The 42,381-nt window shown below is 63.9% G+C and carries 31 protein-coding genes; 21 read left to right on the forward strand and 10 right to left on the reverse strand.

Annotation, left to right across the window (positions count from 1 at the left end; all coding sequences use genetic code 11):
- Window positions 1-125: 125 nt before the first annotated feature.
- Together tssC and tssB are read right to left on the reverse strand one after the other, a co-directional pair.
- Window positions 126-1,658, reverse strand: coding sequence for a type VI secretion system contractile sheath large subunit (gene tssC / locus ACE3QM_RS18790; RefSeq protein ID WP_374423996.1), 1,533 nt, complete (start codon window positions 1,656-1,658; stop codon window positions 126-128).
- 16 nt (window positions 1,659-1,674) lie between these two features.
- Window positions 1,675-2,181: a type VI secretion system contractile sheath small subunit gene (gene tssB, locus ACE3QM_RS18795; RefSeq protein WP_231462007.1), complete on the reverse strand. Its 507-nt coding sequence runs from the start codon at window positions 2,179-2,181 to the stop codon at window positions 1,675-1,677.
- A gap of 526 nt (window positions 2,182-2,707) precedes the next feature.
- Here tssB and tssK point away from each other — a divergent pair.
- From tssK to ACE3QM_RS18855, 12 genes are all read left to right on the forward strand, one after another.
- Window positions 2,708-4,033 carry a type VI secretion system baseplate subunit TssK gene (gene tssK, locus ACE3QM_RS18800; RefSeq protein ID WP_374424045.1) on the forward strand — a complete coding sequence of 442 codons (1,326 nt, stop codon included), beginning with the start codon at window positions 2,708-2,710 and terminating at the stop codon, window positions 4,031-4,033.
- On the forward strand, window positions 4,030-4,692 hold the full coding sequence (locus ACE3QM_RS18805; protein ID WP_374424000.1) for a DotU/TssL family secretion system protein: 663 nt from the start codon (window positions 4,030-4,032) through the stop codon (window positions 4,690-4,692). Before tssK ends, ACE3QM_RS18805 begins: the two co-directional genes overlap by 4 nt.
- A gap of 83 nt (window positions 4,693-4,775) precedes the next feature.
- The gene (locus ACE3QM_RS18810) at window positions 4,776-6,347 is read left to right on the forward strand and encodes an OmpA family protein (RefSeq protein WP_374424002.1); all 1,572 of its coding nucleotides are present in this window, start codon (window positions 4,776-4,778) and stop codon (window positions 6,345-6,347) included.
- An 87-nt stretch (window positions 6,348-6,434) separates the two neighbouring features.
- Window positions 6,435-6,920: an Hcp family type VI secretion system effector gene (locus ACE3QM_RS18815; RefSeq protein ID WP_107799463.1), complete on the forward strand. Its 486-nt coding sequence runs from the start codon at window positions 6,435-6,437 to the stop codon at window positions 6,918-6,920.
- 139 nt (window positions 6,921-7,059) lie between these two features.
- Complete coding sequence (gene tssH, locus ACE3QM_RS18820) at window positions 7,060-9,678, forward strand: type VI secretion system ATPase TssH (RefSeq protein ID WP_374424005.1); 2,619 nt, start codon at window positions 7,060-7,062, stop codon at window positions 9,676-9,678.
- A gap of 190 nt (window positions 9,679-9,868) precedes the next feature.
- A complete protein-coding gene (gene motA, locus ACE3QM_RS18825; RefSeq protein WP_048411977.1) occupies window positions 9,869-10,726 on the forward strand; it encodes a flagellar motor stator protein MotA in 858 nt (285 codons plus the stop codon).
- Window positions 10,727-10,740: 14 nt separating this feature from the next.
- The gene (gene motB / locus ACE3QM_RS18830) at window positions 10,741-11,670 is read left to right on the forward strand and encodes a flagellar motor protein MotB (RefSeq protein WP_048411978.1); all 930 of its coding nucleotides are present in this window, start codon (window positions 10,741-10,743) and stop codon (window positions 11,668-11,670) included.
- 16 nt (window positions 11,671-11,686) lie between these two features.
- Window positions 11,687-12,430: an SAM-dependent methyltransferase gene (locus ACE3QM_RS18835; RefSeq protein ID WP_374424008.1), complete on the forward strand. Its 744-nt coding sequence runs from the start codon at window positions 11,687-11,689 to the stop codon at window positions 12,428-12,430.
- A complete protein-coding gene (locus ACE3QM_RS18840; RefSeq protein WP_048411979.1) occupies window positions 12,417-13,742 on the forward strand; it encodes an HDOD domain-containing protein in 1,326 nt (441 codons plus the stop codon). The genes ACE3QM_RS18835 and ACE3QM_RS18840 overlap by 14 nt, the downstream gene beginning before the upstream one ends.
- A gap of 5 nt (window positions 13,743-13,747) precedes the next feature.
- Window positions 13,748-14,548, forward strand: a complete 801-nt coding sequence (locus tag ACE3QM_RS18845) for a TrmH family RNA methyltransferase (RefSeq protein ID WP_374424011.1) — start codon at window positions 13,748-13,750, stop codon at window positions 14,546-14,548.
- 123 nt (window positions 14,549-14,671) lie between these two features.
- On the forward strand, window positions 14,672-15,226 hold the full coding sequence (locus ACE3QM_RS18850) for a DUF2867 domain-containing protein (RefSeq protein WP_048411981.1): 555 nt from the start codon (window positions 14,672-14,674) through the stop codon (window positions 15,224-15,226).
- A gap of 93 nt (window positions 15,227-15,319) precedes the next feature.
- A complete protein-coding gene (locus tag ACE3QM_RS18855; protein WP_374424014.1) occupies window positions 15,320-17,302 on the forward strand; it encodes a rhomboid family intramembrane serine protease in 1,983 nt (660 codons plus the stop codon).
- A gap of 12 nt (window positions 17,303-17,314) precedes the next feature.
- On the opposite strand, the gene ACE3QM_RS18860 is transcribed toward ACE3QM_RS18855, so the two are convergent.
- From ACE3QM_RS18860 to trkA, 7 genes are all read right to left on the reverse strand, one after another.
- Complete coding sequence (locus ACE3QM_RS18860) at window positions 17,315-18,433, reverse strand: 2-methylaconitate cis-trans isomerase PrpF family protein (protein ID WP_048411983.1); 1,119 nt, start codon at window positions 18,431-18,433, stop codon at window positions 17,315-17,317.
- 1 nt (window position 18,434) lies between these two features.
- A complete protein-coding gene (locus ACE3QM_RS18865; protein ID WP_374424017.1) occupies window positions 18,435-19,658 on the reverse strand; it encodes a multifunctional CCA addition/repair protein in 1,224 nt (407 codons plus the stop codon).
- A gap of 15 nt (window positions 19,659-19,673) precedes the next feature.
- A complete protein-coding gene (locus ACE3QM_RS18870) occupies window positions 19,674-20,621 on the reverse strand; it encodes a complex I NDUFA9 subunit family protein (protein WP_374424019.1) in 948 nt (315 codons plus the stop codon).
- Window positions 20,622-20,824: 203 nt separating this feature from the next.
- Window positions 20,825-22,720: a transglycosylase SLT domain-containing protein gene (locus ACE3QM_RS18875; RefSeq protein WP_374424021.1), complete on the reverse strand. Its 1,896-nt coding sequence runs from the start codon at window positions 22,718-22,720 to the stop codon at window positions 20,825-20,827.
- A gap of 84 nt (window positions 22,721-22,804) precedes the next feature.
- The gene (locus ACE3QM_RS18880; protein ID WP_374424023.1) at window positions 22,805-24,259 is read right to left on the reverse strand and encodes a TrkH family potassium uptake protein; all 1,455 of its coding nucleotides are present in this window, start codon (window positions 24,257-24,259) and stop codon (window positions 22,805-22,807) included.
- Window positions 24,260-24,262: 3 nt separating this feature from the next.
- The gene (locus ACE3QM_RS18885; protein WP_048411987.1) at window positions 24,263-24,655 is read right to left on the reverse strand and encodes a VOC family protein; all 393 of its coding nucleotides are present in this window, start codon (window positions 24,653-24,655) and stop codon (window positions 24,263-24,265) included.
- Window positions 24,656-24,657: 2 nt separating this feature from the next.
- Window positions 24,658-26,031 (reverse strand): Trk system potassium transporter TrkA, encoded by a 1,374-nt coding sequence (gene trkA, locus ACE3QM_RS18890; RefSeq protein WP_048411988.1) that lies wholly within the window; start codon window positions 26,029-26,031, stop codon window positions 24,658-24,660.
- A 185-nt stretch (window positions 26,032-26,216) separates the two neighbouring features.
- On the opposite strand from trkA, the gene ACE3QM_RS18895 reads away from it, so the two are divergent.
- The 3 genes from ACE3QM_RS18895 to ACE3QM_RS18905 all read left to right on the forward strand — a co-directional run bounded on the left by ACE3QM_RS18895 (window position 26,217) and on the right by ACE3QM_RS18905 (window position 29,382).
- Window positions 26,217-26,948, forward strand: coding sequence for a glutathione peroxidase (locus ACE3QM_RS18895; protein ID WP_048411989.1), 732 nt, complete (start codon window positions 26,217-26,219; stop codon window positions 26,946-26,948).
- Window positions 26,949-27,097: 149 nt separating this feature from the next.
- Complete coding sequence (locus ACE3QM_RS18900) at window positions 27,098-28,492, forward strand: dihydrolipoyl dehydrogenase (RefSeq protein WP_374424026.1); 1,395 nt, start codon at window positions 27,098-27,100, stop codon at window positions 28,490-28,492.
- A 230-nt stretch (window positions 28,493-28,722) separates the two neighbouring features.
- Window positions 28,723-29,382, forward strand: coding sequence for a hypothetical protein (locus ACE3QM_RS18905; RefSeq protein ID WP_374424028.1), 660 nt, complete (start codon window positions 28,723-28,725; stop codon window positions 29,380-29,382).
- Window positions 29,383-29,478: 96 nt separating this feature from the next.
- Here ACE3QM_RS18905 and ACE3QM_RS18910 read toward each other — a convergent pair whose 3' ends face one another.
- Window positions 29,479-30,822 carry an MFS transporter gene (locus ACE3QM_RS18910; protein ID WP_374424030.1) on the reverse strand — a complete coding sequence of 448 codons (1,344 nt, stop codon included), beginning with the start codon at window positions 30,820-30,822 and terminating at the stop codon, window positions 29,479-29,481.
- Between the two features lie 62 nt (window positions 30,823-30,884).
- Between ACE3QM_RS18910 and ACE3QM_RS18915 the strand changes: the two genes are divergently transcribed.
- The 6 genes from ACE3QM_RS18915 (at window position 30,885) to ACE3QM_RS18940 (ending at window position 42,232) form a co-directional block, all read left to right on the forward strand.
- A complete protein-coding gene (locus ACE3QM_RS18915) occupies window positions 30,885-32,276 on the forward strand; it encodes a DUF3404 domain-containing protein (RefSeq protein WP_374424032.1) in 1,392 nt (463 codons plus the stop codon).
- On the forward strand, window positions 32,254-32,898 hold the full coding sequence (locus ACE3QM_RS18920) for a response regulator transcription factor (RefSeq protein ID WP_374424035.1): 645 nt from the start codon (window positions 32,254-32,256) through the stop codon (window positions 32,896-32,898). Before ACE3QM_RS18915 ends, ACE3QM_RS18920 begins: the two co-directional genes overlap by 23 nt.
- Window positions 32,898-33,677 carry a DUF2861 family protein gene (locus ACE3QM_RS18925; RefSeq protein ID WP_374424037.1) on the forward strand — a complete coding sequence of 260 codons (780 nt, stop codon included), beginning with the start codon at window positions 32,898-32,900 and terminating at the stop codon, window positions 33,675-33,677. The genes ACE3QM_RS18920 and ACE3QM_RS18925 overlap by 1 nt, the downstream gene beginning before the upstream one ends.
- An 85-nt stretch (window positions 33,678-33,762) precedes the next feature.
- Complete coding sequence (locus tag ACE3QM_RS18930) at window positions 33,763-36,033, forward strand: glycoside hydrolase (RefSeq protein ID WP_374424039.1); 2,271 nt, start codon at window positions 33,763-33,765, stop codon at window positions 36,031-36,033.
- Window positions 36,034-36,445: 412 nt separating this feature from the next.
- On the forward strand, window positions 36,446-39,037 hold the full coding sequence (locus ACE3QM_RS18935; protein ID WP_374424041.1) for a TonB-dependent receptor: 2,592 nt from the start codon (window positions 36,446-36,448) through the stop codon (window positions 39,035-39,037).
- A 597-nt stretch (window positions 39,038-39,634) separates the two neighbouring features.
- Window positions 39,635-42,232 (forward strand): TonB-dependent receptor, encoded by a 2,598-nt coding sequence (locus ACE3QM_RS18940; RefSeq protein ID WP_053074590.1) that lies wholly within the window; start codon window positions 39,635-39,637, stop codon window positions 42,230-42,232.
- The last annotated feature ends 149 nt before the right edge of the window (window positions 42,233-42,381 follow it).

Here is a 42,381-nt window from a genome sequence, read left to right on the forward strand (position 1 = left end):
GACCGACAGCAGCTCGGCCGGCAGCTCGGCGATCTTCAGATGATAGTGCTGTTGCAGCGGCATGGCGGCTTCTCCATATCGGCCAGTCCCCCCGGCCCGTTGCGCAGGCCGGGGGGCGGCGACGTTTAGTTCTTGGCCTTGGGCATTTGCGAAACCAGGGACAGGTTGATGTCCAGGCCCTCCACCTGGAAGTGCGGCACGATGAACAGCTTGACCTTGAAGAAGCCGGGGTTGTCATCGATGTCTTCGACGATGACCTGGGCGTCGCGCAGCGGGTGCGAGGCTTGCAGCTCGTCGCTGGGGTCGGTCATTTCGGTGACCAGCAGCTTGATCCAGGTGTTGAGCTCCAGTTCCAGCAGCCGGCGGTCCTTGGTGGCGCCGATGTTCTCGCGCTGGATCAGCTTCAGGTAGTGCGCCAGCCGCGACAGCAGGAAGATGTACGGCAGCCGCGCGTTGATGCGGCTGTTGGCGCTGGCCTCCTTGGTGTCGTACAGCGCCGGCTTTTGCGTGGAATTGGCGGAGAAGAAGCAGGCGTAGTCGCGGTTCTTGTAGAAGGACAGCGGGACGAAGCCCAGGTTGGCGAATTCGAATTCGCGGGTTTCCGGAATCAGCACTTCGGTGGGGATTTTCACCTGGTTGCCTATGCCCAGGTCGTACAGGTGAATGGGCAGGTCTTCCACCAGGCCGCCGGCTTGCGGGCCGCGCACTTGCACGCACCAGCCGTTGCCGATGAAGCTGCGCACCATATTGGCGGCAAAGGCGAAGGCGGCGTTGGCCCACAGGTAGCGCTGGTGGTCCGGGCCCTTGACGTTTTCGGCGTAGTTGAAGCTGCGCACCGGCACGGTGTCGGGTCCATAGGGCAGGCGCGCCAGGAAGCGCGGCAAGGTCAGTCCGATGTAGCGGGCGTCGTCGCTGTTGCGGAAGCTGCGCCATTTGATGTATTCCGCGCGGTCGAAGTAGTTGGCCACGTCCTGGATGGCGGCCACTTCATCCATGCTTTGCTTGCCGAAGAAGGCCGGCCCCACCGAGCCGATGAAGGGCATGTGGGCGGCGGCGGCCACCTTGGCGATGTCGCGCAGCAGCGCGATGTCCTGCGGGCCGCGGTCGAATTCGTAATTGGAGATGATGGCGCTTATGGGTTCGCCGCCTGGGGTGTCGTATTCCTGGATGTAGGTGTGCTGGTAGAGGCCGCTCTGGATCACTTCCGGCGCGTCGTCGAAGTCGTTGCGCAGGTCTTCCTTGCTGACGTCCAGCACTTCGATCTTGACGTTCTTGCGGAAGTCGGTGCGATCCACCAGGAAGCGCAGTCCGCGCCAGCAGGACTCTATTTGCTGGAAGGCGGGGGCGTGCATCACCGCGTCCAGCTGGCGGCTGATCTGCGCGTCGATGTTGGCGATGTGGAAGTCCAGCAGGCTTTTGTCCAGTCGGTCCACTTTCTGCGAGGATTCCTGGATCATTTTCAGGAAGACGTTGACCGCCACCGCGATGCGTTCGTCCAGCGGCGCGTCCGACATCACTTCGGCGGTCTGATAGGCCTCGATGGGCTGGGTGCTGGCCACCGGCGCCAGGTTTATTTTGGCGCATAGCGATTCGTAAACGCTGACCGGCGATTCCAGCACGATGGTGTCGTCAGCTTGCTGTTGCTTTTTGGTAGACATGGTGAGGACTCCTGGCTTAGTGGGCGGCTTGGCTGAGCGGGATGATGCGTTCCAGTTCGCTGCGCAAATTGGCGGACAGCGCGTCGTCGCGCAGGATTTTTTCCAGCTCGCGGCGGAAGGAGGCGTTGTCCAGCAGATTGGCCTTGAGGTCGCGCAGCAGGTTGCGCATTGCCAGCAGCGCGCGCAGTTCCGGGATTTGCGCCGCTACCTGTTCCGGGTGGAAGTCCTTCATCGCTTTGAAATCCAGGTCCACCGCCATTTCAGAGCCGTCGCCGGCCAACGTGTTTTCCACCACCAGCTTGGCTCTGGGCTTGAGCTCGGCCAGCACGGCGTCGAAGTTGTTCTTGTCGATCGACACCTTTTCCCGTTCCGCCAGCGGCCGATGTTCCTGGCCATGGCTGTAGTCCCCCGCCACCAGCAGTTTCAGTGGGAGTTCGACTTTCTTCTGCGCTCCACCGGTATGCAGATCCAGTTTGATGTTGACCCGCGCGGCGGGCACTTCGTTTTGAAAGCTTTCGGCCATGGTGTTTTCCTCAGTTGCGATCAAGATTGCAGCGCGCCCATTTTTCCTGCTGGATAAATGGGCGAGGTTGCGTGTTTGCCGCGTTTTCACACGTTGCTGGCGGCGATATGGGCTATGTCGGCGTGACTGTTTTCTCCTGGTTTTAGGTCAATGTGGCTGCTGTATTTTCTTTCTGCCTAAATTTATCGATCGCTGTTGAGCGGTTTTTTAATTAGCTTTCAATGTTAACCATATTGTGTTGTTTGATGCAATATTGTTTTTTTGTTGACATAAAATATTGTTTTTGGCCTAGAATGTTTGAGATTTTTCCGTGAAGCGCCATGTATATTTTTTTGTCATTTTTATTTTTTAATGTTTTCCTATTTGCTTTTTTGTTTAATTAATGAATTGGGTTTTTATTTTGTTTGGCGTTTTGTCGGACGGTTTTAAGGCTGGGTAGCTTGCGCTGACTCTGCTTCGCTTGGTGTCAGCCGCTCCTGAATTAGAGCTTGCTCACGAGGTTATCTCCATGAGGATTTTTCGTCCGATGTGGCTGGAGGGGGCTTTATTGTCTCCTCAGCACTTTCAGCAGCAGTCATTGTGGTTTTCTCATTTGGCAGCCTCGTTTGGGCGTTTGGCCCAGCCTTATTTTTGGGGCTGCTGGGAAGTGGGTTGGGATGAGGCGGCCTTGAGCCTTGGCAAGCTGAAGCTGGAGCGTTTACGCCTGGTCCTGCCGGATGGCGCTGTCGTCGATTGTGTCGAAGTGGATCAATTGCCGCCGGCCAGGGAGCTGCTGGTAGCGGCGGAAACGCAGAGCCTGATGGTGTCGTTGGGCCTGCCGTTGTGGGATGCCGGCGGCGGCAATTGCGAACGGAGTAGCGAAACGCCATCGCGGCCGCGACGACAGCGCTGCGAATACCGGGAAGTGAACGATTTATATGATGGCCCGCCAGCGGAGTTGGCCGTGGAGCGCGGCAATTTGCGCCTGCTGCTGGAGTTCGAGGAGCAGGCGGATTATGTCTGCTGCCCATTGCTGCGCCTAAGCCGCGATGGTCAGGGGCGCTGGACGCGGGACGAAGCGTTCTGGCCGCCGTCCCTGCGGCTAGATAGTGTCCCCGGTTTGCTGGACCTGGCCGGGCGGGTCGAGGAGATGCTGCTGGCGCGCAGCCGCCAGTTGTCTGAGCGCCGGCGCGAGCGTGGACGCGGCATGGTGGATTTTTCGGTGTCGGACGCCGGCTTGTTCTGGTTCCTGCATTGCGTGAACAGCGCCTGGCCGGTGCTGGCGCATTTGCGCGGGACGCCGGCCAGTCATCCGGAGGCCCTGCACCGCGCGCTGGCGCAGCTGTGCGGCATGCTGAGCACATTCTCGCTGCAGCAGGATCTGGCGGATATCCCGGCCTATAGGCATGAAGATGCCCGGCCCGGCTTTTTGCAGCTGGAAGACCGGATCAGGACGAGCCTGGAGCAGGTGATTCCCTCGCAGGTGGTGCTTGTGCCCTTGGCCAAGGGCACGTCGTCGACGTGGCATGGAACGCTGGCGGACTCCAGGCTGGCAGAGCAGGGCGGCTTTTATCTGTCGGTACGGGCGGATATGCCGCCGGCGCAGCTATTGGAGCGCTTTCCCGCCGTGTGCAAGATCGGCGCGCCGGAGGAGGTGGAGGCCCTGCTCAGTACGGCATCCAGCGGCGTGCCCTTGAGTGTGCCGGCACGTTTGCCGGCCGCTTTACCGGTGCGCATGGAAAACCTGTACTTCGTCTTGGACGCCGCGCATCCGGCATTCAAACGCATGCTGGATGTGCAGGCATGCTCCTGCTATGTGCCCGCGTCCTTGCCGGGCGTGGCGCTTGAACTCTTCGTGGTGCTGCAATCATGAACAAACCATTTCCGCCGGAGATTTTGGCCCGAGGCCTTAGGGACACGGCGCTGACAGCGTCGATGCTGGCCGACAAGGATGCGCCCGAGCATGTGGAGGACTGGCGCGAGCATGCGGCCGGTCTGGTGCACACGTTGCGAGAGGACCTGCGCCAGGCTGGCGCAGGCGAGGCTTTGATCGCCAGCGTCAGTTACGCGCAATGCGCGTTGTTGGACGAGGCGGCGCTGCGCCGGCTGCAGGGCGACCAGCGCGCGGCATGGGCGCGGGAGCCCTTGCAGGTGCGGTTTTTCAATAGTTACCAGGCGGGCGAGGCTTTGCTGCAGCAGATGCGCGAGCACTTGGCACAGCCCGGCGCGCCCGCGGCGCTGAGCTGGTGCTATGCGATGACGCTGGCGCTGGGTTTCCGCGGCGGCGAGGACGAAGCCGCCTGCCAGGCCTTGCTGGGGCGCTTGAGCGCGGGATTGGAGGCGCCACCGCCATTGCCGGCGGGCGAGTTTGACGGCCAGGTCGCGCTGATGCGCGGCAATGCTTCCCGCTACCTGCGGCGCGTGGCCTTGCCGTTGGCGGCGGCGGTGGCGGGCCTGGCGGCCTTGTTCTTTGCCTATGCGGTCTTGCATGGCTGGCTGGGCGCCGCCGATGCGGCGCTGGCGTTGGCATGAGGGAGCGAGCGATGCGGACGCGGGCGCATTCTTTCTGCTTGTGGGGCTTGTCGCTGGCGGCGGCTTCGTGGTGGCTGACGTTCATGACGCCTTGGAGCGGAGGGCTGCGCCTGGGCGCGGTGCTGCTTGCGGTGGCTGTCTGGCTGGCCTGGATCGGATGGCGGCTGCGGCGGCCCTGCGGCGGGCAGGCGGAGCGGGATGCGGTGTTGCCGGGCCTTCTGGAACTGCCGCAGGGCTGGCGCGGCGATCGTGTCACGGTGGTGGAGCTGGAAAGCCGGCGCGGCGCCTACGTGGCGGCGGAGGATGGCGTGCTGCGGGTGATGGTGCCCACGCCGGCGCTGTTGGAGCGGGTGATGTCCGAACTGGTGGCCTGGCGGCGGGGCGTTCCGCCCAATGCGCTGACCTTGCGGGTGGAGGCGGCGGCCGAGTGTGGCGAATCGGCCTGGCTGGGCCGTTTGCAAGCTTGGCGGCAGGCGATTGCCGACGCGGAGGCGCGCTTGGGGTGTCGCTTGCCTCTGTATTTATTGGTGAGATTTCCCGCGCCGAGGCGTTGCGCCGGCATCAATGGGGCCTTGGGCGTGGTGCTGAAAGGCGCGCCGTGTTCCAGCCTGCGCCAATGGCGCGAGCGGCTGGATGAGTGGCGCAAGCAACTGGAGTTGCAAGCGCCGGGCTTGGGCGATGGAGAGGGACGGGCTCGCTTCGATTTGCGGCAGCGCGCCGGCGCGGTGGGGGGCTGGCTGGCTTCTCAGGCGTTGCCTGCCTTGCTGCAAGGCGCCACGCCGTTGCCCGCCCCCGGTTTGCAAGGCATCGCCCTGCTGCCGGCGCAGGGCGGCGATGCTGCGCTGTCGCCGTGGGGGCGCGCCCGGCAGGCCTTGAGCGGTCTGGCGGTGCGGCCGCTAAGCGCCGGCGGCGGCGAAGAGGGCGGGCTGCCCGGCAGTTGGCTATTTGGCCTGGAGCGCGGCCCGCGTTTGTCCGCCGGCTGGAAACTGGTCTTGAATCTTTGGTTGCTGGCCTGCTTGACGGCGATGGCGACGCTGGCCGCTTCGGCCTGGTCCAATCGCCAATTGCTGGAACGGCTGGCGGCCGATGTCGCGCATTATCGATCGCTGCCCGTGGAACGGGATGCGGAGCGCCGCCAGGCCTTGCTGGTGCTGGAGCGGGATGCGCGCGAATTGCAGAGCCATGCCGATCTTGGCGTGCCACTGCGCTTGGGCTTCGGTTTTTATCGGGCGCGGCCCTGGCATCAGCGCATCGCCAGGCTGATTGCAGAGTATCGGCCTCCGCAGGCGGCGCCGGTTTCGGTGTCGCTGGACAGCTTGTCCTTGTTTGATAGCGGCAAGGCCGCGCTGCGCCCGGACGCGGCGGCTTCTCTGGAGCCGGTGCTGGCCGCCTTGCGCCAGCACGCTGACCGCAATGTGTTGGTGGCCGGGCATACCGATAGCGTGGGACGTGCTGACGCGAATCAGCGCTTGTCGCTGGAGCGCGCCGCCGCGGTGCGCGATTGGCTGGTGCAAGTGTCTGGATTGCCGCTGAGCCGCTTCGCGATCCAGGGTTATGGCGCAACCCGGCCGCTGGCGAGCAATGACGATGCCGAGGGCCGGGCCAGGAACCGGCGCGTGGAGATTACCTTGCTGCCATTCCCTCCCGTGAAGTAAGGGTTGGGGGCGAGGAGGCTTCCCGGTTGCAGTCCGGGGTTTTTGTGAAACTTAAATTATTAAGTTGATTCATTGGGAGAACGAGCGATGGCAATTCCCGCATATATGTGGCTGAAGGATGACGGCGGCGCCGATATCAAGGGGTCGGTAACGGTGCAAGGCCGCGAGAACAGTGTGGAGGTGGTGGAGTTCGATCATGCAGTGCGCATTCCCACCGATGGCAATACCGGCAAGCTGACTGGCACCCGGGTGCATGAGGCGCTGACCCTGGTCAAGGAGTTTGATGCTTCATCGCCGTATTTGTACAAGGCGGTGACCAGCGGGCAGACGCTGAAGGAGGTGGAGTTCAAGTGGTATCAGATCGATGACGCCGGCAGCGAGCAGGAGTATTTCAATATCAAGCTGGACAACGTCAAGGTCGTGTCGGTGGCCCCCAAGATGTACAACATCAAGGATCCGGATCGGGAGCGTTACAACCATCTGGAAGAGGTGGAAATGCGCTACGAAAAGATTACCTGGGCCTATAAGGACGGCAACATCATCCACTCCGACAGCTGGATTGAAAACCGTTAGCGCCGCCATGCGCGGCAAGCGCTGGGCTGGTTTAGGCGCGTGGCCGGCTTAGCGTTTCGCGGTTGACGGAGGAGGTTTACGGCACTTTTGTGATGCCGGCCATTTTGGCCGGCATGCGCTTTTTTGGGAAAAGACGGACATGACTCTCGATTCTGTTCATTTGCTGCGGAGGCTGAACGAGCACTGCGCCCATGCGCTGGAGGCGGCGGCCGGCTTGTGCCAGACGCGCGCGCACGCGGAGATCACGGTTGAGCACTGGCTGGTCAAGTTGCTGGAGCAGGGCGATGGCGATCTGGCCGTCTTGCTGCGGCATTACGAGATCGACGTGGATGAGGTGTGGCAGGGCTTGCTGGCCGCGCTGGAGCGCTTGCCGCGTAATATGCGCGGCAAGCCCGGGCTGTCGCGCGGGTTGCAGGAGCTGCTGCAGGCGGCCTGGCTGATCGCTTCGCTGGATTTTGGTGGCTTGCGGATACGCTCGGCGCATTTGTATCTGGCCTTGCTGGCGGCGCCGGAGCGTTTGTCTTGTCGGCAGGCTTGGCCCTTGTTCAGCCTGTCCGCGGCGCAGCTTCGCGCGCGCTGGGCATGGCTGGAGCAGGTGTCGGCGGAATCCGAGGCGCGGAGCGGCCCGGACGAGCTGTCTTCGCCGGCGGAGGCTGGACGGGAGGCGGAAACGGCGCTTGGCGAGTTGCCGGAGGTCTTGACCCGGTTCGCCGGCGATTTGACCGCCAAGGCGCGTCAGGGCTTGATCGATCCGGTGCAGGGCCGTGACAAGGAGATGCGGCAGATGGTGGATGTTCTGCTGCGCCGTCGGAAGAACAATCCCATCCTGGTGGGCGAGCCTGGGGTGGGCAAGACGGCGCTGGCGGAGGGGCTGGCCTTGGCCATCGCTTCCGGCGAGGTGCCGCAGGCATTGCGCCAAGTGCGGCTGCTGGCGTTGGACATTGGCCTATTGCAGGCGGGCGCGGGCGTCAAAGGCGAGTTCGAGCAGCGGCTGAAACTGGTGATCGAGGCGGTGCGCACGTCCGAGCAGCCTATTCTGCTGTTTATCGATGAGGCGCATGTGCTGGTGGGCGCGGGTAATGCAGCCGGCGGCAGCGACGCGGCGAATTTGCTGAAGCCGGCGCTGGCGCGTGGCGAATTGCGGACGATAGCCGCTACCACTTGGTCGGAGTACAAGCAGTATTTCGAGCAGGACGCGGCGCTGGAGCGGCGGTTCCAGATGGTGAAGGTGGAAGAGCCGGACGATGCCGCCGCCTGTCTGATGTTGCGCGGCCTGAAGTCGCGCTATGCCGAGCATCACGGGGTGGCGATCCGCGATGAGGCGATCACGGCGGCGGTGAGTTTGTCGCGGCGCTATCTGGCCGGCCGGCAGTTGCCGGACAAGGCGGTGGATTTGATCGACACTGCGGCGGCGCGAGCGCGGCTGAGTCTGGAAGGCGGCGCGGTGGAGTTGCAGCTTGTGCAGGCGCGGGTGTCGGCGCTGGACAGCGAGAGGGAGGCCTTGTTGGATGAGGCTAGGCTTGGCGCTGGCGACACGCAGCTTGAGACGCGCCTGCAGGCGGTCGACACCGAGCTGGCCGAGACGCGGCTTGAAGCCGAGGTGTTGCAAGGGCGTTATCAACAGGAACGGCTGAGCGCGGAGTCCTTGCGCCAGCAGTGCCGGGAGCGGGGCGAACAGCCGGGCGGCGCGGCGCGGCTGGCGCAGGCGCGCGCCGAGCTGGCGGCGCTGCAGGGGGAGCGCCGCTTGGCGGTCGCGGAGGTGGATGCGGCCTTGGTGGCGGAAGTGATCGCCGATTGGACCGGGGTGCCGGTGGGCAGGCTGCTGGCCGACGACGCGGCGAACCTGCTGGGCCTGGCTGCTTCTTTGCGGGAACGGGTGCGCGGGCAGGAGGGCGCGGTGGCTGAGATCGCACAGTCCTTGCTGGCGGCCAAGTCCGGCCTGGAGCCCAGCCGCGGCCCGCTGGGGGTGTTTCTGCTGACCGGACCGTCCGGCGTGGGCAAGACCGAGACCGGACTGGCGCTGGCCGATTTATTGTTTGGCGGCGAACAGGCGCTGCTGACCATCAATCTGTCCGAATATCAGGAAGCGCACACGGTGTCGCAGTTGAAAGGTTCGCCGCCGGGTTATGTCGGCTATGGCCAAGGCGGGGTGCTGACCGAGGCGGTGCGGCGGCGGCCCTATAGCGTGATTCTGCTGGACGAGGCGGAGAAGGCGCACCGGGATGTGCTGAACCTGTTTTACCAGGCGTTCGACCGCGGCTTCATGCGGGATGGCGAGGGCCGTGAGATCGATTTTCGCAATACGCTGTTTCTGCTGACGTCGAATCTGGGCAGCGAGCTGTTGCTGGAGCAGGACGCGGAGCCGGAGCGAGAGGCGTGGCTGGATGCGCTGCGGCCATTATTGCTGGCCCATTTTCAGGCGCCGCTGCTGGCGCGGATGCAGGTGGTGCCGTATGGGCTGTTGTCGGCGTCCGCGCTGGCGGAAATCGCGCAATTGAAACTGACGGCGTTGGCCGCGCATCTGAAGGCGTCGCAAGGCATGATGCTGGAGGCGGGGGCGGACTGCGCGCGGGCGTTGGCCAGCGCCTGCGGTCGGCGTGACAACGGCGCGCGCGGCCTGGACCATCTGGTGCGGCAGCAGTTGTTGCCGGAGATGGCGGCGCAGTGTCTGCAATGGCGGCTGGAGCACGGCGGGATGCCGGCGAGAATCACGCTGGCGACCGGGAGCGGCGGTGAGCTGGAGATGGCATTGTCTTGAAGGCAGACCGAAGGTCCTTGCTTGGCCACGTCATTTTTCAGCGCTGGTGAATATCACCTTCCATGTTTTTTGCAGCTGGGAAAGCGGGTTGATACAATTCAATCCGCTTTTTCTATTATGAATAGAATAAAAGTCGTGCTGTAATGGAAAACGCAGCGATCCGAAAAATCACAAAGACAGGACTTGACGCATGTTCGTCGGAATCGGCTACCTCATTATTCTGGGCTCCGTGCTGGGGGGATTCGTCGCTGCGGGGGGGCATCTCGCCGCGTTGATGCAGCCGCTGGAGGTGGTGATGATCGCTGGCGCCGCGCTCGGCGCCTTCGTGGTGGCCAACGGCGGCGCGCCGCTGAAGGCGACCATGAAAGCCTTCCCCACCGTGTTCAAGGGCTCGCCTTACGGCAAGGCCTTCTACATGGAACTGTTCTCGCTGTTGTTCGAGATTCTGACCAAGGTGCGCAAGGAAGGCCTGATGTCCATCGAGGCCGATGTCGAGAACCCGGAAGCCAGCCCTGTCTTTTCCAAATACACCACGGTCTTGCATGACCATCACGTGGTGGAATTCATCTGCGACTATCTGCGCCTGATGGTGGGCGGCAACCTCAACGCCTTCGAAATCGAGAACCTGATGGATGTGGAAATCGAAACCCACCATCACGAGGGCGAGGTGCCGGTCAACGCGGTCAAGGGCCTGGCCGACGGTCTGCCGGCCTTCGGTATCGTGGCGGCGGTGATGGGGGTGGTGCATACCATGGAGTCGGTGGGCGCGCCGCCGTCGGAACTGGGCATGCTGATCGCCCACGCGCTGGTGGGCACCTTCCTCGGTATCTTGCTGGCTTACGGCTTTGTCGGCCCGCTGGCCACCATTCTCGAGCACAAGCTGGGTGACGGCACCCGGGTCTACCAAACCATCAAGGTCACCATCCTGGCCAGCCTCAACGGCTATGCGCCGCAAGTGGCGGTGGAATTCGGCCGCAAGGTGCTGGCTTCGCATGATCGTCCGTCCTTCAAGGAACTGGAAGACCATGTGAAACAGGCCAAGAAATAAGCGACGGGGACATCATGGCTGACGAATCGCAACGGCCCATCATCGTCAAACGCATCAAGAAGGGCGGCCACGGCCACCACGGCGGCGCCTGGAAAATCGCCTATGCCGACTTCGTGACCGCGATGATGGCGTTCTTCCTGTTGATGTGGCTGCTGGGCTCGGCCTCGCAGGGCACGCTCAACGGCATCGCCGAGTACTTCAAGACGCCGCTGAAGGTGGCGCTGTCCGGCGGCGCCGGCGCCGGCGACGCCACTTCGGTGATCAAGGGCGGCGGCAATGATTTGACCAAGCAGACCGGCCAGGTCAACAAATCCGGCTCGCCGCAGGACGAGATCATGCGCAAGCAGCGCGAGCAAGCGTCGATGGAGCAGCTGCAGAACAAGATTCAGAGCACGGTGGATCACAGCGAACTGCTCAAGGAATACAAGAACCAGCTCAAGCTGGAAATCACGCCGGATGGCTTGAAGATACAGATCGTCGATGAGCAGAACCGCTCGATGTTCGATTCCGGCAGTTCGCGCATGCTGCCGCATACCCGCGTGCTGCTGCAGCAGCTGGCCAAGGAGTTGAACATGATGCCGAACAAGATCAGCATCTCCGGCCATACCGATGCCAAGCCCTTTGGCAGCGGCCAGGGCGGCTACAGCAACTGGGAGTTGTCCGCCGACCGCGCCAACGCGGCGCGGCGCGAGCTGGTGGCCGGCGGCTTGCAGGACAACAAGGTGCTGCGCGTGGTGGGCCTGGCCTCGGCCAATCCGCTGGTCAAGACCAATGTGTTCAGCCCGGAAAACCGCCGTATCGCCATCGTGGTGCTGAACAAGGAAGCGGAAAGCAATATCCTCAACGACGGCTATAAGCCGCAGATGAACCAGGAAGTCATCGGCGGTCCGACCGAGGGCGAAGCCGAACCGGCCGCCACGCCGGCGGAAGCTCCGGCCAAATGAAGCGGGAGGCTTGGGCTTGCTGAGTCGGCTGCGCCATCTCGGCTTGCAGTTGCTGGCGGCGGTTGTGGCCATGTATTTCGTCGCGCCGGCGGCGCAGCCGCTGGGCTGGGCGATATTGCAGGGCTTGTGCGCGGCGGCCTTGGCCATTTTCATGCGTCTGCCCGGTTGGCAGCGTTTATTGCACGGCCTGTTCGTGCCGGCGCTGGCGCTGATGCAGCAGGCGGCCTTGCCGTCCTGGGTGTATTTGCTGGGCCTGGCGCTGACCTTCGCGCTGGGCCGCAACGCGGTGCTGGAACGCGTGCCCTTGTACCGATCGTCGGCGCAGGCCGCGGAACGGCTGGCAGGCCTGCTGCCGGAGCGCGCGGCGCTGCTGGAGGCCGGTTGCGGCGATGGCAGGCTGGCGGTGCGGCTGAACCGGTTGCGGCCGGATTTGCGGGTGAGGGCGCTGGAAAACGCTTGGGGCAGCTGGGCGCTGGCGCGCGCGCGCTGGTGGCTGGAGCAGCGTCCGCAAGGGGTGGAGTTCGCCTGCGGCAGTTTCTGGCGCGAGCCTTGGGGCGGTTATGATGCGGTATACGTGTTTCTGTCCCCGGAGCCGATGGCGCGCGTCTGGCGCAAGTTCCTGGCCGAAGGCCGGCCAGGCAGCCTGCTGGTCAGCAATACCTTCGCCGTTCCCGATGTAGAACCCGATGAACGCATCCCGCTGGGAGGCGCTTTGCAAACCGAACTACTGATCTGGCGCCACCCACATGGAGCTTGCTAACTGGATCAAGTCCATCGCCGAACGGCGCTGGCCGATTCTGCCCGATACGTTGGGCGAGCTGAAAGATATTTGCGCTCGCCACAGCGACCTGATCAATTTCACTGATCTTGCCAATCTTTGCCTGTCCGACCCTTTCCTGCTGCTGGACCTGGCGCGGGTGGTCGGCGGTTCGCGCGCGCTGCAGCGCAATGAAAGCATTCCCTCGGTGGAGCAGACGCTGCTGCTGATGGGGCTGGAGGCGGTGACCAACCGCTTTGGCCGCGTCGCCGCGCTGGAAGCGGAGCCGGGCAAGCTGGACGAGGAGGTGCTGGAAGCGGTGGGCGACTGGCTGGGCCGCTCGCGCGTGGCGGCCTTGCTGGTCAAGGAGTGGCTGTCCCTGATGGGCGATCACAAGGTGGAGGACTGCTTCGTCGCCGCCTTGCTGTACAATCTGCCCGCCTGCCTGTTCATGATGCAGCGCAATCAGTTGCCCTATCGCCCGCTGCTGCAGGAAGTGTCGGATACCTTCCAGTGCGATTACGCTCAGGTGCTGGAGCAATTCATCAAGCTGATGCCGCTGCCGGTGGGGCTGAACGCTCTGCTGGGGCCGGGCAGCCCGACCAAGCGCCGCCAGCTGCTGCGCCTGGCGATGGCCACCGCCAACTCCTTGGAGCAGGGCTGCTGGCGCAGTACTTGGCAGGTGGGCGTGGACGCCGCGGCCAAGTTGATAGGCTGCGCGCCGCAGCTGGCCTACCAGGCGGTGGTGCACGCGGCGCTGTCGGTGGCGCGCCATCCGCGGGCGGTGGGCTATAGGTATCCGGTGCGCAGCCTGTTGATGCTGGAGGGGGAGTACAAGCGGCCCTCGTTGCAGAAAACCGCGGCGCTGAGCGATGCCGAGCAGATGGAGAAGGCGATACGCGAATCCATCCGCCACCTGGCCAATGATCTCAAGTTCGAGCGCGTGCTGTATTACCGCTACGATCAAGACGCGCATGCGCTCAAGCTGCGCTATCAACTAGGCTTGAGCGAGGGACATCCGCTGCGCAAGCTGCCTTTGGCGCTGGAGCCGGGCTCCTTCTTCGCGCTGTTGACCAGCAAGGCGCAGAGCTTCCACGCGCCGGCCTCGGTGCGCCAGCAACTGGAGCGGCGCTATGAGGATCTGTTTTTCGAACAGATCGGGGATAGTGAGTTCGCCCTGATCACTCTGTTTGTCGGGCATGCATTGTCCGGCGTGTTCTATGTCGACAACGGCCATAGCGGCCAGGTGATCGACGAGGACAGTTATCACCGATTCAAGGATTTAGTGGCGCGCCTGACCATGCTGCCGCAATAGCACACATGTCGTACATCAGCAAAATCATCACCTCGGCGCATAACGACGAGATCAAGCAATTGGCGCGCCTGGCGCAAAATCCGCGCGAGCGCCGCAAGCAGCAACTGATGCTGTTGGAAGGCATCCACCTGACCGAGTCCTGCCTGGAGGCCGGCATCGTTCCTGAGCGGGTGTATCTGAACGAGGCGGCGCAGGCGCATGCGGAGGTGGGCGCGCTGCTGCGGCGGCTGCATGCGCCGACCACGGTGGTCACGGTGCCGGAAGCGGTGCTGGCCAAGGCCACCGCGCTGGCCAGCGCCGGGGAGCTGCTGGCCTTGTGCCCGCGGCCGCAGCCACGGCCCAGCCCGGCCGCCGCGCCGCGGGTAATGCTGGAAGACATCCAGGATCCGGGCAATCTCGGCACCATTCTGCGCTGCGCCGCGGCGGCCGGGGTCCGCGAGGTGATGCTGTCCAAGGGCTGCGTCGACGTCTATTCCCCCAAGGTGCTACGCGCCGGCATGGGCGCGCACTTCGCGCTGAATATCCATGAACAGGTCGATCTGTGCGCCGAGCTGGCGCGTTATGAGGGCCGCAAGCTGGTCACTCACCTGGAAGGATCGACTTCCTTGTACACACAGGATTTGCGCGGGCCGGTGGCCTTTGTTTTCGGCAACGAGGGCGCCGGCGTCAGCGCGGAGGCGCTGGCGCTGGCCGACGCGCGGGTGCGGATCCCGATGCCTGGGCATGCCGAATCGCTGAATGTGGCGATGGCGGCGACGGTGTGTTTGTTTGAGCGGGTGAGGCAGTTGGAATTAGGCTCATCCTGAGCATTGTGAACGTGTTTACGCTCTCGCGGGCTAGGGCGAGACAAGGCCTGCTCACCGTGTGGCATTCCACGACGCGTGGCAGATCGTAAACAGGTTCTGAGAACGTTGGACTAGGGGGAAGATATGACCAGGTTCGCGCTGGCGGAGCGCATCCTGCCCAACTATCAGTTTGTCGAGACGCATTCCCGCATTTTGGCGGCGGATGAGGCCTCGGTGCTGGACGCGGTGCAGCGCGTCGCGCCGGCGGACGACCCATGGGCGCGGCGTTTCATGGCGTTGCGCGAGCTGCCAGGCCGCTTGAGCGGCGCCTTGCCGGGCAATCGCCCGCCATTTGGCATGCACAGCTTCACGCCGCTGGCGCGTGACGGTGACAATGAGCTGACGCTGGGCCTGGTGGGCGAGTTCTGGCGCGCCGATTTCGGCTTGCGCGAGATCGGTGGCCTGGATGATTTTGTCGCCTTTCGCGAGCCGGGAGTCGTGCGGCTATTGCTGAGCTTTCATTGCGAAGCGGTCGACCGCGGCACGCGGCTTTCCACGCAGACTCGGGTGCATTGTCCGGATGCCGCTTCTCGTCTGCGCTTCGCTCCGTACTGGTATCTGATTCGGCCGGTCAGCGGCCTGATCCGTCGGCGCATGCTGCGTCAGGTGGAGCAAGCGCTGCGCAGCGCCGCGGCATGATTTGATAGCGTCCGATTTTTATTTTTGTCGAATTGCTTTATCATGCTTTCCGGATATTGAATTGGCAATTTTAAGAACAGGACAATGGCACGCATGACTGAAGCTGCGCTCGACCCTTCCCTGTCCCGCTACGGCGGGATTTCTTCTATTCTGCGCCAGCATTGGGCCACCATCGGCCTGGTGCTCGCCAATCTGATCGTTTATGTCTGGATGGGCGCTAGCGGCGTGTCCTGGACCGAGCCCGACCCCGAACAATTGGTGGAGTGGGGCGCCAATCTGGCGCCGTTCACCTTGAGCGGCGACAGCTGGCGCCTGTTCAGCAGCATGTTCGTGCATGGCGGCGCGGTGCATCTGCTGCTCAATATGTATATGTTGCTGCTGATCGGTCCCTTGGCGCAGAAACGCTTCGGCGGCATCGGCTTTCTGGCGATTTATCTCGCCACCGGTCTGGCTGCTGGTTTGACCAGCGCCTGGTGGCATGGCACCCATCCAGTGACCAATCTGCTGATGCAGAGCAGCATCCGCCTGGTGGCCAGCGTGGGCGCATCCGGCGCCTTGATGGGCCTGGCCGGCGCTCTGTGCGTGGCCGGCCTCAGCGACGCCGACATGGGCGGTTCGCGGGGCAAGGCCTTGGCGCAAGTGGTGTTGCTGAACCTGGGCATGGGCTTCATGGTGTCCGGCGTGGACCAGGCCTGCCATATCGGCGGTCTTCTGACGGGCTTGCCGCTGGGGGCGTTGGGCTGGCTGAACTTGCGCCCGCTGCGGCGGCATGTGATGTTCGCCGCCTTGGCTGGCGCGGCCGTGGCCGGAGCGCAGCCGGCGAGCCGGGCGCTGGGCTCCGATGAACTGAGTGAAATGGCGGTCAAGATACGCCAGCAGCGGCAGGAGGAATTGGAGCAGGCGCGGCTGGAGGCGGAGAAAGCCCAGCGCGTGGAGTTGGCGCGCAGCGAGCGGGCGGCGCGGCCCAAGCCGGTGAGCAAGGAGCAGGCGGCCGGCGTGGAGATTCCGCTGAGTCTGAGCGGGGTGTACGGTTCTGCGGTATTGAGCGCGGACGGCGCCCGCCTGTATCTGGCCGACACCGAGCAAAACAGCCTGGAGGTGGTGGATCTGCGGCAGCAGCGGCTGGAGCGCAGCATAGCCGGCCCCAAACTGCCGGTGCCCAAGAACGCCATTTGCGGCCAGAATCTGTGCCGCGGCATCGGCGCGTGGTCGGTGGCGCTGAGTCCGGACGAACGCTGGGCCTTGGTGCCGGGGATGGCGAACGACGCGGTGGCCTTGGTGGATTTGCGGACGGGCGGCATCGTTCACCGTTTCGCCACCGGCAGATTGCCGAGTCAGGCGCTGTTCAGCCGCGATGGTCAGCGCGCCTATGTGATCAATGCCGGCGACAATACCTTGAGCACCCTGGACTTGGCGCAGCGCCGTGTCATCGGCCAGCCCGTGCGCTTGGGCGAGCCCAGCCAAGAAGTGGGCGCGCGCTTCAACAGGCCGTTGCTGCGCCTGAATGCCGCCGGCGACAAGCTGTTGTTGAGCGATGCGCGCCTGGATACGCTGCAGCTATTGGACCTGCGCTCGATGCAGCCTAGCGGCAAGCCGCTGACCTTGCCCTCGGACGCGCTGGATGACTGGGCGGCGGATCCGGCCGGCAATCTGTGGTGGCCGACGCGCGGCAATGTGATGTGGCAGTATCAAGGCGAGCCGCTGGCGGCGCGCCAGGCCTGGCTGCATTGTGAGGCCGAAGGTTGGCAGAAGCTGGCGGCGAGCGCGGACGGCGCCTGGCTGGCCAGCTACAAGGACAGCGGCGGCGTGATCCGCTTGTTGAGCCGCCGCAGCCTGAGCACGGTCGGCGTGTTCCCGGTGGATTCCATACCGCGTCGGCTCTTGTTCAGCCGTGATGGCAAGACCTTGCTGAGCGTGCATGAACATGGAGTGACTCTGTTCGCCTTGGACAAGAGCATGGATGCGGCGGCCTATGTCGCCGAGAATGAAGAGGCGTATTGCAATGTGCGCACGCCGCAGCAGATGGCCGCCGCGAAAGAGCGCCTGCGGCAGTCCGGCTGGCCCATGCTGCCTTGACGCGCAGGCCCGCTACTCCAGCGGGATGTAGACTTCGCCGCGCATCAGCGGCCTGGCGGTGCGGGTCATCACCACTTCGCTGATGTTCCAGCCGTATTCGACGGAGTGTCCCAGTACCGCTTCCACGGTTTGCTTGCCGCTGGCGTGGCTGAAGCTCAGCGGCATGCCACGCACCGGCGCGCCGGCCATTTGTTGCGGCAGCGTGCCTTCCGTGGCGCAGGCGCAGGCCAGCGCGATGGCGCCGGTGCCGGTGAAGGCATGGTGCAAAGAGCGGCTGGAGGTCATGATGCGCGCGTTGATCTGGCAATCGTCGTCCCGGCTTTCCGACACCAGGCTGATCCGCGGCGTGCCCGGCCGTTCGCGCCGGGCGGCGAAGATGTCGGGCGCCAGGCCCATGACCACGGCGGCGATTTCACGCGCCCATTCCAGCCGGTGGCGGGTGTTGTCCGGCAGCGCCGCCATGTCTTCGTCGCCCTTGAGGCCAAAATCGCGCGCGCGCACGAATACCGTGGGATTGCCGGCATCCACCAGCGTGGCTTCAAGATGGCTGCCGTCCGGCAGCGCCAGTTCGTCTATCAATCTGCCGGTGGGAAACAGCTCGCCGGAGCTGCCGCCAGCCGGGTCGAGGAAGCGCAGCCGGATCGGTGCGCCGGGGAAGGCTACGCCGTCGATGTGGTAGTCCCCCTGCCAGACCGGCTGGCCGTGCATGATTTCCAGTTCGGCGACGATGCGCTTGCCGACATTGGCTTGCCAGATGCCGATGGCGGCGACGCCGTCGCGTGGTTCCACCAGCTTTTCCATCACCGCGAACAGCGGCACCGCGGCGCTGAGATTGCCGCAGTTGCCGGACCAATCGATCATCGCGTCTTCAATCGACACATGGCCGAACAGGCAATCGACATCGCAATCGTCGCGCCGCGACGGGCTGAGTATCATCACCTTGCTGGTACTGGCCCGGCCGGTGCCCAGGCCGTCGATCTGCTTGCCGTGCGGGTCCGGGCTGCCTATCGCGCGCAACAGCATGCGTTCCCAGGTGGAGGTGTCCTCCGGCAGCGCGTCGGAGCGGATGAACAGACCCTTGCTGGTGCCTCCGCGCATCAGCGTGGACGGCAGACGGTAGATCGAGGCCATGTCAGTGCGTCTCCAGTTGCTCCTTGCGGCTGGCGATGGCGCGGGTCCGGGCGCGATCTATCGCTTCCGGCAGCGTGCGCTTGTCTTCCCACTGGCGGGCGATGCCGCCGGCGTCCACCGCCAGCGCCGCGTCCAGCAGCGCGGACAAGTAGTCCGCCTGCGGATAGGGCCGGTCGTGGAAACCCAGACGTCCGCGCGCGTCCGCGCGGCAGGCATCCAGCATCAGCAAGAAGCGTTCCGGCCGCCGCAAGGCGTCGGTTTGTTTGAACAATCTCAATATTGTGCTTGGCTTCAATTCGAAAGCACAGTGTACTTTGGTATGGCTCAATAGCGTGATGCGCGCCAGGTCGCGGCAGTCTGCCGGCACCCGCAAGCGTTGGCATAGCGCCAGCAGTGGCGCTTCGCCGGCGGCCTCGTGACCGATGTGGCGTGGCAGAATGTCCGCCGGCGTCAGCGCCTTGCCCAGGTCGTGGGTCAGCGCGGCGAAGCGCGCCGCCAGCGGCAGGCCTTGCTCGGCGGCGCAGTCCAGCACCCGCATCACGTGGTCGCCGGTGTCGATTTCCGGGTGATGGTCGGCGCGCTGCGGCACGCCGAACAGCGCGTCCAGTTCCGGCAGCACGCGGGCGAGCGCGCCGCAGGCGCGCAGCGCCAGGAACATGCGCGATGGCTTATCCTCCATCAGGCCCTTGGCCAGTTCCTGCCACACTCGCTCCGCCACCAGCGCGTCGGCTTCGCCGGCTTCTACCATTTGCCGCATCAGCGCCATGGTGTCCTCGGCCACGCTGAAGCCGAAGCGGGCGGCGAAGCGCGCCAGCCGCAGGATGCGCACCGGGTCTTCGGCGAAGGCGGGGCTGACGTGGCGCAGGACGCCGGCCTCGAGGTCACGTCGGCCGTGGTAGGGGTCGATCAGGCTGCCGTCCGCCGCCTCGGCGATGGCGTTGATGGTCAGGTCGCGCCGGGCCAGGTCCTGTTCCAGCGTCACGTCCGGCGCGGCGTAGACGGCGAAGCCGTGGTAGCCCTTGCCGGTTTTGCGCTCGGTGCGCGCCAGCGCGTATTCCTCGTGGGTGTCCGGGTGCAGGAACACCGGAAAGTCCTTGCCCACCGGCTTATAGCCCAGCGCCAGCATTTCTTGCGGGCTGGCGCCCACCACCACCCAGTCGCGGTCTTTCACCGGCAGTTGCAGCAGGCGGTCGCGCACGGCGCCGCCGACGATATAGCATTGCATCTATCCGTTTCCCATTCAGCGCGCGATCTGGCGGCGGTAGGCGGACATTTGCAGATTGAACTCCTCCGCGCCCAGTTGCGCGGGGATCAGCGCTTCCAGCGCCGTGGGACTGAAGCCCAGCAAGGCGGAGGGGAAGGGCTGGTCGCTGACATTGTCCACGCTCAGCGAGCGCACATTGTCGCGGCTGATCAGCGCCGGCCCGGGCAGGCATTCCATCAATGCGGCCTGCAGCATCGCCAGGCTCTGCGGCAGCGCGATCACCGGGCGCGGCTTGCCGATGTGGCGGCCCACCAGGCGCACCAGTTCGGCCAGCGTGTAAACGCGGGGGCCGGCCAGGTCCAGGCTTTGGCCTATGGCGGCGCGGCGCGACAGGCAGGCCGCCACCGCGTGGGCGACATCGCCGGCCCAGATCGGCGCGAAGCGGGTGTCGGCGCCGGCCAGCGGCAGCACTGGCGCTTTGCGCAGCAGGCTGGCGAACATATTGAGGAAGCTGTCGCCGTGGCCGAACACCACCGACGGACGCAAGAGGGTCCACTCCAGACCGCTCTCGCGCACGCGCGCCTCGGCGCGGCCCTTGCTTTGCTGGTACAGGCTGGGGCCGCGTTCGTCGGCGCCCAGCGCGCTGATGTGGATCAGCCGGCGCACGCCCTGTTTGCGGCAGGCCGCGATCACTTTTTCGGTCAATTGCACATGGGCCTTGTCGAACTGCGCGGCGCTGCCATGCAGGATGCCCACCATATTGATCACCGCGTCGTGGCCGGAAACCAGTTGTTCCAGCGCTTCCGGATGGTGGATGTCGGCGTCGACCAACTGCGCGCCGGGCAGCACCAGCAGCGAGGCCTTGGCGCGTTCGCGCCGGCGGGTGGCGATGGTCAGCTGGCAGCCTTGCTCGGTCAGCCGTTCCGCGATATAGCCGCCGATGAAGCCGCTACCGCCGATGATGCAGATGCGTTGATAAGTCATGGGGTCCCCTTTCTTTAGAGCCTGTTCAATGTCTGCTGTGCGTGGTGGAGCCTTGTACGGCGAGTAGCGTTTCGGAATGCTCGTGTGTGGTATGAGCATTCCCTTGCCTCGGTCATTACCTTGTTTCGAGCCAGCTCGACAGCCTTTGAACAGTCCATATAGTGGTTGCGGGAGAGCGCGCCGCCGTGGGGCGGCGCTTGGTTTTAGCGCGCCGGCACCACGCCCATCCGGTTCTTCAGCGAGATATTGGCGTGGCCGAAGGTGCTGGAGTAATAGGCGGCGTTGGCCATTACCTTTTGCACATAGTCGCGCGTTTCGGTGAAGGGGATGGTTTCGGCGTAGATGGTGCCGTCCAGCGTGCGGTCCGTCTGCCAGGCGCGCGCGCGGCCAGGGCCGGCATTGTAGGCGGCGGTGGCCATCACCTCATTGCTGGACAGGCTGTCCAGCACATAGCGCAGATACCAGGTGCCCAATTGCACATTGGTTTCGATGTCGTTGACCGCGTACTGGCCCAGGCCGATTTTCTTGGCCACCCATTTGGCGGTGGCCGGCATCAGCTGCATCAGGCCGGAGGCGCCGACGCCGGAACGCGCCATGGTGATGAAACGGCTTTCCTGGCGGATCAGGCCGTAGACCCAGGCGTCATCGATGTCCAGTTGCTTGGCGTAACGCTGAGTGACGTCGCGGTAGGGCGTCAGGTAGCGCAGCGAGTAATCGTGTTCTTCCTTGGTCCGTTCGGCGCTGTAGATGGCCATATCGTAGAAGCTGGCGCGGCGGCCCACTTCGGCGGCGGCCAGCAGCTCGATATCGCTGCGGTTGCGCATCGCCCAGCGCCATTCGCGCTGCGCGTCGGCGCGGAATTCGGGTTTGGCATAGCGTTCGGCCAGGTCCAGCAGCGCCAGCGAGCGTTTGATCGCCGGCTCTTCGCTCATTTGCTTGATGTCGTCCTTGGCCGGCCCGCTCTTGTTGGCCGGGGTGGACAGGCTGTTGCCAAGCTCTTCCAGCGATAGCAGCGCGTAATAATTGTGACCGATGCTGGCCTGGCTGAACAGCGGCGTGGCTTCGTTGGGGCGGCCCAGCTGTTGCAGCGAGCGGCCGCGCCAGTAGCGCCAGGCCGGCTTGGCGGCAACGGCGGCGGGCATGGAGCGGATGATCTTGTCCAACTGGGTCCATTGTTCCAGGCGCAGCGCGGAACGCGCCCACCATTCCCACTGCTCTGCGGTCAGCTGATCGGCATCGGCCTTGTCAAACCATTGCAGCGCCTGCGCCGACTGTTGCTTGCGCGCGGACAGCAACGCCAGTTGGCCCCAGGCGAAGCCGGCGCGTTCCTTGCTCAGGGCTGGTTCGTGTTCCAGCAGCTTGCTAAGGCCGTTGTTGATATTGGCCTTGCCCTTGATCACGATGTCGTAAACCGCGGCTTCCTGGCCGCCGGGGGTGGCCAGATTGGCGTTGGCCGGCTTGCTGAGCGCGGCGTTGTCCAGCGGCAGGCCGGTGCCGGCTGCCAGTTGCCGCGCCTGGGTCAGGTAGTTGCCGGCCAGGAGCAGGCGCGCGCGCTGCCACAGCCAATCGCGTTTCAGCACGCCGCGGCGCGCGGCGTCTTCTATCAGACGGTTGCAGCCTTCCGGCGCCGGGCGGCTTTCCAGGAAGCGATCCAGATCGGTGGGCGCCTTGCCCTGGTTCAGCTCGAACAATTGGCCGTAACAGGTGGATTCGTCGTCACGCCCTTCCGGCGGCAGCTTCTTCCATTCCGTGGCGAAGCGGCTCCAGTTTTCGCGTGCCGCCAGTTTTTTCAGCCATTCATTGCGCACCCGTTCCGGCATCAGGCCTTCGTTGACCCGATTCAGAAAGGTTTGGGCCGGGCCGTCGTCGTCGCCGTCCAGCGATTTGAGCGCCAGCCAGTAAGCCGGATAGTCCTTCAGCGGGTAGTTGGACGGCATGCCGCCCGCCAGGCTGGCCAGCTGTCCCAGCTTATTGCCGCGGAAGGCGTCGCGCGCGGCGATCAGCTCGTCGTCGGCGCCAGCGAAGGCGGGCAGGGCTGCGGTCAGCGCCAGGCTGAGGGCGAGCATGCGGCTTGGGGCGGTGAATGTCATAGGGTTCATGATCCGGTTTCGTTTTTTTATCCGGCGCGTGGCGCCGTCGTCGTCGTGGTCGGGCCCGCGGACGGACCCTTTGTTGTTTTCGTCCTATTTGCGCCAGAACGATGGCGTAAACAGGATCAGCAGGGTAAATACTTCCAGCCGGCCCAAGAGCATGGCCAGGCTGCAAATCCATATTTGGAGGTCGCTTAGCGACGCATAGTTCGATGCTGGGCCGACCACGCCTAGCCCGGGGCCGGCGTTGTTGATCGAGGCGATCACCGCGGTGAAGGCGCTGAGAAAATCCAGGCCGCTGGCGATCAGCGCAAAGCTTAATATCACTATGCACATGCAGTAGACAAATATGAAGCCCATTACCGACAGCATGACGCTTTCCGGCACGAGCTTGCCGCCGATCTTCACCGGTCGCACCGCCGCCGGGTGCAGCAGCCGCGTCATCTCGTTGACGCTCTGCTTGCTCAACATCAGGGTGCGCACCATCTTGATGCCGCCGCCGGTGGAGCCGGAGCAGGCGGTGATGCTGGACAGGAACAGCATCCACAAGGGCACGAAGATGGGCCAGCGCGCGTAATCCACGCTGGCGAAGCCGCTGTCGGTGGCGATGGAGATCAGGTTGAAGCTGACGTGGCGTAGCGCGGTGAGGAAGTCGTAGACATGGTGCGCCCATAAATACACGCTCATCGCCAGGATGCTGCCCAGTAGCAGCCACAGCATGGCCTTGGCTTCCGGGTCGCGCAGATAGGCGCGCAGCGAGCGCTGGCGCAGCGCCAGAAAGTGGGTGGCGAAGTTCATCGCGCCTATGATCATGCCGAAGCTCAGGATCAGTTCCACCGGCAGCGAGTCGAAAGCACCGACGCTGTTGTCCCGGGTGGAGAAGCCGCCCAGCGACAGCGCGGCGAAGGCGTGGCACACCGCGTCCAGCCAGCTCAGGCCGGCGGCTTTCAGCGCCAGCGCCACCGCCAGCGTCCAGCCGCTGTAGACCAGCCACAGGTTCTTGGCGGTTTCGGTGATGCGTGGCGCCAGCTTGCTGTCCTTCATCGGCCCCGGCGTTTCCGCCTTGTACAGCTGCATGCCGCCGATGCCGAGGATGGGCAGTATCGCCACCGCCAATACGATGATGCCCATGCCGCCCATCCAGTTGAGGAAGTGGCGCCAGAAATTGAGCGAGGCCGGCAAGGTGTCCAGGCCGCTGATCACGGTGGAGCCGGTGGTGGTGAGGCCGGACATCGCTTCGAAAAAGGCGTGGCTGAACGGCATGTCCGGCCGCGCCAGCATGAAGGGGAAGGAGGCGGTGATGGCGAAGCCCACCCACAGCGTGGTGACCAGAATGAAACCGTCGCGCGGCTTCAGTTCGCGCTGGGAGCGGCGGGTGGCCGACCACAGCGCAAGGCCGATGGCCAGGCCGGCCACGGCGGCGGTGACGAAGGTGTCCAGCGCGCCGTCGCGGTACAGGATGGACACCAGAGCCGGTGCGAGGAAGGTGCAGGAGAACAGCATGATCAGCTTGGACAGCACATAGAGGATGGCGAGTATCTTGCGCATGTCTCAGTCCCGCGGCTGGTAGAACTCAAGCGGCAAGCCGTCCGGGTCCGCGCAGAAGAAAAAGCGCGCGCCGGTGTACTCGTCCACGCGGAGGTCTTCCACCGCCACGCCCTCGGCCAGCAGGTTTTGACGGCAGGCGGCCACGTCGGCGCAGGCGAAGGCCAGGTGGCGCAGGCCGCAGGCTTCCGGCCGCGTGGGGCGCGGCGGCGGCGCTGGAAAGCTGAACAGCTCCAGTTGGCCGCCGCCCGGCACCGCCAGGTCCAGCTTCCAGGATTGGCGTTCGGCGCGCCAGTGCTCGGCCAGTATCGGCAGACCCAGGATGCGGTGGTAGAAGTCGCGCGAGCGCTGATAGTCGGCGGCGATGATCGCCACATGGTGCAGGCCGGTCAGATGCATGGTCACAGAAAGCCCAGTTTGACCTGAATGAGTTTTTCCACCTGGCGCACCACCCGGCGGCGCGACAGGAAGATGATCAGATGATCGCCGTTTTCCACCACCAGATCGTGATGCGCCATCAGCACCTGTTCGCCGCGGATGGCGGCGACGATGTGGCTGCCGTGCGGCATGTCGATCTGTTCGATGCGGCGGCCGGTCAGCCGCGATTGCTGCGCGTCGCCATGAATCACCACCTCCATCGCTTCGGACGCGCCGCGACGCAGCGGGTGCACCGCCTCCACGTCGCCCTGGCGGATATGCGCCAGGATGGAGCCTATGGTGGACAGGTGGGGCGAAATCACGATGTCGATGCGATGGCCTTCCAGCAGATCCACATAGCTGGTGCGGTTGACCAGGGCCACCACCCGGCGCGCGCCCATGCGCTTGGCCAGCAGCGTGGACATGATGTTGTCCTCGTCGTCGTTGGTCAGCGCGCAGAACACGTCCATTTCGTCCACGTTCTCGGCGTCCAGCAGCTCTTCGTCGGTGGCCTCGCCGCGCAGCACCAGCGCGTGCTCCAGCCGTTCCGCCAGCCATTGCGCGCGCTCCGGTCGCGCTTCTATCACCTTGACGCTGAAATCGTTCTCCAGCAGCTTGGCCAGCCGGTAGCCGATATTGCCGCCGCCGGCGATCATGATGCGCCGCAAGGGCCGCTCGCTAAAGCGCAACTCCTTGAGCATGGCCTGCACATGCTCGCGCGCGGCGACAAAGAACACCTCGTCGCCTTCCTCCAGCACGGTGTCTCCGTCCGGCACCAGCAGTTTGTCCTGGCGATGGATGGCGCAGACGCGGCAGTCCGCGTCCGGCATGTGCTCGCGGATGCGGCGCAGCGGCAGGCCCAGCAGTTTGCCGCCGGAGTGGGCGCGGGAAACCACCAGTTGCAGCTTGCCGTCGGCGAAGTCCAGCACCTGTAGCGCGCCGGGATAGGCGAATAGCTGATAGATGTGATCGGTGACGATCTGTTCCGGGCAAATGGCGGACTCGATGCCGAAGTGGGCAAGCGGATCGCCGTGCTCGGATGCCAGATAATCACTGGAACGGATGCGGGCGATGCGGGTGGGGATGTTGAAACAGGCCTCGGCCATCTTGCAGGCCACCAGATTGGTTTCGTCGTCGCGGGTCAGCGCCAGCACCATATCGCTGTCCGCCGCGCCGGCATCGGCCAGCACCTGCGGGTGGGCGGCGTTGCCGGCCACGGTGCGGATGTCCAGGCGGTCCTGCAATTGCTTGAGCCGCGCCGAATCCTGATCCACCACCGTGATGTCGTTATTTTCCGAAAGCAGGTTCTCCGCCACATTGGCGCCCACCTGTCCGCCGCCGAGAATCAGAATCTTCACCGTCTAGCCTGGCCGTTTGAGTCGTTTATGCAATTTTAACGGTTACTGCGACCACTTGCTTGACGATTAAAAAAGCAAATCAATCAGCTTGGCACAATCAATTAGACGAATTTGTGCATAGCTATCACAATGCACCCATCGATTTAGCAAACCTGTTACCGAATCAACACACGAGGAATCTAGCCATGTTGCAAAACCGTGAAGGCCAACGCGTACCGAATGTCACTTTCCGTGTCCGCGACAATAACGACTGGAAAGACGTCAGCACCGCCGAGCTGTTCGACGGCAAGACCGTGGCGGTGTTCTCGCTGCCGGGCGCATTCACCCCCACGTGCTCGTCCACCCACCTGCCGCGCTTCAATGAATTGGCGCCGGCTTTCTTCGCCAACGGCGTGGACGCCATCCTGTGCGTATCGGTCAACGACACCTTCGTGATGAACGAATGGGCCAAGGATCAGGAAGCGCAGAACCTGGTGATGATTCCGGACGGCAACGGCGATTTCACCGAAGGCATGGGCATGCTGGTGGACAAGCAGGACCTGGGCTTCGGCAAGCGCAGCTGGCGCTATTCCATGCTGGTGAAGGACGGCGTGGTGGACAAGATGTTCATCGAGCCGCAAGAGCCGGGCGATCCGTTCAAAGTGTCCGACGCCGACACCCTGCTGGACTACGTCAACCCCAGCGCCAAGAAGCCGGACCAAGTGGTGGTGTTCTCCAAGACGGGTTGCCCGCACTGCGCGCGTGCCAAGGCGGTGCTGAGCGAAAACGGCTACGACTTCGTCGAAGTGCCGCTGGACAACAAGGTGCGCGGCAAGGTGCTGGGCGCCGTGGCCGGCAAGATGACCGCGCCGCAGGTGTTCATCAATGGCCAACTGATCGGCTCCGCCGACGAAGTGGAAAAATACTTCTCCAAGTAAGTCTCAACCGTGTTCGTCCCCGATGGCTCGGGCCCTGATGCCATCGGAGTTGTTGCGGGCCGGGTGCTCCATCCGGCCCTTTTTTTTACCGGGATACGAGACGGCATGCGCGGCGTGCCGTGCCGTATCCCGATACCGAAAGGAATGAAATGCATACCTTGAACATCGATGTCGCCGTGATTGGCGCCGGCACCGCCGGCCTCGCCGCCTACCGCGCCGCCAAGGCTCGCGGCGCCAGCGCCGTGGTGATTGAAGGCGGCCCTTACGGCACCACTTGCGCCCGTGTCGGCTGCATGCCGTCCAAGCTGCTGATCGCCGCCGCCGAGGCCGCGCACGCGCTGCGCCACAGCGCGCCTTTCGGCGTGCATCTCGATGGCGAAGTGCGTATCGACGGCCGCGAGGTGATGGACCGCGTCAAGCGCGAGCGCGATCGTTTCGTCGGCTTCGTGCTCAAGGGCGTGGAAAGCATTCCGCCGCAAGATCGGCTGCGCGGCTACGCCCGCTTCATCGACAACACCACCTTGCAAGTGGACGAGCACACGCTGGTGCGGGCGCGCCGCGTGGTGATCGCCACTGGCTCCGTGCCGCTGATCCCGCCACCGTTCCAGGTGTTTGGCGACAGATTGATCATCAACGACGATGTGTTCAACTGGGACACGCTGCCGGACAGCGTGGCGGTGTTCGGCCCCGGCGTCATCGGCCTGGAGCTGGGCCAGGCGCTATCCCGCCTTGGCGTCAAGGTGCGCGTATTCGGCCGCGGCGGTGGCGTTGGCCCGCTGTCGGACCCCGCTGTGCGCGATTACGCCTGCCAGGCGCTGGGCCGGGAGTTCTACCTTGACCCGGACGCCAAGGTTTTGGAAATGGGACTGGTCGACGGCAAGGCGCAGATCCGCTATGTCAATCTGGACGGCGAGGAAGTCTGCGAGCGTTTCGATTACGTGCTGGCCGCTACCGGTCGCGCGCCCAATGTGCGCGGTCTGGCGCTGGAAAACGCCGGCCTGGAACTGGACGCGGGCGGGGTGCCCAAGTTTGATCCGCGGACGCTGCAATGCGGAGATTCACCGATTTTCATCGCCGGCGACGCCAACAACATCCTGCCGCTGCTGCACGAGGCCGCCGACGAAGGCAAGACCGCCGGCGACAACGCCGCGCTGTATCCGGCGGTGCAAGCCGGTCTGCGCCGCTCCAGCATCGCCGTGGTGTTTTCCGATCCGCAGATGATGATGGTGGGCAGCCGCTTCGCCGATTTGCCGGCGGATGGCTTCGTGGTGGGCGAGGTCAGCTTCGAAGACCAGGGCCGAAGCCGGGTGATGGGCGTCAACCAGGGCCTGCTGCATGTATACGCCGAGCGCGGCAGCGGCCGCTTCCTGGGCGCGGAAATGATAGGACCGCGCGCCGAGAACCTGGCCCATCTGCTGGCCTGGAGTCATCAGCAAGGGTTGACGATCGCCCAGATGCTGGAGATGCCGTTCTACCACCCGGTGATAGAAGAAGGCTTGCGCACCGCGCTGCGCGATGCCGCCGCCGGGCTGGCGCAAGAGTAAAGCCCTGGATCAGGAATGCCCGCCATTGCGAGTGTTCCATGTTCGCAAACCCGCTGTTGGCTGCCGCCACGGCGGGTTTTTCATATGGGGCCACTGTGCTTGTTTCTCATTGCCTGCGGTTTTGGCGGGTGGAAGGGGTTTGAACCGGCATGAGATATCTGGGCGCTGCGTTATTTTATGCGCCGCCGGGTTGGGCGCCTCTTCAATGACGGCTTGATGGAATAGGGTGATTGAGCAAGGTATTGATTGATGTGGTTTTTTTAGGACTAATCCTATTGAGCTTGTCTTTGCATTGCACGCACTATCATTGCTGTTTTCTGAAAGAAAAATCAGGTGGGCGGCCGTTTTCAATCGGCTGTGACTTGCATGCTTTACAGCGGGAAAGGCAAGCTATGGATGATGTTTTTTATGGTTTAACGGCATATTTATTGGGATTCTTTTCTTGTTACTTTTTGATTAAGCTGGTGATGGCTGATAAGCGGAAGAAGCGGGCGCGCGCATTTTCCATTGCCGCGGCATCCGATGCTGAAAATCAATCCATGTCGCCATCTAGGCTGATTGAACCGTTCTATTACGACTACGTTAGCCAGGCATTGTCGGTGGCGAAGAGGGATATCTTGAATGAGGCTGTTGGAAAGGTGGATGCCATTTGGGCGCGGCAGGCTTTGGAGGGAAAGAATAGTCTACAGCTTAAGGTGTTTGACGGCGCAGAATATTATGCCTTGGAAGGCCATCTTTGTATTCCGCAGAGCCTTCATCAAGAAATCCTGGGTATTTACCGGCAAAAAGGGTTTGCCGTTGAGTATAGGGTTGAAGCCGGGGCCGACTGCGCGGTGATGACTTTCAAGCCGCGAGAGCAAACCCGCACAGCAGAGCGAGCAGGGGTTTGAGCCGCGCCCCGCTGCGCCTGCGGTGGCGGATGAGCGAAGAGAGCATTCGCCATCGCCGAGCGCCAGCCGCAGAGGCGCCGCTGCTGGCAATGATATTCACCCCCGCAGCGCGCGCAGCCAGTCCATTCGCTGGCGCCAGATCACCGGCGCGGCGCTCAGCAGATGCAGGGTGGCCAGGATGTTGAGCGCGGCGGTGGCCAGCAGCAGGATGGCGATGCTGTCGTAAAACTTCAGCGCCAGCGCGCTGCCGATGGCGGCGGCCACCATATAGAAGCCGTTGGCGATATTGTTGGCGGCCACGGCCTGGGAGCGGAAGTCGTCCGGGCTGGCGGTTTGCAGCCAGGTGTACAGCGGCACGGTGAAGAAGCCGCCAAAGAAGCCCAGCAGTGCCACATCTATCATATTGCGCCAGCTACCGGCGCGGGCCAGGAAATCGGCCAGGCCGATCAGCTCTCCGCGGTAGTGCGGCAGCGCCGACAGCGCCAGATCGCCGCCAAACAGCGTCATGCCCACGCTGCCCACCAGCACCATGCCCAGCTGCAGCCTGCCTTGCGACAGCTTGGCGCACACCACCGAACCCAGACCGATGCCGATGGAGAACAGCGCCAGCAGCAGGGTGTAGACGCCGGCGTCTCCACCCAGGTGCAAGCGGGTGAAGGTGGGCAGCTGGGTGGTGTAGACCGCGCCCATCAGCCAGAACCAGGAAATGCCGAGGATGGCGCAGCGCACGTCGCGGATGCGCCAGGCGTCGCGCATCAACAGCACCGAATCCTTGAGAAAGTTGAAGGACAACTTCAGCTTCGGCGCGCCGGGTTGGGCCGGCGGCATCGCGCGGCTGGCGCCGTAGCCGAGCACGGCGGTGGCCAGCAGGGTGGCGGTGATCAGCAAGGGGCCGCCGGTGGTCAGCATGCTGCCGCCGATCTGACCGATCAGGATGGCGAGAAAGGTGCCCATCTCGATCAGGCCGTTGCCGCCCACCAACTCGTTTTCCTTCAGATATTGCGGCAGCACTGAATACTTGAGCGGTCCGAAGAAGGCGGAGTGGGCGCCCATCAGGAATAGCGCGGAAAGCAACAGGCCGGCGGAGTGCAGGAAGAAGCCGGCGCCGGCCAGCAGCATGATGGCGATCTCGGCGAGCTTGATCCAGCGCGCGATGACGGCCTTGTCATAGCGCTCCGACAGTTTGCCGGCGGTGGCGGAAAACAGGAAGAAGGGCAGGATGAACACGCCGGCGGCCAGATTGACCAACTGCTCCGGCGGCAGGCCGGCCAAGCTGAGGCCGTGGAAGCTGATCAGCACCACGATGGCGGTCTTCAGCAGATTGTCGTTGAACGCGCCCAGAAACTGAGTGCCGAACAGTGGGAAGAAGCGCCGGGTGGCGAAGAAGGAGAAGCCTGCTTTCACGTGGGAGCCGATCTGGTCAATGAGCTGGAAACGCATGCTAGCGGATTCATGGCGGGCTGTCAGCCGAACGGCGGCGGGTTTTCCGTATAATGCGCTGCATGTTCCGAGCCATCTGCTATTGCCTGCTGTGCGGCCATGCCGCCATCGCCGCGGCCGGCGAGCTGTCGGCGCGCCTGGAGGCCGCGCTGGCCGAGGCGCGTCCGGCGCAGTCCTTGGCGGTGGCGCGGGTGCAGGCGCTGGACGAGGCCTTGATCGATCCGGCCTCATTGCAGCCGGCTTGGGCCCGTCATGATTTACGCGCCTTGCGGCAGTTGGCCGCTTACGAGCGGGACTGCGCCGGCGATTTGTCCGCGGTGAGCGCTCCGTGGCGCGATTTCGAGCGCGCCCGCTGCGGGCTGCGAGCCTTGCCGGCGGGCTGGTTCCGTCTGTATCCGGTCCATCCGCTGGGTGGCAGCAGCGCCTGGCATTGGCGGCAGCGCCAGCCGCTGCCGGAGCTTGCGCGCTGGCTGCATGTGCGCGAGCGCGGCGACGAACTGGGCCAGTTGGGCGCCTTGTCCGACGATAATCTGGATGCCTTGCTGGCCGGTGAGCGCTGGTTGTGGCAGGAGGGCGCGCTGTGGCGTCAGGACGGCACGGCCTGGCGCCGCTATGAGGCGGCCGTCTGGCGGCCGCTGGCGCGAGCGGCCGGGCTGGACGTGGCGGCCGCTTCCAGCGGCGTTTGCGCGGAAAAGCTGGGCGGCTTGTGCCTGAACCCGGCCGCGCAAGCATCGCCATGGCGCGCGGTCTTGCCTGGCGCGGCGCTATTGCTGCTGGCTGGCGGGCTGGCCCTGTGGTGGCAGCGGCGGCGGCTGCAGCGTGAGCGCCGCTTCGCGCTGCAAATGCTGACCCATGAGCTGCGCACGCCCATCGCCGGGCTGGCCGGGGTGGTGGAGGGCTTGCGTCGCGACTTCGACCGCTTGCCGGAATCGGCGCAGGACCGTTTCGGCGATTTGGCCGGCGGCGTTAGCCGCCTGCGCCAATTGGCCGAGGCCAGCCGCCATTACCTGTCCGCCGAGCGCCTGGACCTGCGCCGGCAGCCGCTGCGGTTGTCCACCTGGCTGGCGGATGTCGCCGAGCGCCACCAGGCGGTGTTTTGCCTGAGCGGCGACGCGGTGCTGTCGCTGCCGGGCTATTGGCTGACGGTATGCCTGGACAATCTGCTGACCAATGCGCGCCGCCATGGCCGCCCGCCGCTGCGCTTGTACGCGGAGTGGGACGGTCGACGGCTGCGGCTGGACGTCGTCGATGGCGGCGATCTGGCCGATTACCGCTTGCGCCGGCTGTTGCTGCGCGGTGGCGGCGACCAGGGCATGGGTTTGGGGCTGGCCATCGTTCGACGAGTGCTGGCGCGAATGGGCGGCCGGCTGCGGCTGTCCGGCCCGCCCACCACTTTTAGTCTGCAATTGCCGGCCCAACCGGCGCGAGAACATGAACACGCTGCTATTGATTGAAGACGATGCGCTGCTGGGCGCGGGCCTGCGCGATTTCCTCGCCGACGAAGGCTATCGCTGCCTGTGGCTGCGGCAGGCCGACGCGGTGGCGGCACAATGGCATTGCGCCGATCTGGTCATTCTGGACCGCGCCTTGCCGGACGGCGACAGCCTGCGTCATCTGCCTGGCTGGCTGGCCTTGAAGGCCTTGCCGGTCATCGTGCTGACGGCGCGAGTGGAAGTCAGCGACCGGGTGGCTGGCCTGGAAGCCGGCGCCCGCGACTACCTGAGCAAGCCCTTCGCCCATGCCGAGCTGCTGGCGCGCATCCGCGCGCAGTTGCGTCAGCTGGGCGACGGCAGCCTGCGGCTGGGGGCCTTGTGCTTGTTCCCGGCGCGGCGGCAGGCGGACTGGCAAGGCCGCGAGGTAGCCTTGACGCATACCGAGTTCGAGCTGCTGGCCTTGCTGGCGCGCATGGCCGGGCGGGTGATGAGCCGCGAGGAGTTGCTGAACCAAGTGTGGGGTTACGACAGCTTTCCGTCCACCCGCACCGTGGACACCCATATCCTGCAGTTGCGGCAGAAGCTGCCCGGCATCGCCATCGAGACCGTGCGCGGCGTCGGCTACCGGCTGGAGCGGCCCTGATGCGCCGCTTGGGTGTCTGGGCATGGTGGCTGGCGGCGCCGGTCTGGGCCGGCAATCCGCTGGCCGGCGTCAACCACGCCTTGCTGAACGGGGACGATCCGGCCGCCTGGCGGGCGCTGGCCGACAGCTGGCCCAATTTGAGCAGCCAGGCCCAGCGCGAGGCCTGGCGGCAGGCGCTGGAGAGCTTGAGCCGCGAGCATTGCGGCAAGGATGCGCCGCTGAGCTTGCCGGCCTGGCTGCCGGATGTGACGCTGGAACTGGCGCAGCGCGACATGCCGCTGGCGCGCAATTACCGGGTGGTGTTGAGCGGACGCGGCGCCTTGCTGGATGCGCGCTTGCAGGATGGGGCCGGCCGCGACCTGCTGCGCGGCGGCCTGCTGGAGCGCGAAGAGGGGCAGCGTTTTCGACTGGAGAGCGCGGACTTGAGCCAGCCGCTGGCGGCGGGCGTCTACCGGCTGCAATTGAACGCCGCCGGCCGGCAATGGCAGGCGGAGCTGTCCTTGCCGGAAGTGGCCAATCTGTCCTGGCTGTCGCGCAGCCCGCTGGCGGTGGCCAGCCTGCCGGCGGCGCGGCCCGCTTGCGCGCGCCCGTGGCTGGAGCAATCGCTGCTGCGGCGCGACGATTACAGCTTTGTCTGGTGGCGCCGCCGCGAACTCGGGCAGGCGCTGAACTGGCCGCCGCGTCAGGGCGAGCTGTGGCAGAGCGTGGCGCTGGTGCGCGCGGAGGCGCGCGGCCAACTGGTGCTGCGCGTGGTGCATAGACAGTCCGGGCCGCGTTGAACTAAATCCTGACATTGGCCTGACAATCGCGACGGCCATTGCTTTTCTAATACTCCCATCCTGATCCAAGCATGGGAGTTTCCTTATGTCGTTTCCCCTTCCTCGCGCGGCCTTGATCGCGGCAATCTTGAGCCTGCCTGCTTCCGCCTGGGCGGCGGTGCTGCTGCAAAACGCGCAATGGCGGATTGAACTGGAGCCGGCCACCCTGGCGTTGACGGCGAAGCCAGCCGGCCAGGCGGCCTTGCCGCTGTCATCCGGCCTGACGCCGCGCTCGGTGTCCGGTTTGAAGTCCGACGCGCAAGCCGCAAGCTGGCAATGGGAGGACGGCCGGTTTCAATTGAACGCGAAGCTGGACGGCGCGGACTTGGGCTTGACGATAGCGGCCCGCGAGCCGGCCACGCTGGAATTGCTGCGCCAGCCGGCGGCGGCGATGGGGCGCGGCCTGCTGCTGCCCTTGGCCGAAGGCAGCTATGTGCCGGCCGGCGATCCGCTGTGGCTGGATTTTCTGCCACGCTTCGCCGCTGACGGGCTGAACACCTCGGAGAACCTGAGCCTGCCGCTGTGGGGCATGGACCATGGCGCGACCAGCCTGCACTGGCTATTGCTCAATCCCTTCAACAACACGCTGCGCATCCGCCGCGACGGCGAGGGACTGGCCTTGACGCTGAGCCATCAGTTCAATGCGTTGAACCTGGCGCAGCCGATGCGCTTGTCGCTGCACCTGGCGGGCGGCGATGCGCTGGCCGGCGCCAAGCGCTACCGCCAATGGCTGCAGCAACAGGGGCGTTTCGAGAGCCTGGCCGACAAGATGCGCGCGCAGCCGCAAACGGCCAAGCTGATAGGCGCCAGCCACGTTTATCTGTGGGGCAATGATTTGCTGGGCCAGGCCGATGTGCGCGACTGGGCCTTGTGGCTGGAGCGGCTGCGCGGCGACAGCGCGCTGGCGCGCCGCCTGCGCGCCAGCTTCGACAGCGAGGCCGCCGCGGTGTTGCGGGCCACGCCGGCGCGGCCGGATGCGTATCAGCGGCGGACGCTGCTGGCGGCCTTCAATCAGGCCTTGACCGCCGAGGCGCGCGCCGGCTGGTTGAGCGCCAAGCCGGACTGGAGCCGGCTGGCCGCGCCATACCGGCGGCTGCGCGCTGAAGTGCTGCGGGTGTTCGGCGCGGCCTTGGGCCAGCCGGACAGTTGGGGCGGCGGCCTGTCGACCAAGACACTGCGGGCCTTGCGCGCGGCCGGCCTGTCCCGGCTGTGGCTGGGCGTGGATAACTGGGAAGGCGGCTTGTGGCAGCCCCAGGCGGTGGCGGCGGGCGTGCGCGCCGGCTATCTGATGGCGGCCTATGACTCCTATGAGACCGCCTTGCCGCCGGGGCAACGCGAGGACTGGCTGACCGCGCAGCAGGGCGCCGCCGCGTATCGCGACTGCGGCGTCACTTTGGCCAACGGCCGACGCAAGAGCGGCTTCCAGCAGTCCGGTTACTACACCAACCCAGAGTGCGTGCGGCCTATCTTGCAGCAGCGCACTCAGGCCTTGCACCGGGCGCTGGGCTTCAATAGCTGGTTCCTGGACGCCTACGCCACCGGCATGGTGTTCGATGACTACACGCCGGGGCGGCGCGCCGGCCAGGCGCAACTGGCCGCCGGCAATGAGCGCAGCATGGCCTGGGTGCGCGATCGCTTTGCCGTGCCTGTGGGCTCGGAGAATGGCAATGCCGCCACCGCGCGCGGCATCGCTTTCGCGCATGGCATGCAGGTGCCGGTGTTGGGCTGGGGCGATGCGGATTTACAGAAGAACCCCAAGTCGCCGTACTTTCTGGGGCGCTGGTTTCCTGCGGATCAGCCCGAGACCTTTTTCAAGACCGTGCCGTTGAAGCAGCCCTATCGGGATATTTACTACCGGCCGCAATACCGGCTGCCCTTGTACCAGGCGGTGTTCCACGATTCCATCGTCACCAGCAATCACTGGCTGTACGACAATCTCAAGTTCAGCAATGCCTATGAAGACAATCTGCTAGCCCAGTGGCTGTACAACGTGCCGCCGCTATGGCATTTGAGCGCGGCCAGCCTGGAGCGGCGGCTGCCGCTGATGCGCTGCGTGGATCGGGTGTTCCAGCCCTTGCACCGGCGCCTGGCGACGCAGCCGCTGTCCGGTTTCGCCTGGCTGACGTCGGATCGGCAGGTGCAGCAGACTCGCTTTGCCGATGGCAGCCGGCTGACGGTGAACTTCAGCGGCCAGCCGCGAGAAGTCGAGGGCCGGCCATTGGCGGCCAGGGCGATGCGGGTGCAATTGGCGGGCGAGCTTGAACGCACGGTATTGGCAAGCGACTGCGCGCCGCCGACGACGATACCAGGGGGGTGATGCCTGGGGTGATGATTGCCGCTATGAGTTAAATGCATTGATTTCGTTCCAATTCTGGTTTTTACGCATGGCAAGGACTCGAGTGGGTTGGATGGTGCATTGGCACAAAGACAACGCTGTCGCGTGCTAGCCATCGAGGCGGGGCGTAGGCCGCGGCAGTGCGGCAAATCTTTGCCTGGCAATCTTTTTGCAATATTGCGGCCGTCGCGGTTTGCTGGGCCCAGGCAGGTATTTTGAGTTGTGACAGTTCATGACTGTATGTGATTAACCATGATGTTTATTGACCTTGTGTAATTCATGCTTCAAGCATCGTATCGAGCCGTATGACAAATAGTCTGCGGTTGGATGATCCGACGGAGACGCGCCCAACAGAAGCGCGCCCGGCGGGTTTCGATACATGACTGGAGAGATCATGAGAACTAGCAAGACGCAGTTGGCGCTCGCCCTGGCCCTGGCAGGCCTGGGCAGCCAAGCGCTGCCGGCCTGGGCGGATGAGCCGAGCAGCGGGACATTGGACCGGGTGGAGATTACCGGCTCCAATATCAAACGCAGCATCAAGCAGGAAAAAGCGCTGCCGGTGACGGTGGTGCGCACCGAGGAAATGAGCAAGCAGGGCTTTACCACGGTGGAGCAGGTGGTGAACTCGCTGGCCAGCAACCAGTCGGCGACGGTGGGCGCCTCGTCGGTGCAGACCGTGTCGGGCGGCGCGTCTTATGCCAGCTTGCGCGGCCTGGGTTCGCAGTACACGCTGGTGTTGCTGGACGGCCGTCGCGTCGCCAGCCAGGCGATAGGCGGCTACGCCACCGATCTGAACGCGATACCGCTGTCGGCGATCGAGCGCATCGAAGTGCTGCGCGACGGGGCATCGGCCATCTATGGCACCGATGCCATCGGCGGCGTGATCAACTTCATCACCAAGAAGAGCAACCAGGGTGTGACGGTCAGCGGCGAGCTGCTGTCCACCGAACACAAGGGCGGCAATACCGGCAGCGCCAGCATCACCGCCGGCATCGGTGACCTGGCCAAGGACGGCTACAATGTTTACGGCTCGCTGAGCTACCAGAAACTGGACCCCATCACCACGCTGAACCGTTCCTTCGCCAATAAATACCTGAGCGCGGACAATCTGAGCGGGCGGGTGTTTCCGTCCAACTTCACTTACAAGGGCAATGCCTACAACCCGGCGGCGCCCAATTGCAAACCGCCGTACGCCTTGCCGCTGGACGCCAATTCCTGCGGCGAGAACGCGACGCTCTACATGGATCTGACGCCGGAGGTGGAGCAACTGACCGCCTTCGCCAAGGGCACCAAGCAACTGGGCGAACATACGCTGTCGCTGCAATACATGGGGGCGCGCAACGTCAGCACCACGCGCATCTCGCCGGCGCCGCTGACCAAGATCGCCACCTTGAAGGCCGGCGACAAGTATTATCCAACCCACTTGCCGGACGGCACCCCCACCGACGGCAGCCCGGTGGTGATCAACTCGCGCTCGGTGCCGCTGGGGCCGCGCGTGACCGAGAGCCTGTCCACCACGCAGCGGCTGGCCTTTAACGCCGAAGGCCTGCTGGCCGGTTGGGACTACCGCGGCGGCGTCGGCTACTCGGAGAACAAGACCACCATCAATTACAAGTCCGGCTATGTGAACGGCGACAAGGTGGCCGCCGCCTTCCAGAACGGCACCATCAACCCGTTCGGCCCTTCGGCGCCCGGCGCCTGGGAGAGTACTTCCTTGAGTGGCGACGGCTGGGTGGCCAAATTCCAGACCATCATGGCGGACTTCAAGGTCAGCAAGGAAGTGCTGCAACTGCCGGCCGGCATGATGGCGACGGCTTTCGGCGTGGAAACCCGGCGTGAAAAGCTGGACAGCCAAATCCAGGATATTGCCCAGTTCGCCTTGGGTTCCGGCATCGCCGACTCCAAGTCCACCAGCGGCAGCCGCGGCGTGACCGCGGCCTATGTCGAGGCGGATATTCCCATCTTCAAAAACTTCGACGCTCAGCTGGCCGCGCGTTATGACCGCTACACCGACTTTGGCAGTTCCTTCAATCCCAAGATCGCGGTGAAATACCAGCCGATTCCGCAGCTGCTGATCCGTTCCTCGGCCAGCAAGGGTTTCCGCGCGCCCACGCTGTACGATGTGTTCACGCCTAACAGCAAGACCTATACCGCCAACAAGTTCAACGACCCGCTGCGCTGCCCGGGCGGCACGCCGGCCAATGGCGGCAACAAGGTGGACGATTGCAATACCCAGTTCGAGGCCCTGCAGGGCGGCAACAACAATTTGTCGCCGGAGAAGGCCAGCTCGCTGACCTTCGGCGTGGTGATCGAGCCGATCAAGGAAATCACCGCCAGCGCGGACTTCTGGTGGACCACGGTGAAGGACACCATAGGCGCGCTGGATCCGGGGGTGATTTTCGGCGATCCGGTCAAATACGCCGACAAGTTCGTGCGCAACCCCGATGGTTCGCTCAACCACGTGATCACCACCACCCAGAACCTGGGCACCTTGAGCGCGGCCGGCGTGGACATCAGCCTGGCTTTCCGCCTGCCCAAAACCGCCTGGGGCAATTTCGGCATCAATCTGGACGGTACTTACACCTCCAAGTACCAGCAGCAGCTGGAACCCAAAGGGCCGTATCTGAGCCCGCTGGGAGGTTGGTATCAGAACGTGCTGCCGCCGGTGCTGCGCTGGAAGCACAGCCTGGCGTTCAATTGGGCGCAGGGGCCGTGGAGCGGGATTCTGGTGCAGAATTATTCGTCCGGCTATACCGACTTGAACCCGAATCAGGAAGGTCACAATGTGCGTCCTTACTCCAACTGGAACCTGTCCGGCAGCTATGTGTGGGACAAGAAGCTGACCATCACCGCCGGCATCCGCAATCTGTTCGACCAGGAGCCGCCGTTCAGCAATCAGACCAAGAGCTTTCAGTACGGCTTTGATCCGGTCGTCGCCGATCCGGTGGGCCGTGCTTACTTCCTGAAAGCCAGCTACAAACTCTAAGAAGCGGTTCATGCCTTCCCGTCTTGCTCGCGAGACTTTGAGCCGGTTCTAAGTTCGGCCAAGGCATTGAGAACGCCCCGTCGCGCCATTCGGCACGGCGGGGCTTTATGTTTTTGGAATGAATCTGCCAGGCAGGAAGGGGGCGAGTTGTTAAGGGTTAAATTGATATGGAGTGCATTTTTACATGGCAGCCATTAAAAAAACGAATGCATAAGTTTTTGCAAAATTAGCTTAATCTAAAATTCTTGTACAAAAACGTCGTAAAAATGCAAAAAAGCAACAGGTGATGCTGGCTTGTCACACAGAAAATGACAGGAAACTAGTGGGGTCATTCAAAAGGCGCTGGCAAAAATGAGGGGCTTAGTCTATTGATTTTTCAGCCCTAACATGATTTTTCCGCATTCCTGCCGCCGAGGTCTCCGCCGCGCTGTCCGCTCCGGCGTCATAAACAGGCGTTAACAATTATTGACTGAGGGCAACAATCCTTAACACACTCGAAACATGGTCATGACGTTCGATTGTCGACGGCCTGCTGTATCCAGCAAGCACTCCACAGAAGCGCTGCTGGTTTCCGTGTGCAGTTAAGGAGAAAACAAGTTGAGAAGTCAAAAGAAGCAGCTGGTGCTTGCCCTGGCCTTGGCCGGCTTGGCAAGCCATGCGCCATTCGCATTCGCCGCTGAGGCGAACTCCGGTCAACTGGATCGGGTAGAGGTCACCGGGTCCAATATCAAGCGCAGCATCAAGCAAGAAAAGGCGCTGCCGGTCACCATTCTCAAGACCGAGGATCTGGCCAAGCAAGGCCTGACCACGGTGGAGCAGGTGGTCAACAGCATCGCCGCCAACCAGTCCTCGCAAGGCGCCAGCGCCTCGGTTGGCGCCTCTTCCGGCGGCGGCTCTTTCGCCAGCCTGCGCGGCCTGGGCAATCAATACACTCTGGTGTTGCTGGACGGCCGCCGCATGGCCAATCAGGCGATCGACGGCACTTCCGCCGACCTGAACGCCATCCCGCTGTCCGCCATTGATCGCGTGGAAGTATTGCTGGATGGCGCGTCCGCCATTTACGGCACCGACGCCATCGGCGGCGTGATGAACTTCATCACCAAGAAAAGCCTGAAGGGTTTCAGCATCGGCGGCAGCCTGGCCAATCCGCAGCATGGCGGCGGCGATGAAAAGCGCATCAATGCCTCCTACGGCATTGGCGATCTGGGCCAGGACGGTTTCAATGTCTACGGCGCCATCGACTACATGAAGCAAGACATGGTGATGGCGGGACAGCGCGACTACGCCCACCAGGTCAATAAATTCACCGGCACCAGTTCCAGTGCATGGCCGGGCAACTACATTGATGGCAGCACCGGCAAGTGGGTGGCGCCGTCCGCTCCGAATTGCCGCCCGCCGTTTTCCCAATACGTCAGTGACTCTAAGCTGGGTAACCGATGCTTGGAGTATTATTCCCTATACCCCAGCATTATCCCGCAGGTGGAGCAGATTTCCGGTCTGGTCAAGGCCACCAAGCGCATAGGCGACAATCACGAGCTTTCGCTGCAATACACGCGCACCGAGACCATCACCACCGCACAGAACGCGCCGTTGCCAACTGCTGGCGACATCACCCGCGTCAACGCGGTGGACCCGACCAAGCTCGACAAGCTCTATGTGCGCACCATTCCGCTGGGCAATCGCGAGACCGAGGCCAACTCGGTCACGCAGCGGCTGATGCTGAATATGGAAGGCCTGATCGCCGGCTGGGACTATCGCGCCGGTATCGGTCGTTCCGAAAACCTGATCAAGGAAAACCTGACCTCGGGTTACGTCAGCAAGAGCAAGATGCAGTCCGCGGTCAACAGCGGCGCGCTGGATCCGTTCGACCTGTCCGGCAATAATCTCGCCGCTTGGCGCTCGGTGGGCATGACCGGTCAGACCAAGGAAGCCAAGTCCACCATCGATATGGCCGACATCAAGGTCAGCCGTGAAGTGTTCCAGTTGCCGGCCGGCATGATGGCTGTCGCTTTTGGCGCGGAAGTGCGCCGCGAATCGCTGAGCACCATCTATAACAAGGCGGTGACTCGCGATGCGTTGAGCACCGGCCAGGACAAGACCGAAGACTCCAGCGGCAGCCGTTCCGCCTATGCCTTCTACGGCGAAGCGGAAATCCCGGTGCTGAAGAACCTGGACGTGCAACTGGCCGCGCGTTACGACCACTACAGCGATACCGACAGCTCGTTGAACCCGAAAGTGGCGTTCAAGTTCCAGCCCAGTTCGCAAGTGCTGTTCCGCGGCTCGGCCAGCACCGGTTTCCGCGCGCCCTCGCTGTACAACATCTATCGTCCTAACCAGTTGCAGCTGACCAGCGGCAGTTATGTCGATTACGGCGCTTGTCCGGATGGCGTGAACCCGGCGCCTGGGGCTGATGGTTCTGCTTGCACCAAGATGCAGCGTAATAAGCGCATCGCCGGCAACAAGAAGCTGGAACCGGAGAAGTCGTCCTCGCTGTCCTTCGGCATGGTGATCGAGCCGGTCAAGGACTTCACCGCCAGCGCCGATTTCTGGTGGACCATGATCAAGGGCCAGATCAGTTTCCTGGACGAAACCGCCATCTTCGCCGACCCGTCCAAGTACGCGAATCGCTTTGTACGTGATGGCAGCGGTAATCTGTCCTACATCATCGACGACTACGACAACCTGGGCAATCTGAGCGCGGCCGGCGTTGACATCAAACTGAACTGGGTATTGCCCAAGACTTCGGTCGGCACCTTCACCGCTACGCTGGACGGCACCTATCTGTCCAAGTACTCCTATCAGACCGAGAAGAATGGCCCGTATTACAGCAACCTGGGCACCTTCCTGGATGGTGGCCCCACCTTCCGCTGGCAGCACAACCTGACCCTGGGCTGGTCCTACGGCGCGTGGAGCACGATCCTGGCGCAGAACTACAAGTCGGGCTACACCGACTCCAACCCCTATCTGAAGCAGGGACAGCCGTTCCATCAGGTAAGACCGTACTCCACCTGGAATCTGTCCGGTTCCTACGCCTGGAACAAGCAGCTGACCGTGACCGCCGGCATCAAGAACCTGTTCGATCAAGAGCCGCCGTACTCCAATCAGATGACGCGTACCACACAGCAGAACTACGATCCGCGCTTTACCGATCCGATGGGCCGCTCCTTCTTCCTCAAGGCCAATTACAAGCTCTGAGCACGTAGGCAGCAGGGCGGGGCGGAGATGATCCGCCCCGTTCGAGGGCCCGGCGGCGTTCCGCCGCCGGGCGAATCAGCAGACAGTGGATATGAACATGACGAGCATCACAGCCAGAGGAGTCGGCGGTCCCCCGCCCAAGCGCCGCA

Origin of the sequence: Chromobacterium sp., assembly GCF_041912965.1 — a bacterium.
Lineage (GTDB): Bacteria > Pseudomonadota > Gammaproteobacteria > Burkholderiales > Chromobacteriaceae > Chromobacterium > Chromobacterium aquaticum.

Excerpts from the sequence above, each read along its gene's own strand:
- motB (WP_048411978.1), top strand. The coding sequence starts at position 10,741 with ATGGCTGACGAATCGCAACGGCCCATCATCGTCAAACGCATCAAGAAG.
- ACE3QM_RS18810 (WP_374424002.1), top strand. The coding sequence starts at position 4,776 with ATGACGCCTTGGAGCGGAGGGCTGCGCCTGGGCGCGGTGCTGCTTGCG.
- ACE3QM_RS18855 (WP_374424014.1), top strand. The coding sequence starts at position 15,320 with ATGACTGAAGCTGCGCTCGACCCTTCCCTGTCCCGCTACGGCGGGATT.
- ACE3QM_RS18845 (WP_374424011.1), top strand. The coding sequence starts at position 13,748 with ATGTCGTACATCAGCAAAATCATCACCTCGGCGCATAACGACGAGATC.
- motA (WP_048411977.1), top strand. The coding sequence starts at position 9,869 with ATGTTCGTCGGAATCGGCTACCTCATTATTCTGGGCTCCGTGCTGGGG.
- ACE3QM_RS18815 (WP_107799463.1), top strand. The coding sequence starts at position 6,435 with ATGGCAATTCCCGCATATATGTGGCTGAAGGATGACGGCGGCGCCGAT.
- ACE3QM_RS18935 (WP_374424041.1), top strand. The coding sequence starts at position 36,446 with ATGAGAACTAGCAAGACGCAGTTGGCGCTCGCCCTGGCCCTGGCAGGC.
- ACE3QM_RS18805 (WP_374424000.1), top strand. The coding sequence starts at position 4,030 with ATGAACAAACCATTTCCGCCGGAGATTTTGGCCCGAGGCCTTAGGGAC.
- tssH (WP_374424005.1), top strand. The coding sequence starts at position 7,060 with ATGACTCTCGATTCTGTTCATTTGCTGCGGAGGCTGAACGAGCACTGC.
- ACE3QM_RS18930 (WP_374424039.1), top strand. The coding sequence starts at position 33,763 with ATGTCGTTTCCCCTTCCTCGCGCGGCCTTGATCGCGGCAATCTTGAGC.
- tssB (WP_231462007.1), bottom strand. The coding sequence starts at position 2,181 with ATGGCCGAAAGCTTTCAAAACGAAGTGCCCGCCGCGCGGGTCAACATC.
- ACE3QM_RS18865 (WP_374424017.1), bottom strand. The coding sequence starts at position 19,658 with ATGCAATGCTATATCGTCGGCGGCGCCGTGCGCGACCGCCTGCTGCAA.
- ACE3QM_RS18900 (WP_374424026.1), top strand. The coding sequence starts at position 27,098 with ATGCATACCTTGAACATCGATGTCGCCGTGATTGGCGCCGGCACCGCC.
- ACE3QM_RS18875 (WP_374424021.1), bottom strand. The coding sequence starts at position 22,720 with ATGAACCCTATGACATTCACCGCCCCAAGCCGCATGCTCGCCCTCAGC.
- ACE3QM_RS18860 (WP_048411983.1), bottom strand. The coding sequence starts at position 18,433 with ATGGCCTCGATCTACCGTCTGCCGTCCACGCTGATGCGCGGAGGCACC.
- tssC (WP_374423996.1), bottom strand. The coding sequence starts at position 1,658 with ATGTCTACCAAAAAGCAACAGCAAGCTGACGACACCATCGTGCTGGAA.
- ACE3QM_RS18895 (WP_048411989.1), top strand. The coding sequence starts at position 26,217 with ATGTTGCAAAACCGTGAAGGCCAACGCGTACCGAATGTCACTTTCCGT.
- ACE3QM_RS18915 (WP_374424032.1), top strand. The coding sequence starts at position 30,885 with ATGTTCCGAGCCATCTGCTATTGCCTGCTGTGCGGCCATGCCGCCATC.
- ACE3QM_RS18840 (WP_048411979.1), top strand. The coding sequence starts at position 12,417 with ATGGAGCTTGCTAACTGGATCAAGTCCATCGCCGAACGGCGCTGGCCG.
- ACE3QM_RS18870 (WP_374424019.1), bottom strand. The coding sequence starts at position 20,621 with ATGACTTATCAACGCATCTGCATCATCGGCGGTAGCGGCTTCATCGGC.
- ACE3QM_RS18920 (WP_374424035.1), top strand. The coding sequence starts at position 32,254 with ATGAACACGCTGCTATTGATTGAAGACGATGCGCTGCTGGGCGCGGGC.
- ACE3QM_RS18880 (WP_374424023.1), bottom strand. The coding sequence starts at position 24,259 with ATGCGCAAGATACTCGCCATCCTCTATGTGCTGTCCAAGCTGATCATG.
- tssK (WP_374424045.1), top strand. The coding sequence starts at position 2,708 with ATGTGGCTGGAGGGGGCTTTATTGTCTCCTCAGCACTTTCAGCAGCAG.
- ACE3QM_RS18850 (WP_048411981.1), top strand. The coding sequence starts at position 14,672 with ATGACCAGGTTCGCGCTGGCGGAGCGCATCCTGCCCAACTATCAGTTT.
- ACE3QM_RS18925 (WP_374424037.1), top strand. The coding sequence starts at position 32,898 with ATGCGCCGCTTGGGTGTCTGGGCATGGTGGCTGGCGGCGCCGGTCTGG.
- ACE3QM_RS18910 (WP_374424030.1), bottom strand. The coding sequence starts at position 30,822 with ATGCGTTTCCAGCTCATTGACCAGATCGGCTCCCACGTGAAAGCAGGC.
- ACE3QM_RS18885 (WP_048411987.1), bottom strand. The coding sequence starts at position 24,655 with ATGCATCTGACCGGCCTGCACCATGTGGCGATCATCGCCGCCGACTAT.